Source organism: Rhodococcus sp. NPDC059179 (assembly GCF_042754885.1).
GTDB lineage: Bacteria > Actinomycetota > Actinomycetes > Mycobacteriales > Mycobacteriaceae > Rhodococcus_G.
In genome coordinates this window covers 872,554-916,350 of sequence record NZ_JBHZBV010000001.1, presented here as the reverse complement: position 1 = coordinate 916,350, position 43,797 = coordinate 872,554, and the positions used below count along the sequence as shown (strand labels likewise).

Sequence of the window (43,797 nt, the reverse complement as noted above, 5' to 3'; positions counted from 1 at the left end):
GGCCGGCAACAAGCCGTCCACCTCGGCCGCGGGCAACGTGAACGTCACCACCGATCCGGTGATCGTGGACTCGACGACGACCTTGAACGTCCCGGCGACCGCCAAGACCGGCACCGCCGTCGACCTCACCGCCACCGTCGCCCCCGCGGGCGCCACCGGCACCGTCCAGTTCAAGGACGGCGCAACGAACATCGGCGGCGCCATCCCCGTCACGGGCGGCACCGCCACCCTCAGCCACACCTTCACCACCAACGGCAGCCACGCCATCACCGCCGTCTACAGCGGCGATGCCGGCAACAAGCCGTCCACCTCGGCCGCGGGCAACGTGAACGTCACCACCGATCCGGTGATCGTGGACTCGACGACGACCTTGAACGTCCCGGCCACCGCCAAGACCGGCACCGCCGTCGACCTCACCGCCACCGTCGCCCCCGCGGGCGCCACCGGCACCGTCCAGTTCAAGGACGGCACCACCAATATCGGCGGCGCCATCCCCGTCACAGGCGGCACCGCGACCCTCAACCACACCTTCACCACCACCGGAAACCACTCCATCACAGCCGTTTACAGCGGAGATGCCGGCAACAAGCCGTCGACCTCGGCAGCATCGAACGTCGACGTGTCCGTCAACGCCGTCGACACCACCACCACCCTCAACGTCCCCGGCACCGCCAAGACCGGCACCGCCGTCGACCTGACCGCCACCGTCGCCCCCGCGGGCGCCACCGGCACCGTCCAGTTCAAGGACGGCACCACCAATATCGGCGGCGCCATCCCCGTCACGGGCGGCACCGCCACCCTCAGCCACACCTTCACCACCGACGGAAACCACTCGGTCACCGCCGTCTACAGCGGTGCCAACGGCTTCAACACCAGCACCAGTGCGGCCTCCACCGTCGACGTCTCCACCGACCCGGTCATCGTCGACACCGTGACCACACTGAATGTCCCGGGCGAGGCGAAAACCGGTGATTCGGTGGACCTCTGGGCCCTGGTGAAGGACAACGCGGGCAACAATGCCACCGGCGGCACCGTCCAGTTCAAGGACGGCAACACCAATATCGGCGGCCCGCTCGGCCTGGTCGACGGCGGCGCGAAGCTGAGCCACACGTTCACCACCACCGGAGCGCACTCGATCTCCGCCGTCTACAGCGGTGCCGCGAACTTCAACGGGTCCACCGCGCAGGCACAGACCGTCACCGTCACGAACCCGGCACCCGTCGAGGTCGCGACGGTGACCACGCTGACCGCTCCCGGCACCGCCACCCAGGGCTCGCCGGTGAACCTCTCCGCGGCCGTGAAGACCGAGTCCGGCGAGGCGGTGACCTCGGGCACGGTGACGTTCATGGACGGCAACACCGCGATCGGTGAGGCGGTCGACGTGGTCAACGGTCAGGCCACGCTGTCGCACAAGTTCACCGCGACCGGCGACCGCCAGATCAAGGCCGTCTACAGCGGCGCCACCGGATTCAAGGAGTCGACGTCGAGCGCGTCGACCGTGAAGGTCTCCGGCGGCGGCAACCAGGGCGGCACCGGATCGCTGGACAGCATCTTCGGTTCCTAGCTCAACCCTGACGAACGCCCCCACCAGCCAGGTGGGGGCGTTCGTCGTCTCGGCACCCGGACCCGGCCGCGCGGGTGGAGGTTTCACGTGAATCAGCGGACAGGACGCGGAACCACGGCGATCCCAAAGTTCCCCGCGGACAACCCTCTCGCGGGCCTCGGCGATGACCTATGTTGACCCAATGACCCTGGCCCTCCCACGACTGAGCAGATCGACCGTCACCGGCTACTCGCTCGGGTCGGTGGGCACCGGGGGCTTCGCCACCCTGCCCGGACTGGTGCTGGCCTACTACCTCACCGACACGCTCGGGGTCGCCGCCGCGGCCGCCTCGGTGGTGGTGTTCGCTCCCAAGGCGCTCGACGTGGTGATCAACCCGTACATCGGCGCCCGCAGCGACGCCGACGCGGCCCGGACCGGCACGCGGCGCCGGTTCCTGCTGCTCGGCGCGCTGGCCCTGCCGGTATTCTTCGCGCTCACCTTCGCGGTGCCCGCCGGCGCCTCCACGCTGGTCGGCTGCCTCTGGGTGACCGCGGCGTTCATCCTCGCCGCGATCGCCTTCAGCCTGTTCCAGGTTCCGTACATCGCGCTGCCCGCCGAGCTGACCGACGACTACCACGAGCGGTCCCGGCTGATGTCCTGGCGCGTCGCGCTGCTCGCCGTCGCGATCCTGCTGTTCGGGGCCGGCGGCCCGGCGCTGCGCGACCTGGGCGGCGGGGGCGGGACGGGGTACCTGCTGATGGGTGTGGTGGCCGGGTCCGCCCTCGGGCTCGGCATGCTGGCCGCCTGGCGGATCGCACCGCGCGGCGACGGCGTCGAGCACGGCCCGGTCGCGGCGACGTCGGGCCACGGGCTCGCCGACAGCCTCGCCGCGGTGCGCTCGAGCGGCGCGTTCCGATTCCTGCTGGGCACCTTCACGCTGCAGGCACTGGCCACCGGCTGCATGCTCGGCGCCGCCCAGTACGTGGCCACCTACGTGCTCGACTCCGAGGGTGCGGTGTCGATCCTGTTCGCCGCCCTGGTCGCACCGGCGCTGGCGGTGATGCCGATGTGGATCCGGCTGGTCCGGGTGTGGGGCAAGCAGCGCGCGTATTTCCTGGCGTCGGGCTTGTTCCTGGCGTCCGCCGTCGCGTTGCTCGGCCTGCTCGCCGCCCCCGGGCCGTGGGTGTACGCGGTGGTGGCGCTGGCCGGGATCGGCTACGCGGGCATGCAGATGCTGCCGATGTCGATGCTGCCGGACGTGATCAGCGACCACGAGGACGCCGCCGCCGGGTCCGTGCGCGCGGGCGCCTTCAGCGGGGTGTGGACCGCCGCCGAGACCGTCGGCATGGCGCTCGGGCCCGCGGTGGTGCTCGCCATCCTGGCCGTGACCGGGTTCGTCTCCTCGACCGGCGAGCACACCGTCACACAGTCCGACGGGTCGATCGCAGGCATCGTGATCGCCTTCGCCGCCGTGCCCGCGGTGCTCGTGGCCGCGAGCATGATCGCGCTGCGCGGATACAGTCTGGCAGCCGAGGAACGGAACAGGAGCAACCAGTGATCTTCGAACGCGCCGCCGCCGAGGTGCTCGCCCAGCTCGACGAGCTGCGGAAGGCCGACGCTCCCACCGAGGGCGGGCACCTGCTGTCCTACGTCTACGACCCCGGCGTCGCCGAGCTGCACGAGGTGGCGGCGGAGGCAGCCCGAAAGGCCCAGCCGCTCAACGGACTCGACCCCACCACCTTTCCGTCCGTCGCGGCACTGGAACGCGACCTGGTCGCGATGGCCCGCGACGTGCTGGCCGACGGCGTGCCCGACGTGATCGGCAGCGTCACCAGCGGCGGCACCGAGAGCTGCATCCTCGCGGTCAAGTCCGCGCGCGACACCTGGCGCGCGGCCACCGGCAGCGAGGCACGGCCGACGCTGGTGATCGGGTCCACCGCGCACGCCGCGTTCATCAAGGCCGCGCACTACCTGGACCTGCACCTGCGGGTGTTGCCGGTCGACCCCGACACCTGCCGGCTGCGGCCGGAGGTCGTCGCCGGCGCGCTCGACGCCACCGTCGCGCTGGTGGTCGCGTCCACGCCGTCGTACCCGCACGGCGCCCTGGACCCCGTCGCCGAGATCGCGGAAGTCTGTGCGGCCCAGGGCGTCCCCGTGCACGTCGACGGCTGCGTCGGCGCCTGGGTGCTGCCGTGGTGGCCGGGCGCCGAGGACCGCCCCGCCTGGGATCTGCGGGTGCCGGGCGTCGCGAGCGTCTCGGTGGACCTGCACAAGTACGGCTACGCCCCCAAGGGTGTGTCGGTGCTGCTCTACCGGGACCGCGACCGGCACCGACAGCAGTGGTTCGCCACCAGCGCCTGGCCCGGCTACGCCGTCGTCAATCCCACCATCCTCGGTTCCCGGACGGTGATGCCGATCGCCGCGGGCTGGGCGGTGTCGCAGACGTTGGGGCGCACCGGATTCGCCGAACTGACCGGGCAGATCGCGCGGGCAGCCGAGCTGGTGCACAAGGCCGTCGACGGCATCGAGGGGCTCCGGGTCGTCGGCGACCCGATCGGCCCGCTGCTCGCCGTGGCCGCCGACCCCGACGTCGCCGCCGAGCGCCGGGTGGACCCGCACCGCTGGTCGGATGCCGCCAAGGCTCTGGGCTGGACGCTGCAACCGCAGCCGGGCCGGACGCAGTCGGACCGCACGATGCTGCCGCGCACCACGCACCTCACCCTCACCCCGGTGACCGAGCGGGTCAGCGTGGAGTTGTGCGACGCGCTGGCCGCGGCGGCGGATTCGGTGCGCGGCGTGCCGGGGGCGCAGGCCCCCGCGGACGTGGTCGCGGCCGCCGGACAGATCCGGCCCGAGGACCTCACCAGCGACAACTGCGCGGCCGTCCTGGCGCTGGTCGGGCTGGAGCCGGGCGGCGGGCTGGACGGTCCGCTGGCCGAGATCCTGGCGCTGATCGAGGCGCTGCCCGAACCGGTCGCCGAGCGACTGCTGATCGAGTTCCTCGCGCGGTTCATGGAGTGAGCGCGCTGCGCGAACTGTGAGTGAGTCTTACCCCGGTTGGGTACAACGCGCGCACAGGCGGCGCAGCCGCGGCTAGGTCGCCTGGCACTGCGGGCAGCTCCCCCAGAACACGATCTCGGCCTCGTCGATCACGAAGCCGTGGGTGTCCGAGGGCTGCAGGCAGGGCGCGCGGCCGACGACACAGTCGGCGTCGAACACGGCGCCGCAGCCGCGGCAGACCAGGTGGTGGTGATTGTCGCCGGTTCTGGCCTCGAACCGGGCGGGGGAACCGGCCGGTTCGAACCGGCGGAGGATCCCGGCGGCCACGCAGGCCTTCAACACGTCGTACACGGCCTGGGTGGACACGGACCCGAGCTCCCGCCGCGCCTGGGTGGCGACCCGATCCGCATCCGAATGCGGTTGCGCTGCAACTGCATTCAATACGGCAACGCGCGGACCGGTCACCCGGAGACCCGCCGCGCGCAATTGCGCCCGCGGATCGAGGTGGCCACCTCCGTACTGCATGACCCCAGTATGCGCCCCTTCTGGAACACGTCAAGAATACGTGGAAGTCCACCATGGACGCCCCGAATAGCCACCGGCAGATCGGTCGGGAAGCCGCCGTCGCGGTCACGCGATGGTGCGAAACCTGAGCATCATTTCGTGGTCCTCATGGTCGAGCATGTGGCAGTGCCACACATAGCCCTGCAACGGTTTCCGCCCGCCACCGTGCTCGCGCCCATGATCTGCGCCATGGCCCACCGAAGGCGCCGCCGGGCCGAAGGTCGCGTCCGGATCGAACCCCAGTTCGTCCGCGGCGTGGAACGGAACGATGATCCGCGTGATCGCGTTGGGAGCCGCGAGCACCGTGTCCTTGAAACCGGTCTCCCACGGCTCCGGCGGACGGAGAGGTGAGATCGTGAACGGGTCGGCCGATGGGGTCCAACGGGTACCGACCGGAGGCTGAGGACTGTCCAGGGCAAGTCGTACCGTCTCGATGGCCTGGCGTCCCAGCACCCGGAAGCTCACCAGGTGGATGTGGACGGGATGCGGGTCGTTCGTCGCGTTGATGATGTTCCACTGCTCGATGGCGCCCTGCCGCGGCAGCTCGATGTCGTCCGAGGCGTACCTCAGGTTGTTCAACGACATGATCGAGGGGGGCAGCCGCACATCGTTGGGCTGACTCAGGGTCACGTTCCGGACCGCCTGCGGTCGAGGGACCGGCGGCAACAGCCCCGGCTGCCCGCGGCCACCCCGGAGTGTCTGCGGAACCGATCCGGTGAACCCGCGGGCCGCCCCCGCCCGGAATCGACAGAACAGGGGCATGGTCCTTTCACCGATCAGCGCGGCCTGACCCGGCACCGGCTCATCGTTGCGGAGCTCGACGGTCGCACCCGAGTCGAGGGTGCCGAAGTCGACGAGGATGTCGGCCCGCTCGGCCGCCCACGCGCAGATGCGACGTCGGAGCCGGCGCATCGAGCAGCCCGACGTCGGAGCCTATGACCCAGAACCGCATGTGGTTGCTGAAGTACAGATTCCACACACTGAGCGAGCCGGCGTTGACCAGGCGCAACCGGTACAGCCCGCGCGCCACCTCGAGCTCCGGCCAGACCTTGCCGTTGACCACACCCACATCACCGACAGCACCGCCCTCCCAACTCCCCTGCGGAATCAACGGCGTCGATCGGATGCTCTGCCTGCCGTCGGCGGTGAAGATCTTCTCCTGCAGCACCAGCGGGATCTCGAACTGACCGGCGGGGAGCCCGAGCGGATTGTCGTCGCGCCCGGTATCGAATTCGTCCCGCAGCAGGTACATCCCCACGAGCCCCGCAGAGACGTTGAGCCTGGTCACGGACATCGCGTGGTCGTGGTACCAAAGGCCGGCCGCCTCCTGCCGGTTCGGGATCTGGTAGCCGTACCGCTGCCCGGGCCGGAGGACCAGTTCGGGGTGTCCGTCGAAGTGCGGCGGGTTGACGCCGCCGTGCACGTGCATCGACGTCGGTACCTCCGAGCGATCCCGTTCGCCGAGTCCATGGAGCGACGTGTCGAAGTCCAACGCGAAGGGGTGCGACGCGATGTCGTTTCGGTAGGAGAGGGTCATCGGCTCGCCGGTGTGCGCCTCGATCGTCGGCCCGAGGTAGTCAGTCCCGCCATACCCCAACGCGGGCGACGGAGCCAGGTCGGCATGGAACCGGTGCATCGCGCTGTGCGCCCGCACCTCCACACCGGTTCCGGAAACGGTCGGCGGTATCGGCAGCCCGTCCCGGAACGGCTCGAGCGGAGGAGACAGGAACAGCAGCGGCCGCGGTAGGTCGCACTGCCGATATCGGACATTCGACGCCCCGGCCACACCGAGCGGGGACAAGCCGAGTCCGGCGGTCAGCGCCAGCCCCCGGACGAAGGTCCGGCGAGAAATCCGTGCACCCGTCATGAGTTCTCCCGCGGCTGCCAGCAGGTCTCGAGATCGGTGTTCGTGACGGTACCCCCGCGGAAGACGCGGGGGCAACGCTTCGCACGGGGAACAAATCTGCCACGGGGCCCGTTGAACCCTCCGTCGGCGTCCGGACATGCCCCGGGCCTCACCCCTTTTGTCGCTTAGAGCGACCACTCGCCGAGAGGCGCCTGTGGGACGTCGGCAGGCAAGCGGAAGGGCCGCCCACGCAGCAGCGTGAGCGGCCCTTCTCGCCGCTATCTCAGCTCAGCGCTTTGATTGCCTTCGCGACGCCCTCACCGTAGGCGGGGTCGCACGCGGTGCAGTTGTCGATGTGCCGCTGCACGACCTGGTCCGAGGCGCCGTTGATGGCGCGCGCGGTGTTCTCGAACAGCACCTGCTTCTGCTCGTCGCTCATGTTGTTGAACAACACCCGCGGCTGCGAGAAGTAGTTGTCGTCATCAGCCCGGTAGTCGAAGTGATCCGCCACCGCACCGACCGCCTGCGCCGGGTTCCGGTACTGCGGCTGCTCCTGCCACTTGCCGTAGCTGTTCGGCTCGTAGTGCAGGGATCCGCCCTGGTTGCCGTCGACGCGCATGGCGCCGTCCCGGTGGAAGTTGTGCACTGGGGACCTGGGCGCGTTCACGGGGATCTGATAGTTGTTCACCCCGAGCCGGTACCGCTGCGCGTCGCCGTAGGAGAACAGCCGGCCCTGCAGCATCCGGTCCGGCGAGAAGCTGATGCCGGGCACCACGTGCGCGGGGTTGAACGCGGCCTGTTCGACCTCGGCGAAGTAGTTGTCGGGGTTGCGGTTGAGCTCCCACTCGCCGACCTCGATCAGCGGGTAGTCGCCCTTCGGCCAGACCTTGGTGAGGTCGAACGGGTGGTACGGCACCTTCGCCGCGTCCGCCTCCGGCATGATCTGCACACACAGCTTCCACTTCGGGAAGTCGCCGCGCTCGATGGCGTCGAACAGGTCGCGCTGGTGGCTCTCCCTGTCGCTGCCGACGAGCTCGGCGGCCTGCTCGTCGGTGAGGTTCTCGATGCCCTGCTGGACGCGGTGGTGGAACTTGACCCAGAAACGCTCGCCCTCGGCATTGATGAAACTGAAGGTGTGCGAACCGAATCCGTGCATGTGCCGGTATGACGAGGGGATGCCGCGATCGCTCATCACGATCGTCACCTGGTGCAGTGACTCGGGCAGGTTCGTCCAGAAGTCCCAGTTGTTGTTCGCGCTGCGCAGGTTCGTGCGGGGATCACGCTTGACCGCGTGGTTGAGGTCGGGGAACTTCAGCGGGTCCCGGAAGAAGAACACCGGGGTGTTGTTGCCGACGAGGTCCCAGTTGCCCTCCTCGGTGTAGAACTTGACGGCGAACCCGCGGATGTCGCGCTCGGCGTCGGCGGCGCCGCGCTCGCCCGCGACCGTGGAGAACCGCGCGAACAGTTCCGTCTTCTTGCCTACCTCGGAGAAGATCTTCGCGCTCGTGTACTGCGTGATGTCGTTGGTGACCGTGAACGTGCCGTAGGCACCGGAACCCTTGGCGTGCATGCGCCGCTCCGGGATGACCTCACGGTCGAAGTGGGCGAGCTTCTCGAGGAACCAGACGTCCTGCAGCAGCTGCGGCCCGCGCGGGCCCGCAGTGGCGACGTTCTGGTTGTCGGGCACCGGTGCGCCGACCGCGGTGGTCAGCTTCTCGTCGGCGCCTTTGGTGTGCTGAGGATCAGTGCCTTTGCTCATCTAGTGGATCCCTTCCTTACTCGCCGCGCCTTGCGGCATCAGCACGCGCTGGGCTAGTGGAACCGGTCAGAACTGCAAATCCGGGGCGGGTGACCCGCCGCGACGCGAGGCCGCGGCGTTGGGGCTGTATCTCGGTCATCCCCTCCCACTGCAACATCTTTCCCCGAACAAGGCAAGAATTCGCGGAACGGACGAATTCCGTCGCTGCGGTCGTCAGGACACGCGCGCGGGCCCGGTCACCATCCGCCCCGTGACCACGATGCCGTGATGAGTGCCGGACGTCAGCCAGGTCCCGATCGTCGGCCCCTCCGCGCCGACGGCCACCCGCGCATAACGGAACCGCCCCCGCAACCGCGCCGAGGCCGCCGCGGGCACACCGACCGCGGTCGGCTGCGCGAATCCGAGCGCTCCGGCGATCGGCAGCCGCGGACCCCGCGGCCTCGCCGACGTCTCCACCCGCCAGCCGTCGCCGACCGCCTCGAAGGCGGCGTGCGCGTCGCCGCCGAACCGGGCCAGCACCTTCGGCAGGTGCCAGTGCGCCCGGCCGCCGTGAACGGACGGCTCCGAGTCGACTGCGATGAACGGCACCGCCATCGCCGGCAGCGCGCCGACCCCACGACCAGGCCTTCGCAGCACCGGGCTTGCCAGGATCTCCCGGTACGGGCCGACGGGTGAGTCCAGGTAGTCCACCATCATCGCCAGCGTCATCGGGATCGTCTGCCCACCTGGCCCGTACGCCGCGGCCGCGGCGGTGCTGCGGTGCCACCACAGCGTGGCCCGCACCCGCGCGGGCCACGGCGGCGGCGGGCTGGCGGGCCAGTCGGTGCGGGACGACCGGGATTCAGGAACACTCCACATCGACTGCGGCTCCCTTCACCGTGAGTGGAAGCCGCAGCGCCGCGGGGGCATCTGGCGGAACCACCGGATGGTCCGGCACCACCGCATCGACCCGGACGTATCCGGCGCCCGCCACGGGCCGGGGGTCCACGCCACCCTTGTTCGGCCACAGCGCCATCGCGCGCTCGGCCTGGGCGGTGATCGTCAGCGACGGATTGACCCCGAGGTTGGCGCTGATCGCGGAGCCGTCGACGATGTGCAGCCCCTCGTACCCGTAGGCCCGCAGGTACGGATCGATGACGCCCGAGTCGGCGGAATCGCCGATGACGCAGCCACCGAGGAAGTGGGCGGTCATCGGAATATCAACCACATCGAAGACCGTCCCGCCCGCGTCGCCATCGATCTTCTCGGCGATTCTCCGGATAGCCGTGTGCCCCTGCGGAATCCATTTCGGCGGCGCCTCTCCCGCGCCGCGGCGGCTGGTCATCTTGCGACGACCGAACATGCCCCTGGTGCGGGTGAGTTCGAGCGAGTTGTCGTCGGTCTGCATCACCAGCGCGATGACGGTCCGCTCCGACCAGCGCCGCACCGACAGGCTGCGCAGGAATGCCCCTGGGCGACGCGCCGCGACCGCCAACGTCTTCAACGGCCGCGGAATCCTGCCGCCGCCGTCGCTGAGCACGGTCTGCATCAGGGCGATCGAGTTGCTGCCCTTGCCGTAGCGGACGGGTTCGATGTGGGTGTGATCGTCCGGATGGAACGACGAGGTGATGGCGACGCCGCGGGTGTAGTCGGCGTCGGTACGCCTGCGCGCGGTGGCCGCGAGCACGGCCTCCGAGTTGGTGCGGACCACGGTTCCCAGCCGTCCGGACAGCCGCGGGAGCGCGCCGGACTCCCGCATCTCGAGCAGTAGCCGTTGGGTTCCGAAGGTGCCCGCCGCGACCACGACCTGGTCCGCGGTGAGGACCGACTCGCGCCTGCGCACCCCGTCGGTGCGGCGCGTCCGCACCTCGTATCCGCCGCCTGCCCGCGGACGGATCTCCCGGACGGTGGTCAGCGGGTGCACGACGGCCCCCGCCCGCTCGGCCAGGTACAGGTAGTTCTTGACCAGGGTGTTCTTCGCGCCCACCCGGCAGCCGGTCATGCAGCTGCCGCACTCGGTGCAGCCGGTGCGGTCGGGTCCCTTCCCCCCGAAGAATGGATCGGGCGTGCTCACGCCCGGTTCCCCGAAGAACACGCCGACGGGGGTCGCGGTGAATGTGTCGCCCACCCCCATCTCCTCGGCCACCTCCCGCATGATCCGGTCGGACGGCGTGACGCTCGGGTTCATCCGCACCCCGAGCATCCGCTTCGCCTGGTCGTAGTACGGGGCGAGCTCGGCCTGCCAGTCCGTGATGTGGCCCCACTGCGGGTCCTCGAAGAATCGCTTCGGCGGCTGGTAGAGGGTGTTCGCGTAGTTGAGCGAACCGCCCCCGACCCCGGCGCCTGCGACCACCAGGACATCCGGCAGCAGGTGCATCCGTTGCAGGCCGTACATGCCCAGCTGCGGGGCCCAGAGGTAGCGGCCGACGCGCCAGTTGGTCTTCGGCAGTTCGTCGTCGGCGAATCGGCGTCCGGCCTCGAGCACCCCGACCTTGTAGCCCTTTTCCGTCAGCCGGAGGGCGGCGACGCTGCCGCCGAAGCCCGATCCGATCACGATCACGTCATAGTCGTTCACACAACACTCTCCTGTACCGCGAGCCGGGTCTGGTAGTTCTCGGCGTCGAATCTCTTTGTCCGGGAGCGATACCGAAAGGTGAACGTGGGCCACATGACCGAATTGCGGCCCTGCTTGTCGAGGTACCAGCTCGAGCAACCACCGGTGTTCCAGACCGTGCTCCGCAGTTGGTCGGCGATCCGCTCGTTGGACCGCGCCTGCGCGACGGGGTGGACCTCGACGGCCGCGGCACCGGCGGCGAGGTGCGCCAGCGCTCCGTTGATGTACGCGGCCTGCGACTCGAGCATGTAAACGATCGAGCTGTGCCCAAGATTCGTGTTCGGCCCGTACATGAGGAACAGATTGGGAAACCCGGCGACGGTCGTGCCCAGGTGCGCCTGCGGGCCACCCGACCAGTGCTGCGCCATCGTTCGACCATCGCGACCCCGAAGGTGCTGTGCCACGGGAGGTTCGGTTGGCGTGAATCCGGTGGCGAAGATGATCGCGTCCACCGGGGTCTCCGTACCCGCGCCATCGACCACGCCCCGCTCGGTGACCTCGGCGAGCCCCGAATCGACCAGGTCCACGTCGTCGCGGGCGAGGGTCCGCAACCAGTCGTTGGACAGCAGGACCCGCTTGCAGGTGATCGTGAACGTCGGCGTCAACTTGCGGCGCAGCGCCCGGTCGGGCACCTGCCGCCTCAGGTGCGCCTTGGCGCGGAGTTGGAACGCCGGCAGCAGCCGAGGCGCCTTCGCCATCGCGAGCACGTATCCCTCGCGGAAGGTGTACACGGCGGCCCGAACGACCTTCTGCGTGAGCGGGATACGGCGATAGAGCAGCTTTTCCGGCCTCGTGAGGGTGCGGTCGCCACGCGGCATCACCCAGGCGGGGGTGCGCTGGAACACGATCAGCCGTTCGACCCGATCGGCGATCTCCGGCACGAACTGCACGGCGGAGGCTCCGGTCCCGATCACCGCCACCCGTTTCCCGGTCAGGTCGTAGTCGTGATCCCATGCGGCGGAGTGAAAGACCTGTCCTCGAAAGGTCCCGATCCCCGGCACATCCGGCAGCCTGGGCGTCGAGAGCGCGCCGGTCGCGGCGACGAGGACCTGTGCGGTGAGCTCACCCAGCGAGGTGCGCACCCGCCACAGCGCCGCGTCGTCGTCCCACGACGCGTCGAGCAGCTCACATCCGGTCAGGACCCGATCGCGGATACCGGTGTCTGCGGCTACCTTTCGTAGGTAGGCGTGGATCTCGGGCTGCCGGGCGAAAATGTGACTCCAGTCCGGGCTCGGCGCGAACGAGAACGAGTACAGGGCCGTGGGGACGTCGCAGGCGCACCCGGGGTAGGTGTTGTCGCGCCACGTCCCGCCGACGTCGGCGGCCCGCTCGATGATCAGGACGTCCGCGCTCAGATCATCACGCAGCAGTCGCTCGGTGACCGCGAGGCCGGCAAATCCGGCGCCCACCACCAGCACCCGGACGTGGTCCGGCAGTGCGGACGGCTTCGAGGCGTCCGTCATCTCATCACCATTTTCTTCCAGACCGGGAGCAGGCGCTTGCGGAGTTCGCTGTCGGATTCGGGAGTGCGGAACAGCGCGGAGACGGCGAGTCCGCGGGCCAACTCGATGCTCAGGTCGATGGAGTCCATGCTCATCCGCTCGCCCATGACCTCGGTGCTGCCGAGCCGCAGGGCGTCGCCGACCTTGCGTTCGAGCGGGATCATCGCCGCATGCAGGGCCGGATCGGTGCGGGCGGCCACCCACAGCTCGAGGGCCGCATAGAACAGCGGGCCGGTGAACGCGTCGACGAGGATGTCGATCCCGAGGTCGGGGTCGGGTTGGGCGTCGAGGATCTCGGCGAGGCGCCGCTCCATCAGATGCTCGACAGCCGCGACCACCAGCGATTCCTTGGTCGGGAAGTGGTGTAGCTGCGCCCCGCGGGAGACCGCCGCCCGTCGCGCGATCTCCTGGGTGCTGGTCCTGGCGTACCCGACCTCGACGAGCAGCGCGACGGCCGCGTCGAGGAGTTTCGTCCTGGTCGCCGCCGTTCGCTGCGCCTGCGTGCGCGGTCCGGCCTTCGTGTCCTGGGTCACACCGAGGACGGTAGCCGGGAAACTACAAACAGTCCAGACTGTTGGCAAATCAGTTCCCGGGGGCCTGATAGCCCTCGGGCTCGCGGCACAGCTGGACGGTGGGCGCCCGGCGGCCCGGATTCTCGACGCACGGCAGGTTGCGCGCACCGCGCACTGCGGACGGGTTGTCCTGCGCGAGCTTGCAATACAGGTTCGTCGGGGTGACCGGCACGTCGGTCTCGGTCGGCGAACGACGCTGCTCCGGCGGCAGGAAGCCCGTGATACACGGCGGCGGGTCGTTCAGCTCCAGGTTGAAGTAGGTGTTCTGCATCGGATTGTCCGCGTGCGGAAGACCAGCAGACTGCGTGATCACCATGACCTGGGGATACAGCACGAGGATCTGCTCGAGGGAAGCGTTGTAGGTCTTGGCGATTCGCGCGAGGGTGCCTACGTCGGGCAGCAACGAGGACAGCACCGGGTCCAGGTCGGACAGCAGCACCGAAGCCTCGGCGCCCGCGCTCGGCGCGTCCCGCAGCAGTCGACGCAGCGTGTCGTCGCTGCGTCGAAGGTGCTCGGTGAAGGACGCCAGGTCCCCGGTCCACGCCCGGATGGCGGCGCCGGATTCCGTCTGGCTCGCCAGCAGCGGCGCGGCCTGGTCGATCAGCGCGGTCAGCGGGCCGGCATTGGCGCGCGCCTCGGACAGCACCGCCGCGGAGGAGTCGAGGAGCCGCTGCAGGTTCGGCCCCCCGCCGCCGAGCGCGATGAACGATTCGTCGATCACCGTGCGGAGGTCGTCGCCCGCGACACCGTCCAGCGTGGCGTCGAGTTTGTCGACGATCGGACCGATGGGCGGCGGCACCTCGGTCCGCTCGATCGGGATCACGTCGCCGTCGCGGAGGTAGGGCGGCCGGGCCGAGCTCGGTTCGAAGTTCACGAACTGCTCCCCGATGGCGGACTGGCTCTGCACCGACACCGCGGCGTCCGCGGGCACCTCCACCCCGCTGTCCAGGGACAGCTCGGCACGTGCGCCGCCTGGCACCATCCGCAACGCCGTCACCGTGCCGATGGTGGTGCCGCGGTAGGCGACGTTGGCGTTCGGGTACAGCCCCGCGCCGTTCTGCAGCTCCAGCGTCACCTCGTAGCGACCGATTCCCAGCATCGCCGGGATCCGGGCGTACCCGAACCCCGTCACCACCGCCCCGATCACCGACAACGCGGCGAACACGGCGAGCTGCCCGCGCACCCGCGGGGTCATCGCCCGCCTCCGCCGAGCAGTCCGCTCAGCGACATCGGCGCGGACACGGCGGCCGGTTCGATGCCCGGCCCCGGGGGCGCCAACCCGAGCGCGGACTCGAGCCGGGCGAGCGTCCCGGCCGCCGGTGTCCCGGACAGGAGCCCCGTGTCGAGAGTGGACAGCGTCATGTCGATGGTGATCTCCCCGTTCGCATAGTCGCCCCTGACCGCGTTCCGATACGTGTCGATCGGGAAGGGAAACGTCAGTAGGTACCGCATCGACTCGGTGAGCGACGATCCGGAGTCGGCCAGCGCCCGCAGGACCGGTTCGAGATCCCGAAGGTTCGCGGTGAGGTCGTCGCCCGCGGCCTCGACCACGCGGGTCGCGGTGTCCCCGAACTCGCCGAGCGTGATCAGGGCCCGGCTGAGGTCCTCGCGCTGTTCCCTCAGTTCCCGGAGCGCGGGCTCGATCTGCTCGATGCTCGCGCTCAGCTGCCCGCGATGCGCGGCCACATCGGCGGCCAGCCGGTTGAGCCCGTCCATCGCGGTCACGATCTCCTGCTTCTGTCCGTCGAGGCTCGCGAGCGCCGTGTCGAGTCCGCCGAGGAGGCTCCGCACCGACGACTCCCGGCCGGACAGCGCGGACCCCAGTTCGCGGGTGATGTCGTTGACCTGCGCCAGCCCACCGCCGTTGAGGACCAGCGAAAGCGACGCCAGCGTCTGCTCCACGGTCGGATAGGCCCCCGCCCGCTCCATCGGGATGGTGGCGCCGCCGGACAGCCGCCCGGTCGGCCGCTCGGCCACCGGCGGGGACAGCTCGACGTGCGGGGACCCGAGCAGGCTGGTCTGCCCGATCTTCGCGACCGCGTTCGCCGGCAGGACCACGCCCCCGTCGATGGACACGGTGACGAGCGCGTGATCGCCCTCCCGTTCGACCCGCGCGACCCGGCCCACCGTCACGTCGTCCACCCGCACCCTCGAGTTGCCCTCGATCGTCGCCGCGTCGGGCATCTGAATCGAGACCGTGTACGCATCGTCGCCGCGACCGGCGGTGCCGGGCAACGCAATCGAGTTCAGTCCCCGCCATTCACAGCCGCCGGAAGCCGCAGCGGCGATGAGGACAACGGCCACGACGAGAGCCCTGCGACTGGTCATCAACGGCCCCCCGGGAGCAGTAGACCGGGCAACCCGAGCCCGGGCGGAACGAGGACCGGCGGTGCGCCCGCGACCCGCGGCACGCTCGCGGCGACCGGGGGCGACGCGACCGGGGCCGGTCTGAGGTCCGGTTCGGTGTACTCGAGCTGGTTCGGCAACGCGCCGACGCCGTGCACCGGGTTCGACTTCAGCGGCGGATGATCGACGGTCAGCAGCCGCAGCAATGGCCCCAACCGGTCCACGCACATGTTCGCGCCCTCCTCGGCCCCCACCTGCGCGCTGCCCGCGATGGCCGAGCAGATGAAGTTCACCGGGTTGGCGAAGTTGCTCATCGCCAGCGCCGAGGTCGCCGCGTTCTGGGCCGGCTGGTAGATGTTCTGGAGGTTGGCCAGGGCCGTGGGCGAGACGTGCAGGATCTGTTCGATGCCGTCGCGCCGCTCGGCGAGGGTCGACGCCGTGTCCGACAGCGCGGTCAGGGAGTCGCGCAGGCCGTCCCTGTTGTCCCGGACGAACCGCTCGACGTCGGCCGCTGCGATGTCGAGGTCGCCGAGAGCGGCCTCGAGCCGGTCGCCGTTGTCGCCGAGCACCCGGGCGATCGTCTCCATCCGACCGTTGAACTGGACGATCTGCTCGCCGCTCGCGGACAACGCCGAGACGAACTGCTGCAGCCCTCGCACCGTCGCGAACAGGTCGCCTCGACCGTCTGACAGGGTCGCCATCGTGTCGGAGAGGGAGCGCAGCGTGTCGTGGAGCGTCTGCCCGTTGCCGTCGAGCGCAGTCGCCGCCGTGCCGAGCACCTCGCTCAGCGGGCCCGGCCGCCCACCCGTCGGGCCGAGGGACTGCGCGACACGCCCCAGTTGCTCCTTGATCTCGTCCCATTCGACGGGCACCGCGGTGCGCTCGACCGGAATATGAGCCCCGTCGAGCAAGACGTCGCCGCCGGTGTAGGCGGGCGCCACCTGCACGTACCGGGCCGACACCAGGCTCTGCGACACGATGACCGCCTTGGCGTCCGCCGGGATCGTGCGTGACTCGTCGACGGTGAACCGGACGACGCTGTGATTGCCTGCGGGCTCGATGGAGCGCACCGATCCGACCTTGACGCCCATGACCCGAACGTCATCGCCTGCGTACAGCCCGCGGGTCGACCTGAAGTCCGCCGACACGGTGATCTTCCCGGCGACGGGGACCAGGGTGTACGAGACGACGGCCAGCACCGCGATGGCGGCGCACGCGGTGGCCGCCTTGATCGCCAGCCGTGTCCTCATCGAATCCCCCTCGAGGCCAGCGCGGCGTCGACGAACGGTCGCATGATCTCGGCGGGGATCAGGTTCTGGATGTAGGAATTGAAGAACGGCCCGCTGGCGACCGCCTCGCCGAGCTGGGTGACGTAGGGCCCGAGCCTGTCGATGGCGAGGCCCAGCGCGGCCGAATTCTCTTGCAGCACGGAGAGAACCGAGGTCAATCGGCCCAGGGTCGGGGCGAGCTGCGCCTCGTTGTCGCGGATCACGGCGGTGATCGCCCGCGACACGGCGGAGACGTGACCGGACAGCTCGGCGATCGCATCGCGGCGCGCGACCAACTCTCCGAGCAGCTCGTTGCCGTCGAGGATGAGGGCGTTGATCTGGCCGCTGCGCTCCGCGAGCAGGCCGGTGACCTGCTCGGCGTTGGACAGCAGCGCACGCAGGTCCCGGTCGCGACTGCCGACCGTCGCGGACAGCCGAGACACCCCGTCGAGGGCGGCCCGCAGGTCCTCGGGCACTTCTCTCAGCGTTTCCGAGACCGTCTGCAGCGAATCGCCGAGCCGGTCGGTGTCGACATCCCGGACCTTCGTCGTCAGATCTCCCAGCGCGTCGGTGAGCTCGTAGGGCGCGCTGGTCTGTTCCAGCGCGATGGTCCGTCGGTCGAGTTCCCCGTCGCCGATCGGGCGAACGCGCAGCCCCTTCGTGCCGAGCACGGTCTCGGTCGCGATGTCCGCCGTGCTGGCACGGCCGAGCCGGATCGACTCGTCGAGCGTGAACGCGACGACCACTGTCGGCCCGTCGAATTCGAGGGAGGTCACCTCCCCCACCTTCACACCGGCGACCTCCACCCGGTTGCCCTCGGCCAGCCCCGCGGTCTCGGTGAACACCGCCCGATAGAGGGGTTGGGCGCCGACGAAGGGCAGGGAATCGTACTGCAACGCGGCGGCCACCGTCGCCGCCACCACGGCGGTGCCGATCACGCCGATCGGAGTGGGGTTCATGTCCCGGAATCGCCTCATGGCAGCGCTCCACACCTCCCGGCGGTTTGGTTGGTCAGCGGGATTGTCACCGGTTGACCGTCGGGTCCGTTGACCTTGAGGCTCATCGCGCACAGGTAGTAGTTGAAGAAGTTGCCGTATGCGCCAAGTCGGGACAGGGCCGCGTAGGTGTCGGGCAGCCGCTGCACGACGCTCTCGATCGTGCCGCGGCCCTCCTCGAGCTGCGCCGACGTCCGGCCCAGCTCGGAGATGGTTCCGGACAGGGGCGCCCGGCTCTCACTCAACAGAGCCGCCAATCCTGCTGTCGCGGTGTCGATCCGCACCACCGACTCGGCGAGCGGGGTCCGATCAGTGGAGAGTCCGGACACCAGCTGTTGCAACTGATCGACGCTCGACGAGAACTGTTCGCGTTGTCCCGCAACGGTCTCCACGGCGGCGTTGAGATTGGTGATCACCTCGCCGACCAGTTGGTCCCGGTCGGCGATGGCGCCGGTGAACGACGCCGCCCGCTGCAGGATCGACTCGACTGTGCCGCCCTGCCCCTGCAGCACGGCGATCAGCTCCGCCGTCAGGTTGTCGATCGCACCCGGTTCCATCGTTCGCAACAGCGGGCGGAAGCTGCCCACCAGGACATCCAAGTCGAGGGCGGGTTCGGTGCGCTCCTCCGGGATGGTCTCGCCCTCGCCGAGGCGCCGGATCGGGCCCGGTCCTTCCCGAAGTTCGAGATAGCGGTCCCCGACCAGGTTCGCGTACCGCACGGTCGCCCCGGTCCCCTCGGTGACGGGATACGCCGAGTCGATCTCCATCGTGACGAGCGACCGGTCGTTGTCGACGACCTCGACGCTCGAGACCCGGCCGCTCTCGACGCCCGCGACCCGCACGAAGTCGCCCGCGGTCAGTCCCGAGACGTCCTCGAACCTGGCCCGATAGGTCGTGGTGTCCGCGAATCGCAACTGGCCGAACACGATCACCAGACCGGCGAGCACGGTCAGCATGGCGACGGTGAACACCCCCATCTTCCAGACCGCGGCCTTCACCGGTTGCCACCCCGTTGCGCTCCGACCAGGAATTCGAGCAGACGGTCCGGGCTCACGGTGGGTCCGGCGCCCGGCGTGCGGTACGGATTGGATCCGGTGTCGGCCACCAGGTACGGCGCGGGCAGCTGGTCGATCGCGAGCTTCGGCAGCCCCCCGCACCGCGGTCCGCCGGTCGCCTGAACTCGAGGCAGATCCTGCGCGTACGTGTACGGCGCGTCGCCGAGCAGAATGGCCGAACTGAGCAGCATCGTCCGCCCGTTGCCACCGGAGACGGGTTCGGCCATCTTGCGGGTCTCGTCCACACCCTGCAGGAAGCAGGTCAGGCCCGGCGAGTACTCGGCGAGCAGGGATGCTGTGGGGCGCATCAGGTCGAGCATGGTGACGATGCCCGACTCATGAGCGGTCAGCACCCGGTTCCCGGTCGATGCCAGGCCGGTGATCTCGAGCAGCAGGCTGTCGAGCGCCGAGCGTTCGGCGACGATGGTGGCGCTCGTGATCGCGACATTGTCGATCGCACCGAGGACTTCCGGCGCGACGTCGGCGTACAGACCGGCGACCTCGGCCGCATTCCGAACGTCCGATTCAAGTTGCGGCACAACAGAATTTATCGAAGCCAGCACCGCATCGGCATCCTCGAGGGACTGGCCGAGCCGGTCACCCCGACCGGTCAACGCGGTCGCCACCGCCCCGAGCACCGCGTTCACCTTCTCCGGTTCCACCGACCGGAGAACCGCGGACAGGTCCTCGAACACCGAGTTCAGTTCCACCGACACCCGCTCGGCGGCTATCCGCGTTCCCTCCGTGATGGGCCCGACGGCCGCGGTGGCGGGGGCGACGAGGTCGACATACTTGGTGCCGAACACGGTGCTGGAACTGATCTCGACACCGATGTTCGCTGGGATGTCCTGCGCGGCATCCGCATCGATACCGAGGTCGATCACCGCGCCGTCACCGACCTGCCTGACCTGCTGCACCCGGCCCACCTCGACGCCGTGCATCTTGACCGCCGCGCCGGACTGCATGGACAACCCGGACCGGCCCGATTCCACCGTCACCTGCACCGACCTGGCCAGGCCGCCGTTGTAGAGCACGAGCGCCGCCGTGACGGTTGACGCGAGCATGGCGACCAGGCCGAGCGCGGCGACGCGGGGCGACAGTTGTCTCACCACGGTCGCCTCACCCCGCGAGGTGCAGCTGCCGGGCGCTGCCGTAGAGGGCCAGCGAAATGAGCAGGGTCACCGTCACCACGGCGACGAGTGAGGAGCGGACCGCCCGGCCGGTGGCGGTGCCGACACCGGCCGGGCCGCCAGCCGCGTGGTAGCCGTAGTACGTGTGAATCAGCATGACAGCGAGTGCCATCGCCATCGCCTGCAGGAACGACCACAGCACATCAGATGGGATGAGGAAGGTGCGGAAGTAGTGGTCGTAGACGCCTGCCGACTGGCCGAAGATGTGCACGGTCGCGACCCTGCTGGCCAGGAAGGAGGCCGCAACCGCGAGGGCGTAGAGCGGCACGATGGCGATCATGCCCGCCACCACCCTCGTGGTCACCAGGTACGGCATCGAGGGAACCGACATCACCTCAAGGGCGTCGATTTCCTCGCTGATCCGCATGGCACCCAGCTGGGCGGTGGTGCCAGCCCCGATGGTCGCGGCGAGCCCGACACCCGCCGTCACGGGGGCGACCACCCGGACGTTCACGTACGCGGACAGGAACCCGGTGAGGGACTCGATGCCGATGTCTCCCAGCGAGTTGAAACCCTGGACCGCAACGGTGGCGCCGGCGAAGAGCGTGAGGAATCCCATGATCACGACCGTGCCGCCGATGACGGCGAGCGCGCCGGTGCCCATCGATATCTCGGCGATCAGCCGCAGCGTTTCCTTCCGGTATGCGCCCACCGCGCGCCCCAGGTGACTGAGCGCACCGACGTAGAACTTCGCGCGCAGGCCGAGCCCGTCCCACCAGCGGACCGCCCGCCGCATCGCCACCGGCCCCCTCGCCACAGCTGCCCCCCTCATCGTCCCGACCAGGTGATTCCGACGACGGTGACCAGCACGTTGATGACGAACAGCGCCATGAAGGAGAAGACGACAGTTTCGTTGACGGCGGTTCCGACGCTCTTGGCGCCGCCGCGCACCGACAGTCCCCGGTAGCACGCCACCAGCGCGGCGACGAGCCCGAACAATCCGGCCTTGACCTCGGAGATCACCAGCTCCGCCGGGCCGACGAGCAGCGTGATCCCCGAAACGAACGCGCCGGGCGTCACGTCTTGCAGGAAGACGGAGAAGAAGAATCCCCCGATCAGTCCGATGGCGGAGACGAGTCCGTTGAGCAGCATCGCGACCGCGGTCAGTGCCAACACCCGCGGGGCGACCAACCGGTGCACCGGATCGATCCCCAGCACTTCGAGCGCGCCGATCTCCTCGCGGATCGTCCGAGCGCCCAGATCTGCCGCGATCGCGGTGGCCCCGGCGCCCGCGACCACGAGAACCGTGACCAGCGGGCCGATTTGGGTGATCGCACCCAGACCTGCGCCTGCCCCGGACAGGTCCGCCGCACCCACCTCGCCGAGCAGCGAGTTGAGAGTGAACACCACCAGGACCGTGAACGGCAACGCCATCAACACCGTCGGCATCGCCGACACACGAGCCACGAACCAGGACTGCTCGACGAACTCGCGCCACTGGAACGGCCGGTGTGCGATCGCCAAGAAGGCGTCGAGCGACAGCGCGTAGAACTCGCCCAGCGAACGGCTCGCATCCCGCACGACCGTCGCAGGCGTGCTCATCCGCGCTTCCGGTCGCCGGCCCGCAGGAGGTTGCTGGGCACCGGGTGGCCGACCACCCGCTGCGCGGCCTCGGCCGCGGCGATCGACGCGTTCAGGTCGATGCCGGTCCCGATTCCCATGTCGTGCAACAGGTACACCAGCTCTTCGGTGGCGATGTTGCCGCTCGCGCCAGGGGCGAAGGGGCAGCCGCCCAGCCCGCCGGCCGAGGCGTCGAGGTGCACCACGCCCGCCTCGACGGCGGCCACCGCGCAGGCCAGGCCCGCGCCACGGGTGTTGTGGAAATGCACGCCCAGCTCGGCCGGGCCGACCCGGTCACGGACCGCCCCGATCAGCGTCCGCACCCGGACCGGGGTCGCGGTGCCGATGGTGTCCGCGAGCGAGAGCGAGTCGGCGCCGAGCTCCCTTGCCCGGGAGGCGATTCGCAGCACCCGCTCCGGCGGCGTCGGACCGTCGAAGGGGCAGTCCCAGGCGGTGGCGATGGCGACCTCGCAGTGGCCGCCCGCGTCGTGGATCACCCGAGCCACCTCGCCGATCTGCGCGGTCGCCTCGTCGGTGCCGATCCGCACGTTCGACCGGCTGTGCCCGTCCCCGGCCGACACCACATACTCGAGGTCGGTGATCCCGGCCGCGACGGCACGCCTGGCGCCGCCGGGGCTGGCGATCAACGCGGAGAACCGCACCCCGGGCCACCGGTGCAGCAGCGCCGCCACTTCCTCCGCGTCGGCCATGCTCGGTACCGCGCGCGAAGAGACGAACGCCGTGGCCTCGACGCGTTGCACCCCGGTCGCGACGACCGCATCGAGTAGGGATTCCTTGGCCTGCACCGAGATTGGATCCTCGTTCTGCAGACCGTCGCGCAGGCCGACCTCACGGATGTGGACGCGTTCGGGGAGTTGCGATGCCACGTCAGATCACCCCCGCGGCGCGCAGGCGGTCCTGCTCGTCCGCGTCGCGGCCGAGCACCTCGCAGTAGACCTCGGCGTTGTGAGCGCCGGGCGTCGGGGCGCCCGCGAATCGCACGGACCCGGGGGTTCCGCTGAGCTTGGGCACCACCCCCGGTCCGCGGACGGACGCTCCGATCCGTTCGTCGTAGTGGTCGACGATCATCTCCCGCGCCAGCAACTGCGGGTCGCCCACGACGTCGGCGACGGTGTTGACCGGTCCGGCCACCACCCCGACCTCGGTGAGCCGGTCCACCAGCGTCGACGGATCCTGCTCCGCAACCCACGCCGAGATCAGCTCGTCCAGCTCGCGGTGGTTGCGTCCGCGCGCCAGGTGATCCGCGTACCGCTCGTCCTCGGCGAGGTCGGGTCTGCCCATCACCGCACACAGCCGGGCGAACACGGTGTCCTGGTTGGCCGCGATGAGGATCCAGCCGCCACCCCTGGTGGCGTACAGGTTCGACGGTGCGACGCCCTCCAACCGGGTGCCCGATGGGCCGCGCACGATGCCGCCCCGGTCGTAGTCCGGGATGGCGGACTCCTGCACCGCCAGACAGGCCTCGTTGAGCGCGACGTCCACCACCTGGCCGCGCCCCGTGCGGGTGCGGGCGAGCAACGCCGCCAGCACACCCTGCACCGCGAACATCCCAGCCAGGGTGTCCCCGATGGACAGCGCGATCCGCGGCGGCGGCTGGTCGGGATAGCCGTTGAGGTGCCGCAGCCCGCTCACCGCCTCCGCGACCGAGCCGTATCCGGCCCGGCCCGCGAGCGGCCCGGTCTGGCCGTACCCGGAAACCCGCGCCAGCACGATGCCGGGGTTCCGCTCGGACAGGATGTCGAAGCCGAGCCCCCACCTCTCGAGGGTGCCGGGCCGGAAGTTCTCCAGCACCACGTCGGCCTGCCCGACGAGGTCCAGAAACACCTGCTGGCCTTCCCTGACCCGAAGGTCGAGGGTGATGCACCGCTTGTTCCGGGCATGCACGGTCCAGAAGAAGCGGTGCCCGTCCTGCTCAGCTAGTCCCCAGTCGCGCAAGGGGTCCGGCCGGTCCGGCGCCTCGACCTTGATCACGTCCGCGCCGAGGTCACCGAGCAACCGGCCCGCGAACGGTCCCGCGATCAGCGATCCCAGCTCCAGCACCCGGATCCCCTCGAGCGCACCGGTCTGTTCCGATCCGTCCATGTCTTGGCTCCTTTGTCCGTCGCGCACCACCCACGGGCCTGTCCCGCGCCTAGAGTCCGAGATGAACCGTCTTTTCCTCGGTGAACGCCTCGACGCCCGCCTGGCCGAGCTCGCGGCCGATCCCGCTGGCCCCGCGGCCACCCCACGGCAGGCTCGGATCGGGCACGCCCCAACCGTTGACCCAGACCGTGCCCACCCGCAGCCGCGCGATCACCCGGTGCGCCCGAGAGAGATTCGTGGTGTAGATCATCGCGTTGAGCCCGTACTTGGTGTCGTTGGCGATCGCGACGGCCTCTTCCTCGGTGCGGAAGCTGATCACCGTCGCCACCGGCCCGAAGATCTCCTCCCGCGCGATCGTCAGGTCGTTGTGGCCACGGAAGACGGTCGGCTCCACGAAGTAGCCGGGCCGGTCCACCCGATTGCCCCCGACGATCAGGTCCGCACCCTCGCGGCGGCCGGATTCGATGTAGCCGAGGATCCGGTCGAGCTGCTTGCGGTTCACGATGGTGCCCATGGTGCTCGACGCCTCGAACGGGTCGCCGACGACGCTGGCGCGGGCCGCCGCCACCAGCCCGTCGATCACCGCGTCGACCACGGATTCGTGCGCGATGACCCGAGTGCCTGCCGCGCACACCTGACCCTGGTGGTAGAAGTTCCCCATCGCGATCCACGGCATCGCCGCCTCGAGGTCCGCGTCGTCGAAGATGATCTGCGGGGCCTTTCCGCCCAGCTCGAGGGTCACCTTGCGGAAGTTGTCGCCGGCAAGGGACTGGATCTGCCTGCCCACGGCCAGGCTGCCGGTGAAGGAGACCTTGTCGATGCCGGGATGCTCGGCCAGCGCCGCCCCCGCCACCGGGCCCAGTCCGGGCACCACGTTCACCACGCCCTCCGGCAGCCCGGCGTCGACCAGGAGTTCGGCCAGTCGCAGCGTGGACAGCGAGGCATCCTCGGCTGGCTTGACGACGGCGGTGCAGCCGGCGGCCAACGCGGGGGCCAACTTCCACGCCGCGATCATCGCCGGGTTGTTCCACGGGGTGATCGCGCCGAGCACCCCGAGCGGCTGGCGAAGGGTGAAACCGAAGCGGGGCTGCGGGCCGAAGTCCGGCATCAGCGCGGTCCGGCCGGCGAGCTTGTCGGCCCAGCCCGCGAAGTGCCGGAACGCGGCCGCGGCCGCGGGGATGTCGCCGACCACCGAGTCCTGGTAGAGCTTGCCCATCTCGACGGCCTCGAGCGCGGCCAGTGTGTGCGCGTCGGCCTCGATCAGGTCCGCGGCCCGGTTCAGGATCCTGCCCCGGTCCACTCCGCTGGTCCGGGACCACTCCCCCGACTCGAACTGGGCTCGGGCGGCGAGCACCGCCGCGTCGACGTCAGTGGGCTGCGCAGCCGCGATGTCGAGCACGTGGGTCTCGGTGGCCGGATTGGCCGAGGCGTAGGTGGCGCCGCCTTCGGCGCCGAGCCGGGCACCACCGATCCGGAGCAGCGGTTCGGGCAGGTCGAAGTCGACTCCGGTGACCGGGGTGACGGTTGTCATGGCGGGCTCCTAGCTCTGCGGTTCGTCGGTGACGGGCGGGACGAAGTTGTGGGTCAGTCCGGCCCACGAGCTGTCGTAGTCGGGCTGGCGGTGCGGGGCGGCGTGCGCGAAATCGGTGGTGGCCAAGGGAAGCCGGGTCTCGAACATGAAGGGCAGTGAGCCGGGCAGGTACTGGGGCCCCAGGTCCGCTGCACTGGCCCGTTCGAAGGTCTCGAGGTCGGGTCCGTGTGCGGCCCACATGTTGTGCAGGCTCGCCCCGCCCGGCACGAAGCCCTCGGCCTTCGAGTCGTGCACCCCCTCGACGAGTCCCATGAACTCGGTCATCACGTTGCGGTGGAAGTGTGGTGGCCGGAAGGTGCGCTCGGCCACCACCCATCGGGGCGGGAACGCGACGAAGTCGACGTTCGCCTGCCCCGGCGTGTTCGAGAGCGAGGTGAGCACAGTGAAGATCGACGGATCGGGATGGTCCCAGCCGAGGGTTCCCATCACATTGAAGTCGGCGAGGTCGTACTTGTACGCGCCGTGGGTGCCGTGCCAGGCGACCACGTCGAGCGGAGAGTGGTCGTAGTCGGCCGCCCACAGTGCGCCACCGAACTTCTGTACCACCTGCACCGTCGCCTCACGGTCCTCGTAGGCGGCCACCGGGTAACGGAAGTCCCTGGCATGTGCGAGCCCGTTGGCGCCGATCGGCCCCAGTTCCGGGAGAGTGAAAGCGGCGCCGTAGTTCTCGCAGACGTAGCCGCGTGCGGTCGGCTCCTGGATCTCGACGCGAAAGCGCACCGCGCGGCCGATCACCGCGATCTCGCCGGGCGACACACGCAGCCGGCCGTACTCGGTGTGCAGCACCAGTGCGCCCTGCTGCGGGACCAGTAGCAGTTCGCCGTCCGAATCGCTGAAGTAGCGGTTCGTCATCGATTCGGTCGCCAGGTACAGGTGGATCCCGATACCCGTGCGCGCCAACACATCCCCGTTGGCCGCGATCGTATAGAGACTGTCGACGAAATCCTGCTGTGCCGCCGGTTCGGGCAGCGGGCCCCATCGCAGCCGGTTGGGATCGACGATGCCGCCTGCCACCGGCGCCGACCGCAGCGTGCCGTTGTCGATCCGCGCGAACGCCGGATGCTGGGCGGACGGCCGGATCCGATACACCCAGCTGCGCCGGTTGCCACCCCGCGGCTCGGTGAATGCGGTGGCCGAGTGCTGCTCCGCGTACAGGCCGTGCGGCGCCCGCTGCGGCGAGTTCTGGCCCCACGGCAACGCGCCGGGCACCGCCTCCGAGTGGTGCTCGTTACCGAAGCCGGACAGGTACTCGAACGGGTCCGACCCCGTCACTTCAGCGCAACCATCTCGTGCAGGGTGGTCCCGGACCGCTCGAAGGTGGTGCCCCCCAGGTCGATCGACAGCTCGAATGTCGAGTGGAACCGGAAGTAGCCGGGCCTGCCGAGCAGCCGGTTCGCCAGCGGTTTGACCAACCGGCTCCGCACCACCGGCACGTCGGCCAGGAAGTCGTGACCGTGCACGATCCGGTCGACGGTCAACCGCAGGTCCACCTGCCCCGGCACCTGCAGCCGGATCCAGCTCGGATACTCGCGATTGGCCACCTCGTGGAACACCCGCGGCCCCTCGGTCAGCTCCACCTCCCCGGTGCTGAGCACCACCTGGTCCCCCTTGGCCAGCATCAGCGGACGCGACTCGTGCGCGCCGAATTTCTGCTGGGTGAGCACGGTGGCGTAGATCAGCGAGAAGTCGTCCACGTACAGCCGGCCCCAGTACCAGCGGTCGATGATCCGCTTCATGTCGCCGACGCCCCAGTTGTGGTCGGCGTAGCCGCGACCGCTCGCTGTGAGGGTCTTGCCGCCGATCCGCACCGTCCCGCTCACCCGCGCCCTCGGTGCGCCCACCGCCCAGGCGAAGAACGCGTCGTCGCCGTACGACGTCTGGCCGCGACCGGGCATCCAGCTCGGGATCTCGTTGCGGAACTCGAGATCGAAGGCGATGTCCTCCTCGGCGATGTGCACGTGATGGATCGGCAGCCCACCGTCCGGGAACTCCGCGTAGGCATAGTTCTGGCCGACCTTGACGTCGCATTTGTCGACGGAGGCGGAGGCCTGTGACGGTTCGTAGACCTTCACGATCTCCCGGCGCGTCCCGTCGGGCGAGTAGACGTGCAGCTCGACTCCGGGCTTGCGGGTCACCAGTTCCCGCGTCTGCAGGAACCCGACGACGATGTGTCCGTCGTCCAGGTGCGCGTCGAAATACCAGTGCTCGAACGCGAACTTGCTTGGCGACGGGTGCGCGGCGTTGTCGCTCGGGGACACCGTGGTGATCGAGCCGTCCTTGCGGCCCGGGCCGTTCCAGGCCTCGACGATATCGAGAGTGGTCATAGCTGCCTCCTGTTCGTGTGGACTAACCCGTCACCGCCGCAGTCACGTGTGCGTCACCGCCGCAGTCACATGTGCGTCACCGCCGCAGCGCACCCTTTGCCTGGAACTCCGCCTCACGGCCATCCATCTGCGCCCGGTACCAGTTCTCGCGGTGCCACAACGCAATCCGTTCGAGCGGGCCCGCCACACCGGGGACGAACCGGCGGGCCAGCTCCATCACGGTCACCAGCGGGAACCGCAACACCGGGATCAGCACCCAGGGGAAGGCCCGCGGCAGGTTGTACTTCCGACGGGTCTTCGGACCCATGAATATCGCCGCGTACGCGGAGTAGATCCGGTAGTTGTACCGCTCGCGGAGCCGCTGCAGGCCGCGGTGGCCGTCCCGCGGTGCGAAGCTCGCGGGGAACGACTCGATCAGTTCCGCGCCGTGCCTGCCGGAGTCGTACGAGCGCGAGGCGATCACCATCGCGAGCGCCCGCAGCGTGTCGCGGACGTTCTCCGGATACCAGCCGACCCGCACCCCCAGCAGATGGCCCATGTAGCGCTGGAAATGCAGCAGCGCCCGCATCTCCTTGGGCGTGGTCTGGTAACCCAGCGTCCACAGGGCCATCGCAGGCGCCACGCTGCCCCCGATCAGGGTGAGCATCATGTAGCCCTGGCTGATCGGCAGTCCCCACCGCTCGCTGTGCCATTCCGGATGCTCGGCCACGCGGCGGCGCACCGACACATGCATGACTCTGACCCGCATCGCGGTGGCTCGCCCCTTCGACCCCGGCGTCAGCAGGGCATGCGGCTCGGACAGGTCCATCCAGAATCGACTCGTCTCGAGGAACCGGCGCAGCGCGTTGTCGCCCGCGTAACCCCCGGACAGTGACAGCGGCGTGGCCACTGCGGCCTCGGTGTACATCTCCAGGGTGGTGCTGCCCGCAACGGTGAAGAGCATGGTGCCCCACCGTCGCCAGATGGCCGCACCCTGCTCGACCAGTTCGGGCCGCACCCAGTCCGGCACGTCCTCGAACTCAGCGAACAGCTCCGCCATCGCCGGCGGCACATCCGCAACCGCATGCACGCCCTCGGTGAGCGCCTGGTCGAGCATCGCCCGCCCCGCCACCGGGCCGATGTCACCCTCGAAGACCTCGTCGATGAAGCGTTCGGCCACCGGGTCGCCTGCGTACAGGTCGTTGCAGAACGCGGTGACCTGCTCGTCGGTGGGGAACAGTTCGCCACCGGTCAGCCGCAGGCTGAGCTTCTGCATACGCCTCGTTCGCGGCGAGTTCAGCGAGTCCCAGTACCGAAACGCGGTGGGGCACTTGTCCTTCACTGATGAAACTTCTCGCGACTCTTCCGTCGACCCGACCTGACTGGTCATTTCCCCTGCCCTTCCGCTAGTCCCTGCCCGACCAACCAGTCACGCAGCCGGGTCACCACCGAGTCGAGTCCGCCGGGCTGGTCGACCAGGTAGTGGTTGAGCCCGGCCAACTCGATCAGTTCCGCGTCAGCACTCGGTAGCGCGGCGTGCAGCTCCCGCGAGTCGGTCGGGAACGCGGCCTGATCCGCCATCAGACACATCACCATCGCCGGCGTCTTGACCGTGGCGAGATCCCTGAGCGCGTCCGCGTTGGTGTGGTCGAAACTCCAGGTGCTGAGCCAGCTTCGGACCGTGACGAACCGAGCCAACCCGCCTGCGGCCGTGTTGGCGGCTCGCGGGTCGCCGTACATGCTGCCGAGCGCCCGGTCGCTGGGATCGACGGCGAGGTCGACGAACCGGGGGTCGGCCGTGGTGCGGTGCACCACGAAGCCGCGGTCGGCGGCTCCCGTCCGGGTCAGTTCGTCGACCTGCGCCAGGGCCCACTCGTCGATGCGCCTCATCCGCGCCAGCTGGGCATCCCGGTAGTCACGCAACCAGTCGGCGTCCAGCGGCACCGTGCGCCCCGGCGCGAACAGGTCCAGGCCCGGGTCAGTGGCGAACGGGTCCAGCTCATCGGTCACTGCGCCGTCGATCCAGTTTCGCAGCACCCGAGCCCGGCCCGGGTGCGCGCCAACCAGCATCAGCCCGTCCGCCGGGATCAGCTCCGCCCCCGCCAGATTCACCGGGTCCCCGGCGGGAGTCGTCGTGATCGTGGGGCGCAGCGCCTGCGACTGGTAGAACGAGGCCAGCGAACCGCCGCCGCTGAAGCCGAGCAGCACCACCTTCTCGAAACCGAGTTCCTCGCGCATCCACCGGACACCGGCACCGAGGTCGAGTGCCGCACGCTCCATGATCAGTGCCGGCTCGTTGTTGGCGTACCTGGTGTTCAGTCCCATCGCGGGCAGGTCCGCCTCGGCGAGTGCCCGCAGCAGGAAGTGGGTGAGAAAGTTCGAGGCCGGGTGCGCCATGATCACGCCGACTTCTCTCGAGAACCCCGGCTCGGCAACGAGATTCGCGTGCAGAGTCGGATAGTGCCGACTGAGTCCGGAGTGCATCTCGATCCGGCCGTCGGTGGCGGGCTGGTACGGGATCCGCTGGAAGTGGTCTACGGCCTCGGTCATGCGACGGTCCGGAACTTGAGCATCATGTCGTGGTCCTCGTGGTCGAGTATGTGGCAGTGCCAGACGTAGCCCCGCAGCGGCGGCGCTGCGGCAGCCGCGCCGTGGTCCTCGCCGAGATGGATGTCCCGGACCCGTGATTCGTGGCCCGTCGCTGGGGTTTCGACTCGGCCGGTGGTAGCCGGGCCGAAGGTCGCGTCGGGATCGAATCCGAGTTCGTCCGCGGTGGGGAAATAGACGATGATCCGGGTGATCGAGTTCGGGTTGGCGATCACGGTTTCCTTGAACCCGGACTCCCAGGGTTCCGGCGGGATCAGCGGCGAGATGGTGAACGGGTCCGCGGACGGCGTCCACCGGGTGCCGATCGGTGGCTGCGGGTTGTGCAGGGCGTACCGCAGGGTCTCGATCACCTGCCTGCCCAGCACCCGGAAGGTCACCAGGTGGATGTGGATGGGATGCGGGTCGTTGGTGGCGTTGACGATATTCCACTGCTCGACCGTGCCCTGCCGGGGCATCTCGATGTCCGCCGAGGAGTAGGTCAGGTTGTTCAGCGACATGATCGACGGCGGCAGCCGGACCGCGGTGGGCTGACTGAGGGTGACGTTGCGGAACACCTGCGGCGCAGGCACCGGCGGGAGCGAGGCGGGCAGGCCCCGGCCACCACGCAGGGTCTGCGGCACCGACCCGGTGAAGCCCCGCGACCGTCCCACCCGGAACCGGCAGAACAGCGGCATGAGTACCCCACCGATCTGCGCGGCCTGCCCGGGCGGTGCCTCGTCGTTGCGAAGCTCCACCGTCGCACCGGAATCCAGGCCTCCAAAGTCCACGAGAAGGTCGACGCGCTCGCCTGGACCGAGCCGCACGTGCGTGGTCGCCACTGGCACATCGAGCAGGCCGCCCTCGGTTCCGATCACCCAGAACCGCATCCGGTTCCCGAAGTACAGGTTCCATACGCTGTAGGAGGCGGCGTTCAGCAGTCGCAGACGGTACATCCCGCGGGCGACCTCGAGTTCCGGCCAGATCTTGCCGTTCACCACCCCGACGTCGCCGACCGCACCGCCCTCCCAACGCCCCTGCGGCACGATCGGTGTCGAGCGAATGCTCTGCCTGCCGTCGGCGGTGAACAGCTTTTCCTGCATCACCAACGGGATTTCGTACTGTCCGGCCGGTAGGCCGAGCGGGTTGTCGCTTCGGCCGGTGTCGAACTCGTCGCGCAACGTGTACAGCCCGGCCAGCCCGGCATACACGTTCAGACGGGTCACCCCCATCGCGTGGTCGTGGTACCACAGCGATCCCGAGTCACGACGGTTCGGGAAGTGGTGGACGAATCCCTCACCCGGGCGGGAGATCAACTCGGGATGGCCGTCGAACTCCGGGGCCGTCACTCCCCCGTGCAGATGCATCGACGTGGGGATCTCGGTGCGGTCCCGCTCGCTGAGTCCGTGCAGCGAGGTATCGAAGTCCGCGGCGAATGGGTGCGTGGTGATGCCGTTGTGGAACGCGACCGTGGTCGGCTCGCCCGCGTGCGCCTCGATCGTCGGTCCGAGGTAGTCCATCCCGCCGTAACCGAGGGACGGCGACGGATCGAGGTCCGCGTGGAAGCGGTGCAGCGCACTGGCGGCCCGCACCTCGAACGCGGTCCCGGTGAGGCTGGGCAGCAGCGGCAGCTGGTCTCGGAAGGGCTCGACCTTGGGCGACTGGAAGACGAGCGGTCGCGTGGGATCGCCCTGCCGGATCCGGCCCGTCGCGACGCTCGCGGACCCGGCCGAGACCGTGCCCATGCCCGCGGTCAGCGCCAAGCCCCGGACGAAGGCCCGGCGGGAAATCGGTACGGACATTTTCACGAAACGCTCCTGTGGCTGCTCGAACAGATCACTTCTCGGAGGTTGCGACGCTGACCATACCCTACCGTATGGTATGGAGACGGGCATTTCGCGATCAACCGGAGGACTCGTGATAAATGCAGGTAGAAGGCATTTCTGGACAGTTCTCGCGGCGACTGCGCTGACCGCGTCCGTCCTGACGGGGGCCGGGGGCGCCGCCTCCGCGGACACCAGCACCGACACCCCGACCGCCGGCTCCGCGTGTGGCGCAGGCCGAGATCGCGCGGTGCTGCTGGTCCATGACCTGGCCGCGAACGCCGACCAGTGGCGCGACCTGGCCAACGACCTCGACGCCCGCGCGCTGTGCGGCTATCGCTTCACCTACGGGGTCACCGACCCACGACTGCCCGTCGCCGGGCTGGCTGCGCTCGAGGGCAGCGCGAACGAACTGGCTGCGGCGGTCGACGCGCTGGCGGCCGAGGGCGTCGACGACGTGGACGTCGTCGCGGTCGGGGCCGGGGCCCTCGTCGCCCAGCGGTACCTCCAGGACCACCCGGGTGCACACCGGGTTCGCTCCCTCACGGCGGCCGGGGCGATGTGGGACGGCACCAACGTCGCCGAACTCGGTGCGGCCGAAGACCTTTCCCGCCGACTCGGCACATACGACGCGATCCTCGCCGTGGAGCGACCGCTGATCGATCCGCTGTGCGGCGGCTGTCGGCAACTCGTCCGCGGATCAGACTTCCTGACCGAACTACGCCGCGCTCCCGTCCCGACACCTGGCGTCACCTACACCAACATCCTGTCTGCCTCGGACGGTCTCGTCGTGCCCTTCACCTCGGGCGCCTGGTCCGGGATGACCACGATCGTGATCCAGGACATCGACCCGTCCAACCGCAGCAACCACTTTCAACTCACGACCGATCCCCTCGCGCGAGCGCTCACGGTCGCGGCACTGCTGCGCGCCCGCGGCGTCGGCGAGGCAGGCTCGTAGGATCACGGCATGGCCTCCGCATCGGCGCCGAAGCGATCCCCCCGCCTGTCCGTGGACCAGTGGACGCAAGCGGCACTGGATCTGCTTGTCAGCGAAGGTGTTTCCGCGGTCAAGATCTCGCGTCTGTGTGAACAACTACAGGTGACCAAGGGCAGCTTCTACTGGCATTTCAACGACATCGACGGGCTGATGACCGCCGTCGCCGAACGGTGGTGCGGGCAGCAGAACGATGCGGCCCGCGGCCTGGACCTGGTCGAGTCGATTCCCGCGCGGCAGCGCCTCGAGCAGATGTCCGCGATCCTGATCGAACACCGGTCCTGGTCGGTGGAACGCGCGATCCGGGACTGGGCCCGCACCGAGCCCCGGGTCGCCGAGGCGGTTGGGGTTCTCGACCGTCGCATCATGCAGATGGTTCAGGATGCACTGCTCGAGGTGGGGTTCGACCCGATCCAGGCACGGCTGCGGGCCGGAACTCTCGTCTACGCGGGCATCGGGTTCGTGCATGCCCGAGACAGCCTGCCGACGCCGACCCCGGAGGAGATGCACGCCATCATCGCGCTGCTCACCGATCCGTAGCGCCCGCCCGCCGACTGCGCACCTATCGACGCCCCACTCGGCCGATGCCCCGAGAGGTGCACTCTCGGCGGGGGTCACCCCGCGTCGGGCGAACCCGCCGCGACCGATTCCGCCGCCACCGATTCGGCGGCGGCCACGCCTGGCCGAGCCACGACCTCGACGGCGACAAGCGCGAGCAGGGCCAGCACCGCGATCGTGAACACCACCACCCCGGACGGGTAGGTCCAGAACACCAACACGGCGACGGCGACCGCGACGATCGCGACCCGCAGCGGGACCCGCAGCCGCGCGGCCCAGAGCTCGACCGGGCGCGGCGCCCGGCCCTCCCCTGTCTTCCTGATCGCGTCCACCCCCTTGGTGAACCCGCGGCGGACCGCAAGCGCGGACGCGGAACCCCCGGTCAGATAGCCGATCAAGGCGACGACTATCCCGGTCAGGAACCAGGCGCGCAGCATCGTCTTGAGCGGGGCCGCCACCGCGTCCACCACCGCCGCGGCCGCGGCCGGGGACAGCACGTCCGACGGGATCTCATCGATGTACACCGCGCGGGCGACGTGCAGCGACACGCTCAGCAGCGCCATCGCGATCGCGACCCCGAGACCCACCAGCGACAGCGCCCGCAGCCTGCGGCCCCGCGGTGCCGCGAACACCGCCCCGATCGCCGCGAGCACCCCCAGCCACGGCAACCAGGTGGCCGCCTTGTCGAGGGCGTTGACGGTCTTCTGCGCCTTCACGAGGTCGGCGGACTGGAAGATGACGAAGCTGGCGTCGATCTCGGGGATCTTGTCGGCGAACGCGAAACCGCGCTCGGTCAGGCGCTCCCGGACGGTCTCGAGGATCGCCTTGAGCGGCACGCTGACGGTGCCCTTGTCATCGATCTGCACCACGCTGGTGTCGCCGGTCGCGACCGCGACGAGTTTCTGGTGGGCGATCCGGTTCGCGTCGATCCACGCGGACTCGAACTGGTCGCTGGCCACGATCGTGTGGACGGTGTCGCGGATGAATCCCTCGGCCTGCCCGGCGATGACCGGGGCCAGACCGACCACCTGCGTCGGCACCCGAGGCGCGTTCTCGGTCAACGCGGTCAGCGCCTCCGCCGTCACCTTCTCGATGTCGAGCCGGCTGAAGATCTGCCGCGTCACCTGGTCGGTGATCTCGTCCTGCACCGCCGGGTCCGCGCCGAGCGGGGCCACGGTCGCCACGTACCGGTCGGTGTCGAGGATCTCGCTCCGGGTGAAGCGGGCCAGCAGCGAGGTCAGCAGCAGCACCGCGACCAGGACGATCAGCAGCCCGGACGCCGTCCAGCGCAGCGCGCCGCGCACCCCCCGCCGCTTGGCGCCCTCGTTCGCGGCAACCTGAGCGCGCAGCCGGAGCAACTCCGCCCGCTCGTCGGCATCGAGCGGCTTCGCTTCGTCGGTCGGCGTCATACGAAAATCATGCGGCCTGGAGTGGCTAACCGACCCCACCGATCCGCAATCTCACCCGCTCCGGATGAGGAAACGCGAATCGCGGCGCCCCGGACCTCGAGTCCGGGACGCCGCGATTCGCGGAACCAGCTTTTAGGACTCGACCCGCGTCGAGGTGGCGTCGGCGTTCGCGTCGGCGAGCAGGTTCCGGATCTCGGTCAGCAACTCGATGTCCGTCGCCTCCTTCTCCTCCTCGGTCATGAACCGCTCCTTGACCGAGTTGAACGGGACGATCAGCACGAAGTAGACCACCGCAGCGATCATGGCGAAGTTGATCACGGCGCTCAGCACGGCGCCGAGGTTCACGAACGTCTCGGGGCTGTCCGTGATCTGGAAACCGAAGCCCATCTCGTTCGAGCCACCCAACGAGGCGACGAGCGGGTTCACGATGTTCTCGGTGAAGGCGGTCACGATCGCAGTGAAGGCGGCGCCGACCACGACGGCAACGGCGAGGTCCAGCACGTTGCCCCGAAGGAGGAACTCCTTGAAACCCTTGAGCACTTGTTCGTCCTTTCGTTGTGAATATTCGACCGACTATCTCGGAACGATATATGCCGACCAAGCACCGTACAGGTTCCCGCGCCCCATCTCACCCTGAGCGGATGACGCGACGCGCTGGTCACGCCCCTAGCGTGGGCCGCATGTCCACTGACACCACCAAGACCATCGCGGTCGTCTCGATCATCGCGATCGTCCTCACCGCCGCGCCGATCCTCGTCGCGCTCCTCTTCTGATCCGCCACCAACCGACGTCACCGAAGGAACCCATGGACGACAAGACCCCCGGGGGCTGGGGCGTATTCGCCGGCCTCATGCTGATCATGACCGGCACCTTCAACGCGGTCGAGGGCATCGCCTCGCTGACCGCACCCACTCGACTGTTCGTCGGGGAGGAGAAGCTGCTGATCCTCGACTACGACCGGTGGGGGTGGGTGCTGATCGCCTGGGCCGTGCTGCTCATCGTCGGCGGCGGCGCGTTGCTTGCCGGAGCCACCTGGGCGCGCGTCTTCGGCGTGACCCTCGCGCTGCTGAACGCGGTCGGACACCTCACCCTGATCGGCACCCAGCCGTGGCTGTCGATCCTGGTCATCGCCATCAACATCGGCGTCATCTGGGGCCTCACCGCCGGCTGGCCGGCGAACCGCGCGCAGCCTGCCGCCGCCTGACCGACCCGTCGTCTTCCGTCCGCCGTCCGTCCCGCATCGGGGACGGGCGGCGGACGTCTTACATTCACCTGACCCGGATGAGGACGCCCACCCGGCCGTCGCGTTGACTTGACCATCGTGAAGTCCTCGAAACTCTCGGTGAGTCTGGCCAAGGAGGCCCTGGCCGTCCAGACCCAGACCGCCCGCGGCTGGCTGAAGCGGACCTCGGCCGGACGGACGGTGGCCCGGATCATCAAGGGAATCATCGACATCGAGCTGGCGGACCGCTCGATGACCCTCGCCGCGCAGGAGTTCACCTCGGTGCTGCCCGTCATCATCGCGGTCGGCACCATCGGGAACCTGGACGGCGTCGGCGACACCCTGTACGAGCAGCTCGGGCTCGATCCGTCGGGGATGGACCTGTCGATGATCGCGCCCGGCGCCCTCGAGTCGAACACGCCCACCTTCGCCACCTTCGGCGTCATCGGCGTGCTGATGGTCATCCTCAGCGGCACGTCCTTCGCCCGCGCGCTCGGCAGGCTGTACGGGCGGGTGTGGAACATCCCGACGCTGTCCATCCGCGGCGGCTGGCGCTGGGTGGCCGTGCTGCTTGCGGTCGCCTCGTCCATCGGGCTGCTCAGCGCGGCACGGAACCTGGCGGACGTGGACTGGGTGGGGCTGCCGCTGGCGTTCGGCAGCGAGCTGATCATCTGGTTCGTCCTGTGGGCGGTGGTGCCGTACCTGCTCACCGAGGGCAGGCTCGCAGGCCGGGTGCTGTGGGCCACCGCGGCGATGACCGCCCTCGGGCTGGCCCTGCTGCGGATCGCGGGCCGGATCTACCTGCCCATGGCCGGGGCATCGGCGCAGGACAAGTTCGGCGCGCTCGGCCTGGTGTTCACCGCGATCACCTGGATGTTCATCATGTCGGGCGTGGTCGTCGCGGCGGCGACCACGGTCAAGGCGTTGGCCCTGGACGAGGGCCGGATCGGGCACCTGCTCCGCGGCCCCGTCCCGGTCGGTATCGGCAGGAACGGCGTCTCGGTCCACTAGCACCCCTGCCCGCCCGCCCAAACACGATCTCCCCAATGTCACATTGATTCGCGTCAGCCGAATCAATGTGACATTGGGGAGATGTGAGGTGGGGGGAACCTAGGGGCGCGGTCAGCCGACGAGCAGCTCCGCGATCTGAATGGTGTTGAGCGCGGCGCCCTTCCGCAGGTTGTCGCCCGAGACGAACAGCGCGAGGCCGCGGCCGCCGGGCACGCCCGGATCCTGACGGATGCGGCCGACCAGCGACGGATCGCCGCCCGCCGCCTGCAACGGGGTGGGCACGTCGACCAGCTGCACGCCGGGCGCCTGAGCCAGCAGCTCCTTGGCACGCTCGACGGACAGCGGGTTGCCGAACTCGGCGTTGATCGACAGCGAGTGGCCGGTGAACACCGGGACGCGCACGCACGTGCCGCTGACGAGAAGGTCGGGCAGGCCGAGGATCTTGCGGCTCTCGTTGCGCAGCTTCTGATCCTCGTCGGTCTCGCCGCTGCCGTCCTCGACCAGCGAGCCGGCCAACGGGATGACGTCGAACGCGATCGGGGCGACGTACTTGTTCGGCGCAGGGAACTCGACCGCGGAGCCGTCGTGGACGAGCTTCTCGGCGTCGTCGACGACCGCGCGCACCTGGGTGACGAGTTCCTCGACGCCGGCGAGGCCGCTACCGGAGACCGCCTGGTAGCTGGAGATGATCAGCCGCTGCAGGCCGGCCTCGTCGTGCAGCACCTTGAGCACCGGCATCGCGGCCATCGTGGTGCAGTTCGGGTTGGCGATGATGCCCTTCGGAGGGTTCTTCGCCTCCTCCGGGTTGACCTCGCTCACCACGAGCGGGACCTCGGGGTCCTTGCGCCACGCGGAGGAGTTGTCGATCACCGTCGCGCCCGCAGCCGCGAACCGCGGCGCCTGGACGCGGGACAACGTCGCCCCCGCCGAGAACAGCGCGATGTCGATGCCCTTGAGGTCCTCATCGGGGGTGCCCGCGGCGTCCTCGACCACGATCTCCTCCCCACGGAAGGGCAGCTTCGTGCCCGCCGAGCGGGCCGACGCGAAGAACCGCACCTTGTCGGCGGGGAAGTTGCGCTCCGCGAGGAGCGCGCGCATGACGGCGCCGACCTGACCGGTCGCGCCGACCACAGCAACAGTTGTCATCTCTAGCGTCCCGTCCCGCCGTGGACGACGGCCTCTTCGTCGCCGCCCAGATCGAATGCCTTGTGGATTGCGCGCACCGCGTCGTCGAGCTCGTCGTCCGCGACCAGCACCGAGATGCGGATCTCCGAAGTCGAGATCAGGTCGATGTTGATGCCGGCCTCGGCGAGCGCCTCACAGAAGGTGGCGGTGACGCCCGGGTGGCTCTTCATGCCCGCGCCGACCAGCGACACCTTGCCGATGCGGTCGTCGGAGAGGATCTGGGTGAACCCGATCTCGCCCTGCAGCTCCGTCAGCTTCTCCACCGCGGCGGGCAGGTCCGTCTTCGGCAGCGTGAAGGTGATGTCGGTCTTGCCGGTCTCCACCTTCGAGATGTTCTGCAGCACCATATCGATGTTGATCTCGGTCTCGGCGACCGCACGGAAGACCTTGGCGGCATAGCCCGGCACGTCGGGCAGCCCGACTACGGTCACCTTGGACTCGCTGCGGTCGTGCGCGACGCCGGTGAGGATGGCTTCTTCCACGGGAATGTCCTCCATCGATCCGGACACCATGGTGCCGGGCTTGGTGGTGTACGAGGAACGAACGTGCACGGGCACGTTGTAGCGGCGGGCGTACTCGACGCAGCGCAGCATGAGCACCTTCGCCCCGCACGCCGCCATCTCGAGCATCTCCTCGAAGGAGACGGTGTCCAGCTTCTGCGCGTCGGAGACGATCCGCGGGTCGGCGCTGAAGATGCCGTCGACGTCGGTGTAGATCTCGCAGACGTCGGCCTTCAGCGCGGCCGCGAGCGCGACGGCGGTGGTGTCGGAGCCGCCGCGACCGAGGGTGGTGACGTCCTTGCTGTCCTGGCTGACGCCCTGGAACCCGGCAACCAGAACGATCGAGCCGCGGTCGAGGGCGTCACGGACGCGGCCAGGGGTCACGTCGATGATCTTGGCGTTGCCGTGGGCACCGGTGGTGATGACGCCTGCCTGCGACCCGGTGAAGGAGCGGGCCTCCTCGCCGAGGGAGTGGATCGCCATCGCGACCAGCGAATTCGAGATCCGCTCGCCGGAGGTCAGCAGCATGTCCATCTCGCGCGCCGGCGGACCCGACGGGCAGACCTGCTGGGCCAGGTCCAGCAGCTCATCGGTGGTGTCGCCCATCGCCGAGACCACCACAACGACGTCGTTGCCGGCGCGTTTGGTCTCCACGATCCGTTCGGCGACGCGTCGGATGCGCTCGGCGGATGCCACCGAGGATCCGCCGTACTTCTGCACGACGAGCGCCACGCCAATCAACCTCCGGATCTGGGAACGGGTAACGAAGTCCAGTTGGCAAGCTTACCGACGACGCCCGGCGGGCTCGCAGTCAGCCGGACCGACCTGCGCGGCGCCCGGCCCGGGACCCCCTGCGCCTGCCCTTTCGTGGTGGCACAGTAGCCCGGTGGACCTTCCCAAACGAACCCGGATGCAGCCGATGGAGGAGCGATCCTCCGTCTCCCCGCTCGAGCTGTTCTTCGACCTGGGCTGGGGCTGGCCGCGTTCAAGGTCGCTACGCCGAGCACCGCGACGAGATCCGGCACGGCGGCCACTGACGGGGCCTGTCGCACCCGCACGGCAGACTGCCCGTTGTGCGGATCGTATTGGTGCCCGGGCCCGAGCACACCCTTGCGATCCGCACGGACGACACCGGCCGCACCCTTGGCCCGCCGCTGTCGTTCCCGGACCCGTCCGCCGCGGTGCGCGCCCTCGAACCGGACGGCCATCCCCGGTGGGTGTGGGCGGATGCCGCGGCCGTCTATCCCGCCGTGCTGCGTGACGGACTGCGGGTGCAGCGCTGCCACGACCTCGCGCTGACCGGCGCCCTGCTCAGCGTGCGGGCCGGCGAACCGGCCGTCGCGCCGCAGCCTCCGCTCGACGAGCGACCCGGCCTGTTCGACGCCGCGCCGCCCCGCGACCCCGCCGCGGTGGTCGACTTGCATCGAGCCCAGCTCACCCTGATCGGCACCGATCCGAGACTGCGCCTGCTGGTCGCCGCCGAGTCGGCGGGCGCGCTCGCCGCCGCCGAGATGAGTCACCACGGGCTCCCGTTCTCCGCCCAGGCACACCTCCTGCTCCTCGAACGCGCGCTGGGACCGCGCGCCACCGGAGATGCTGTGCCGCAAAAGATTCGAGAGATCACGGAGGTGATCAGCGCGGCGTTCGGGCGTCGGGTCAACCCCGCGTCCCACGTCGAACTGGTGGACGCGTTTGCCCGCGACGGCGTCGAGCTCAGCTCCACCCGCGCCTACCTGCTGCGCGACGTCGACCATCCCGCGATCGAGCCGCTCCTGCACTACCGGGACCTGGCCAAACTGCACGCCGCCAACGGCTGGGCCTGGCTCGACACCTGGGTGCGCGGCGACAGGTTCCGGCCCGTCTACGTTCCGGGCGGGGTGGTGTCCGGACGCTGGGCCAGCCGCGGCGGCGGGGCACTGCAGATCCCGAAGGCGTTGCGCACCAGCGTGATCGCCGACCCCGGACACACCTTCGTCATCGCCGACGCCGGGCAACTCGAGCCCCGCATTCTCGCCGCGATGTCCGGCGACCCGCTGATGGTCGCCGCGGCGGGCGCCGACGACCTGTACGCACCGGTGGCCGCGGAGGTCTTCGCCGGCGACCGCGACAAGGCGAAGGTCGCGATCCTCGGGGTGCTGTACGGGGCCACCGCGGGAGAGTCGCGCGCGCTGCTGACCTTGCTGCGCAAGCGTTTTCCGGTAGCGGTGCAGTACGTGGAGGACGCCGCGCGTGCGGGCGAGCGTGGCGAGGTGGTGCAGTCCTGGCTGGGCCGCTCCTGCCCACCGCCGGACGAGGGCTGGTGGTCCGGCGGCGATGAACACGGCCGGCCCGACGGGGGCGCACGCGCCCGTGGCCGGTTCACCCGCAACTTCGTGGTGCAGGCGACGGCCGCGGAGTGGGCGCTGTGCCTCCTGGCCGAGCTCAGGCGGCGACTCGCGGAGGACGACGGCGCGGAGTTGGTGTTCTTCCAGCACGACGAAGTGGTCGTGCACTGCCGCGATCCCGAGACCGCCACCGAGCACGTGCTGGCCGCGACGCGCGCCGCCACCCGACTGCTGTTCGGCGACACGCGGGTGCGGTTTCCGATGGATGTCGCGGTGCGGGACTGCTACGCCGAGCCGCCGGACGCCTGAAGGGGCTCCGCTCGGCACACCTGCCGCCGGATACCCCTGGGCGAGGCGCCCGTGATGTCCCGGACCGCGCGGCTGAACTGGCTCAGGCCGACGAATCCGCTCCGCAGGGCCACCTGGCTGATGGTGAGGTGCGCGGCGCCCGGATCGGTGAGCAGGCCGACGCCCCACCGGACCCGGCGTCGCCGGATGAGCTCGTAGACCGAGTGCTCCTCCGCCTCGAACAGCTTCTGCAGGTACCGGGGGCTGACATTGATGCTCGAGGCGACCTGCCCGATGGTCAGCGTCGGATCGGTGAAGTTGCTCTCGATGAATTCCGTTGCCCGAGCCCGGTTTCGGAGCCCGATTTCGTCGCGCACCTGAGCCTCACCGGTCGACTGGTGCACCACCGCCAGGCACAGGTCGACGATCGCGCGCTCGATCAGCGCCGCCTCGGCCGATCGCGGGTCGCACACGCCGGTCACGGCGAACCTCTCGATCGCGGACGCGATCGCGTCACCGAGTGGCGACGCGGAAACTGTGGCGCCGACCAGGGTTCGGGCATCCACGGATCGAGCGGCGAGCAGATCGTGTGGCAGGTAGACGAAGACGAAGTCGCCGCGATGGGAGAGCTCGACCTCGAAGGCGGCCGCGAAGTCCACAAAGGTGATCTGGCCCGCGCCTGCGCGGCTTGCGGTGCGGTTCTGCCGGACCCGGATCTCGCCCGTTCGCACACAGACCATGGACAGGTACACGCTGTGGTCGTCCGCCAACCTGTCCGGCGCCCGGATCCCCGAAACGGCCGAGGTACGAAGCCTGTTCACTCGGATCGAGCCGAAGTCGGCCGTGTGCATCACGGCACGGAAGCGGTCAGGTTTGATCGCCACCATGTCGGCCGCCGCCGACAGGGTCACAAGTCCTTCCGGACCGCTCAGCCGCAGGCCGTCGTTGAACCGTTGGGTCAACGACGCGGCCTGTGGAAGTGGTTTCCCCGTCATACGCACCCCTGCCACCCCCGACAAAGGACCTCAGTGCGGTGAAGACTACCGCGCGAGCGAACCGTACGGTCTCGTACGGCGGGGATTCACCAGCCCGCTATCGCCGCGGACCGGGACGGGTTCAGCTCGGCGAAGTCGCGACCCGCAGGCGAGGCGGCAACCTCGTCGAGCACGTGTGCCACCCACTCGGCGCCGACAGCGCCCGGTCCGACCGCCCGGACGATGAGCTCCGCCAACCGCGCCGGGATCCGGGACACCTGTGCCAAGTCCCCGGCGCCCGACCGGTCGCCCAGGGTGAGCGTCGACAGCGCCATGCCTAGTCCACGAACGTCGCAGGCCGGGTCCGAGTCCGGGAGTGGGCCCGGAAAGGCAAGGAACACATCGCCGTCCATGCTCACCCGCAACCGGTCGGGATCGTCGAGGGCGAGGACACTGTCGGCCTCGTGCGCCCGGCACACCGTGTGCGCCAGGGGCCTGATCGCGGAGGCGGCGGCGGCGGCCGACAGCCGGCCCTCCACGACCTCGGCGAGCGAGCAACTCGGCACCCATTCGGTGACGACCGCCCCGGCCGATTCCGCGTCGACCATGTCCACGATTCGCGCGACGGCGGAGGTCCGGATCCCGCACATCCACACCGTGCGGGCAAAGACCTCGTCCGTGTCGACCTGTGGGTTCGCGTCGCCGTCGAGCAGCGTCAATCCGACCTCACGGCCGGTCACCAGGTCGAGTCCACGCCAGAACTCCACCGACGGCGCCGTCCCGCAGCACGAGAGCAGGCGGTACCGTCCGACCGCGAACGTACTTCCCGGCATCCGGCCGGACGGCGCCACACATCCGAGGACGGTGGGCCTGGTGAGGCCGCTCGGGGTTGCCGCCACGACGGGCAGCCGTTCGGTGTCAGCGCGCATAGACCGGCATTCGGCCCAGCGAATGAGTGACAACCAATGTCATCGGTGCATCCTCACACAGGGCCGGAAGGTAAACGCCCCCAAAAACCATCGGATTTCGGCCCGCGAAATCACCTTGCGAACCCGACGACACCGACCCGTGCCGAACCCGCAGGTAGGAGCGGCCGTGTGGCCGCGACGCCCGGACTCGACACCTTCACCACGGCG

36 protein-coding genes and 1 pseudogene are annotated in these 43,797 nt (G+C 69.5%); 8 read left to right on the top strand and 29 right to left on the bottom strand.

What is annotated here, in order from left to right; all coding sequences use genetic code 11:
* From ACFXMV_RS04210 to ACFXMV_RS04200, 3 genes are all read left to right on the top strand, one after another.
* Positions 1-1,564 (top strand): beta strand repeat-containing protein (locus tag ACFXMV_RS04210; protein WP_378614188.1); only part of this gene is annotated, 1,564 nt, incomplete at its 5' end.
* A gap of 181 nt (positions 1,565-1,745) precedes the next feature.
* Entirely contained in the window at positions 1,746-3,101 is a 1,356-nt protein-coding gene (locus ACFXMV_RS04205) for an MFS transporter (protein WP_378499643.1), read from the top strand.
* Entirely contained in the window at positions 3,098-4,564 is a 1,467-nt protein-coding gene (locus tag ACFXMV_RS04200) for a pyridoxal phosphate-dependent decarboxylase family protein (RefSeq protein WP_378499644.1), read from the top strand. The genes ACFXMV_RS04205 and ACFXMV_RS04200 overlap by 4 nt, the downstream gene beginning before the upstream one ends.
* A 72-nt stretch (positions 4,565-4,636) precedes the next feature.
* On the opposite strand, the gene ACFXMV_RS04195 is transcribed toward ACFXMV_RS04200, so the two are convergent.
* From ACFXMV_RS04195 to ACFXMV_RS04085, 23 genes and pseudogenes are all read right to left on the bottom strand, one after another.
* Positions 4,637-5,068 carry a Fur family transcriptional regulator gene (locus ACFXMV_RS04195; protein ID WP_378503250.1) on the bottom strand — a complete coding sequence of 144 codons (432 nt, stop codon included), beginning with the start codon at positions 5,066-5,068 and terminating at the stop codon, positions 4,637-4,639.
* Positions 5,069-5,173: 105 nt separating this feature from the next.
* Positions 5,174-6,974 (bottom strand): annotated as a pseudogene (locus ACFXMV_RS04190) (multicopper oxidase family protein).
* A gap of 262 nt (positions 6,975-7,236) precedes the next feature.
* On the bottom strand, positions 7,237-8,712 hold the full coding sequence (locus ACFXMV_RS04185) for a catalase (RefSeq protein WP_378499645.1): 1,476 nt from the start codon (positions 8,710-8,712) through the stop codon (positions 7,237-7,239).
* Positions 8,713-8,925: 213 nt separating this feature from the next.
* Positions 8,926-9,570 carry a hypothetical protein gene (locus tag ACFXMV_RS04180; RefSeq protein WP_378499646.1) on the bottom strand — a complete coding sequence of 215 codons (645 nt, stop codon included), beginning with the start codon at positions 9,568-9,570 and terminating at the stop codon, positions 8,926-8,928.
* Complete coding sequence (locus ACFXMV_RS04175) at positions 9,554-11,266, bottom strand: GMC family oxidoreductase N-terminal domain-containing protein (protein ID WP_378499647.1); 1,713 nt, start codon at positions 11,264-11,266, stop codon at positions 9,554-9,556. The genes ACFXMV_RS04180 and ACFXMV_RS04175 overlap by 17 nt, the downstream gene beginning before the upstream one ends.
* A complete protein-coding gene (locus ACFXMV_RS04170) occupies positions 11,263-12,768 on the bottom strand; it encodes a flavin-containing monooxygenase (RefSeq protein ID WP_378503251.1) in 1,506 nt (501 codons plus the stop codon). The genes ACFXMV_RS04175 and ACFXMV_RS04170 overlap by 4 nt, the downstream gene beginning before the upstream one ends.
* Positions 12,765-13,340 carry a TetR/AcrR family transcriptional regulator gene (locus ACFXMV_RS04165; RefSeq protein ID WP_378501450.1) on the bottom strand — a complete coding sequence of 192 codons (576 nt, stop codon included), beginning with the start codon at positions 13,338-13,340 and terminating at the stop codon, positions 12,765-12,767. The genes ACFXMV_RS04170 and ACFXMV_RS04165 overlap by 4 nt, the downstream gene beginning before the upstream one ends.
* Before the next feature lie 49 nt (positions 13,341-13,389).
* On the bottom strand, positions 13,390-14,574 hold the full coding sequence (locus ACFXMV_RS04160) for an MCE family protein (protein ID WP_378501449.1): 1,185 nt from the start codon (positions 14,572-14,574) through the stop codon (positions 13,390-13,392).
* Entirely contained in the window at positions 14,571-15,707 is a 1,137-nt protein-coding gene (locus ACFXMV_RS04155) for an MCE family protein (RefSeq protein WP_378501448.1), read from the bottom strand. Before ACFXMV_RS04155 ends, ACFXMV_RS04160 begins: the two co-directional genes overlap by 4 nt.
* Entirely contained in the window at positions 15,707-16,975 is a 1,269-nt protein-coding gene (locus ACFXMV_RS04150; RefSeq protein ID WP_378501452.1) for an MCE family protein, read from the bottom strand. Before ACFXMV_RS04150 ends, ACFXMV_RS04155 begins: the two co-directional genes overlap by 1 nt.
* Positions 16,972-17,970 (bottom strand): MCE family protein, encoded by a 999-nt coding sequence (locus ACFXMV_RS04145; protein WP_378502135.1) that lies wholly within the window; start codon positions 17,968-17,970, stop codon positions 16,972-16,974. The genes ACFXMV_RS04150 and ACFXMV_RS04145 overlap by 4 nt, the downstream gene beginning before the upstream one ends.
* Positions 17,967-18,986 carry an MCE family protein gene (locus tag ACFXMV_RS04140; protein WP_378502134.1) on the bottom strand — a complete coding sequence of 340 codons (1,020 nt, stop codon included), beginning with the start codon at positions 18,984-18,986 and terminating at the stop codon, positions 17,967-17,969. Before ACFXMV_RS04140 ends, ACFXMV_RS04145 begins: the two co-directional genes overlap by 4 nt.
* Entirely contained in the window at positions 18,983-20,152 is a 1,170-nt protein-coding gene (locus tag ACFXMV_RS04135) for an MCE family protein (RefSeq protein ID WP_378503252.1), read from the bottom strand. The genes ACFXMV_RS04140 and ACFXMV_RS04135 overlap by 4 nt, the downstream gene beginning before the upstream one ends.
* Positions 20,153-20,162: 10 nt before the next feature.
* A complete protein-coding gene (locus ACFXMV_RS04130) occupies positions 20,163-21,005 on the bottom strand; it encodes an ABC transporter permease (protein WP_378499900.1) in 843 nt (280 codons plus the stop codon).
* Positions 21,002-21,775 (bottom strand): MlaE family ABC transporter permease, encoded by a 774-nt coding sequence (locus ACFXMV_RS04125; protein WP_378499901.1) that lies wholly within the window; start codon positions 21,773-21,775, stop codon positions 21,002-21,004. Before ACFXMV_RS04125 ends, ACFXMV_RS04130 begins: the two co-directional genes overlap by 4 nt.
* Positions 21,772-22,680, bottom strand: a complete 909-nt coding sequence (locus ACFXMV_RS04120) for a hydroxymethylglutaryl-CoA lyase (protein ID WP_378499902.1) — start codon at positions 22,678-22,680, stop codon at positions 21,772-21,774. Before ACFXMV_RS04120 ends, ACFXMV_RS04125 begins: the two co-directional genes overlap by 4 nt.
* A 1-nt stretch (position 22,681) precedes the next feature.
* On the bottom strand, positions 22,682-23,896 hold the full coding sequence (locus ACFXMV_RS04115; protein ID WP_378499903.1) for a CaiB/BaiF CoA transferase family protein: 1,215 nt from the start codon (positions 23,894-23,896) through the stop codon (positions 22,682-22,684).
* 49 nt (positions 23,897-23,945) lie between these two features.
* Positions 23,946-25,427: an aldehyde dehydrogenase family protein gene (locus tag ACFXMV_RS04110; RefSeq protein ID WP_378499904.1), complete on the bottom strand. Its 1,482-nt coding sequence runs from the start codon at positions 25,425-25,427 to the stop codon at positions 23,946-23,948.
* Positions 25,428-25,436: 9 nt separating this feature from the next.
* Positions 25,437-26,759: a homogentisate 1,2-dioxygenase gene (hmgA, locus tag ACFXMV_RS04105; RefSeq protein WP_378499905.1), complete on the bottom strand. Its 1,323-nt coding sequence runs from the start codon at positions 26,757-26,759 to the stop codon at positions 25,437-25,439.
* Positions 26,756-27,811, bottom strand: a complete 1,056-nt coding sequence (locus tag ACFXMV_RS04100; RefSeq protein WP_378499906.1) for a lipocalin-like domain-containing protein — start codon at positions 27,809-27,811, stop codon at positions 26,756-26,758. Before ACFXMV_RS04100 ends, hmgA begins: the two co-directional genes overlap by 4 nt.
* A 76-nt stretch (positions 27,812-27,887) precedes the next feature.
* Positions 27,888-29,180, bottom strand: coding sequence for an oxygenase MpaB family protein (locus ACFXMV_RS04095; protein ID WP_378499907.1), 1,293 nt, complete (start codon positions 29,178-29,180; stop codon positions 27,888-27,890).
* On the bottom strand, positions 29,177-30,340 hold the full coding sequence (locus ACFXMV_RS04090) for an alpha/beta hydrolase (RefSeq protein WP_378503253.1): 1,164 nt from the start codon (positions 30,338-30,340) through the stop codon (positions 29,177-29,179). Before ACFXMV_RS04090 ends, ACFXMV_RS04095 begins: the two co-directional genes overlap by 4 nt.
* On the bottom strand, positions 30,337-32,175 hold the full coding sequence (locus tag ACFXMV_RS04085) for a multicopper oxidase family protein (RefSeq protein ID WP_378503254.1): 1,839 nt from the start codon (positions 32,173-32,175) through the stop codon (positions 30,337-30,339). The genes ACFXMV_RS04090 and ACFXMV_RS04085 overlap by 4 nt, the downstream gene beginning before the upstream one ends.
* Positions 32,176-32,290: 115 nt before the next feature.
* Between ACFXMV_RS04085 and ACFXMV_RS04080 the strand changes: the two genes are divergently transcribed.
* Together ACFXMV_RS04080 and ACFXMV_RS04075 are read left to right on the top strand one after the other, a co-directional pair.
* Complete coding sequence (locus tag ACFXMV_RS04080) at positions 32,291-33,154, top strand: lipase (protein ID WP_378501303.1); 864 nt, start codon at positions 32,291-32,293, stop codon at positions 33,152-33,154.
* Between the two features lie 9 nt (positions 33,155-33,163).
* Entirely contained in the window at positions 33,164-33,730 is a 567-nt protein-coding gene (locus ACFXMV_RS04075; RefSeq protein WP_378501302.1) for a TetR/AcrR family transcriptional regulator, read from the top strand.
* 74 nt (positions 33,731-33,804) lie between these two features.
* On the opposite strand, the gene ACFXMV_RS04070 is transcribed toward ACFXMV_RS04075, so the two are convergent.
* Both ACFXMV_RS04070 and mscL read right to left on the bottom strand, forming a co-directional pair.
* On the bottom strand, positions 33,805-35,157 hold the full coding sequence (locus tag ACFXMV_RS04070; protein WP_378503255.1) for a hypothetical protein: 1,353 nt from the start codon (positions 35,155-35,157) through the stop codon (positions 33,805-33,807).
* Between the two features lie 132 nt (positions 35,158-35,289).
* The gene (gene mscL, locus ACFXMV_RS04065; RefSeq protein WP_378502513.1) at positions 35,290-35,697 is read right to left on the bottom strand and encodes a large-conductance mechanosensitive channel protein MscL; all 408 of its coding nucleotides are present in this window, start codon (positions 35,695-35,697) and stop codon (positions 35,290-35,292) included.
* A gap of 265 nt (positions 35,698-35,962) precedes the next feature.
* Between mscL and ACFXMV_RS04060 the strand changes: the two genes are divergently transcribed.
* Together ACFXMV_RS04060 and ACFXMV_RS04055 are read left to right on the top strand one after the other, a co-directional pair.
* Positions 35,963-36,361: a hypothetical protein gene (locus ACFXMV_RS04060; protein ID WP_378502514.1), complete on the top strand. Its 399-nt coding sequence runs from the start codon at positions 35,963-35,965 to the stop codon at positions 36,359-36,361.
* Between the two features lie 117 nt (positions 36,362-36,478).
* Positions 36,479-37,390 carry a hypothetical protein gene (locus ACFXMV_RS04055; protein ID WP_378502500.1) on the top strand — a complete coding sequence of 304 codons (912 nt, stop codon included), beginning with the start codon at positions 36,479-36,481 and terminating at the stop codon, positions 37,388-37,390.
* A 111-nt stretch (positions 37,391-37,501) separates the two neighbouring features.
* Here the strand turns inward: ACFXMV_RS04055 and ACFXMV_RS04050 are convergent, their stop codons facing one another.
* Both ACFXMV_RS04050 and ACFXMV_RS04045 read right to left on the bottom strand, forming a co-directional pair.
* Positions 37,502-38,536, bottom strand: a complete 1,035-nt coding sequence (locus ACFXMV_RS04050) for an aspartate-semialdehyde dehydrogenase (protein ID WP_378500260.1) — start codon at positions 38,534-38,536, stop codon at positions 37,502-37,504.
* 2 nt (positions 38,537-38,538) lie between these two features.
* Positions 38,539-39,807, bottom strand: coding sequence for an aspartate kinase (locus tag ACFXMV_RS04045; protein WP_378500259.1), 1,269 nt, complete (start codon positions 39,805-39,807; stop codon positions 38,539-38,541).
* 341 nt (positions 39,808-40,148) lie between these two features.
* On the opposite strand from ACFXMV_RS04045, the gene ACFXMV_RS04040 reads away from it, so the two are divergent.
* Complete coding sequence (locus ACFXMV_RS04040; RefSeq protein ID WP_378500258.1) at positions 40,149-41,708, top strand: bifunctional 3'-5' exonuclease/DNA polymerase; 1,560 nt, start codon at positions 40,149-40,151, stop codon at positions 41,706-41,708.
* Here ACFXMV_RS04040 and ACFXMV_RS04035 read toward each other — a convergent pair.
* Both ACFXMV_RS04035 and ACFXMV_RS04030 read right to left on the bottom strand, forming a co-directional pair.
* The gene (locus ACFXMV_RS04035) at positions 41,684-42,682 is read right to left on the bottom strand and encodes a helix-turn-helix domain-containing protein (RefSeq protein ID WP_378500257.1); all 999 of its coding nucleotides are present in this window, start codon (positions 42,680-42,682) and stop codon (positions 41,684-41,686) included. The genes ACFXMV_RS04040 and ACFXMV_RS04035 overlap by 25 nt on opposite strands.
* 86 nt (positions 42,683-42,768) lie before the next feature.
* Positions 42,769-43,590, bottom strand: coding sequence for a hypothetical protein (locus tag ACFXMV_RS04030; RefSeq protein WP_378503633.1), 822 nt, complete (start codon positions 43,588-43,590; stop codon positions 42,769-42,771).
* Positions 43,591-43,797: the final 207 nt, after the last annotated feature.

Excerpts from the sequence above, each read along its gene's own strand:
- ACFXMV_RS04180 (WP_378499646.1), bottom strand. The coding sequence starts at position 9,570 with ATGTGGAGTGTTCCTGAATCCCGGTCGTCCCGCACCGACTGGCCCGCC.
- ACFXMV_RS04110 (WP_378499904.1), bottom strand. The coding sequence starts at position 25,427 with ATGACAACCGTCACCCCGGTCACCGGAGTCGACTTCGACCTGCCCGAA.
- ACFXMV_RS04185 (WP_378499645.1), bottom strand. The coding sequence starts at position 8,712 with ATGAGCAAAGGCACTGATCCTCAGCACACCAAAGGCGCCGACGAGAAG.
- ACFXMV_RS04075 (WP_378501302.1), top strand. The coding sequence starts at position 33,164 with ATGGCCTCCGCATCGGCGCCGAAGCGATCCCCCCGCCTGTCCGTGGAC.
- ACFXMV_RS04070 (WP_378503255.1), bottom strand. The coding sequence starts at position 35,157 with ATGACGCCGACCGACGAAGCGAAGCCGCTCGATGCCGACGAGCGGGCG.
- ACFXMV_RS04090 (WP_378503253.1), bottom strand. The coding sequence starts at position 30,340 with ATGACCGAGGCCGTAGACCACTTCCAGCGGATCCCGTACCAGCCCGCC.
- ACFXMV_RS04100 (WP_378499906.1), bottom strand. The coding sequence starts at position 27,811 with ATGACCACTCTCGATATCGTCGAGGCCTGGAACGGCCCGGGCCGCAAG.
- ACFXMV_RS04130 (WP_378499900.1), bottom strand. The coding sequence starts at position 21,005 with ATGAGGGGGGCAGCTGTGGCGAGGGGGCCGGTGGCGATGCGGCGGGCG.
- ACFXMV_RS04115 (WP_378499903.1), bottom strand. The coding sequence starts at position 23,896 with ATGGACGGATCGGAACAGACCGGTGCGCTCGAGGGGATCCGGGTGCTG.
- ACFXMV_RS04145 (WP_378502135.1), bottom strand. The coding sequence starts at position 17,970 with ATGAGGCGATTCCGGGACATGAACCCCACTCCGATCGGCGTGATCGGC.
- ACFXMV_RS04195 (WP_378503250.1), bottom strand. The coding sequence starts at position 5,068 with ATGCAGTACGGAGGTGGCCACCTCGATCCGCGGGCGCAATTGCGCGCG.
- ACFXMV_RS04170 (WP_378503251.1), bottom strand. The coding sequence starts at position 12,768 with ATGACGGACGCCTCGAAGCCGTCCGCACTGCCGGACCACGTCCGGGTG.
- ACFXMV_RS04155 (WP_378501448.1), bottom strand. The coding sequence starts at position 15,707 with ATGACCAGTCGCAGGGCTCTCGTCGTGGCCGTTGTCCTCATCGCCGCT.
- ACFXMV_RS04085 (WP_378503254.1), bottom strand. The coding sequence starts at position 32,175 with ATGTCCGTACCGATTTCCCGCCGGGCCTTCGTCCGGGGCTTGGCGCTG.
- ACFXMV_RS04095 (WP_378499907.1), bottom strand. The coding sequence starts at position 29,180 with ATGACCAGTCAGGTCGGGTCGACGGAAGAGTCGCGAGAAGTTTCATCA.
- ACFXMV_RS04125 (WP_378499901.1), bottom strand. The coding sequence starts at position 21,775 with ATGAGCACGCCTGCGACGGTCGTGCGGGATGCGAGCCGTTCGCTGGGC.
- ACFXMV_RS04150 (WP_378501452.1), bottom strand. The coding sequence starts at position 16,975 with ATGAGGACACGGCTGGCGATCAAGGCGGCCACCGCGTGCGCCGCCATC.
- ACFXMV_RS04030 (WP_378503633.1), bottom strand. The coding sequence starts at position 43,590 with ATGCGCGCTGACACCGAACGGCTGCCCGTCGTGGCGGCAACCCCGAGC.
- ACFXMV_RS04060 (WP_378502514.1), top strand. The coding sequence starts at position 35,963 with ATGGACGACAAGACCCCCGGGGGCTGGGGCGTATTCGCCGGCCTCATG.
- ACFXMV_RS04050 (WP_378500260.1), bottom strand. The coding sequence starts at position 38,536 with ATGACAACTGTTGCTGTGGTCGGCGCGACCGGTCAGGTCGGCGCCGTC.
- ACFXMV_RS04205 (WP_378499643.1), top strand. The coding sequence starts at position 1,746 with ATGACCCTGGCCCTCCCACGACTGAGCAGATCGACCGTCACCGGCTAC.
- ACFXMV_RS04160 (WP_378501449.1), bottom strand. The coding sequence starts at position 14,574 with ATGACCCCGCGGGTGCGCGGGCAGCTCGCCGTGTTCGCCGCGTTGTCG.
- ACFXMV_RS04035 (WP_378500257.1), bottom strand. The coding sequence starts at position 42,682 with ATGACGGGGAAACCACTTCCACAGGCCGCGTCGTTGACCCAACGGTTC.